This window comes from Actinokineospora spheciospongiae, from assembly GCF_000564855.1.
GTDB classification, from domain to species: Bacteria; Actinomycetota; Actinomycetes; order Mycobacteriales; family Pseudonocardiaceae; genus Actinokineospora; species Actinokineospora spheciospongiae.
The window spans coordinates 1-56,931 of sequence record NZ_AYXG01000060.1 but is presented as its reverse complement, the minus strand read 5'-3'; the positions used below and the strand labels follow the sequence as shown (position 1 = coordinate 56,931).

The 56,931-nt window shown below is 72.3% G+C and carries 43 protein-coding genes; 8 read left to right on the top strand and 35 right to left on the bottom strand.

Features of this window, described 5'->3' with window-relative positions; translation table 11 throughout:
• Nucleotides 1–196 precede the first annotated feature (196 nt).
• The 5 genes from UO65_RS08370 to UO65_RS08350 all read right to left on the bottom strand — a co-directional run bounded on the left by UO65_RS08370 (nucleotide 197) and on the right by UO65_RS08350 (nucleotide 3,978).
• Nucleotides 197–1,303, bottom strand: coding sequence for a winged helix DNA-binding domain-containing protein (locus UO65_RS08370; protein ID WP_035280286.1), 1,107 nt, complete (start codon nucleotides 1,301–1,303; stop codon nucleotides 197–199).
• A 220-nt stretch (nucleotides 1,304–1,523) separates the two neighbouring features.
• Nucleotides 1,524–2,132: a hypothetical protein gene (locus UO65_RS08365; RefSeq protein WP_152552019.1), complete on the bottom strand. Its 609-nt coding sequence runs from the start codon at nucleotides 2,130–2,132 to the stop codon at nucleotides 1,524–1,526.
• Between the two features lie 28 nt (nucleotides 2,133–2,160).
• Complete coding sequence (locus UO65_RS08360; RefSeq protein WP_052020903.1) at nucleotides 2,161–2,889, bottom strand: hypothetical protein; 729 nt, start codon at nucleotides 2,887–2,889, stop codon at nucleotides 2,161–2,163.
• A gap of 14 nt (nucleotides 2,890–2,903) precedes the next feature.
• Nucleotides 2,904–3,245, bottom strand: a complete 342-nt coding sequence (locus tag UO65_RS08355) for a hypothetical protein (RefSeq protein WP_035280282.1) — start codon at nucleotides 3,243–3,245, stop codon at nucleotides 2,904–2,906.
• On the bottom strand, nucleotides 3,238–3,978 hold the full coding sequence (locus tag UO65_RS08350; protein ID WP_035280280.1) for a hypothetical protein: 741 nt from the start codon (nucleotides 3,976–3,978) through the stop codon (nucleotides 3,238–3,240). The genes UO65_RS08355 and UO65_RS08350 overlap by 8 nt, the downstream gene beginning before the upstream one ends.
• Nucleotides 3,979–4,336: 358 nt before the next feature.
• Here UO65_RS08350 and UO65_RS08345 point away from each other — a divergent pair, with 358 nt between their 5' ends.
• Complete coding sequence (locus tag UO65_RS08345) at nucleotides 4,337–5,686, top strand: FAD-dependent oxidoreductase (protein ID WP_084175395.1); 1,350 nt, start codon at nucleotides 4,337–4,339, stop codon at nucleotides 5,684–5,686.
• A 741-nt stretch (nucleotides 5,687–6,427) separates the two neighbouring features.
• On the opposite strand, the gene UO65_RS08335 is transcribed toward UO65_RS08345, so the two are convergent.
• From UO65_RS08335 to UO65_RS08310, 6 genes are all read right to left on the bottom strand, one after another.
• Nucleotides 6,428–6,835: a hypothetical protein gene (locus UO65_RS08335; protein WP_035280275.1), complete on the bottom strand. Its 408-nt coding sequence runs from the start codon at nucleotides 6,833–6,835 to the stop codon at nucleotides 6,428–6,430.
• Nucleotides 6,836–7,439: 604 nt separating this feature from the next.
• The gene (locus UO65_RS08330) at nucleotides 7,440–7,829 is read right to left on the bottom strand and encodes a hypothetical protein (protein ID WP_035280274.1); all 390 of its coding nucleotides are present in this window, start codon (nucleotides 7,827–7,829) and stop codon (nucleotides 7,440–7,442) included.
• A 9-nt stretch (nucleotides 7,830–7,838) separates the two neighbouring features.
• Nucleotides 7,839–13,934 carry an RHS repeat-associated core domain-containing protein gene (locus tag UO65_RS08325; protein ID WP_052020902.1) on the bottom strand — a complete coding sequence of 2,032 codons (6,096 nt, stop codon included), beginning with the start codon at nucleotides 13,932–13,934 and terminating at the stop codon, nucleotides 7,839–7,841.
• A gap of 85 nt (nucleotides 13,935–14,019) precedes the next feature.
• Nucleotides 14,020–20,664 (bottom strand): LamG-like jellyroll fold domain-containing protein, encoded by a 6,645-nt coding sequence (locus UO65_RS08320; protein WP_161784441.1) that lies wholly within the window; start codon nucleotides 20,662–20,664, stop codon nucleotides 14,020–14,022.
• Between the two features lie 623 nt (nucleotides 20,665–21,287).
• On the bottom strand, nucleotides 21,288–21,941 hold the full coding sequence (locus tag UO65_RS08315) for a response regulator transcription factor (protein WP_035280271.1): 654 nt from the start codon (nucleotides 21,939–21,941) through the stop codon (nucleotides 21,288–21,290).
• Nucleotides 21,938–23,116, bottom strand: coding sequence for a sensor histidine kinase (locus UO65_RS08310; protein WP_035280268.1), 1,179 nt, complete (start codon nucleotides 23,114–23,116; stop codon nucleotides 21,938–21,940). Before UO65_RS08310 ends, UO65_RS08315 begins: the two co-directional genes overlap by 4 nt.
• A gap of 128 nt (nucleotides 23,117–23,244) precedes the next feature.
• On the opposite strand from UO65_RS08310, the gene UO65_RS08305 reads away from it, so the two are divergent.
• Nucleotides 23,245–23,901, top strand: coding sequence for a DUF2306 domain-containing protein (locus tag UO65_RS08305; RefSeq protein WP_052020900.1), 657 nt, complete (start codon nucleotides 23,245–23,247; stop codon nucleotides 23,899–23,901).
• Between the two features lie 2 nt (nucleotides 23,902–23,903).
• Here UO65_RS08305 and UO65_RS08300 read toward each other — a convergent pair whose 3' ends face one another.
• The 9 genes from UO65_RS08300 to UO65_RS08260 all read right to left on the bottom strand — a co-directional run bounded on the left by UO65_RS08300 (nucleotide 23,904) and on the right by UO65_RS08260 (nucleotide 31,385).
• A complete protein-coding gene (locus UO65_RS08300; RefSeq protein ID WP_152552018.1) occupies nucleotides 23,904–24,329 on the bottom strand; it encodes a hypothetical protein in 426 nt (141 codons plus the stop codon).
• A gap of 286 nt (nucleotides 24,330–24,615) precedes the next feature.
• Nucleotides 24,616–25,692, bottom strand: coding sequence for a hypothetical protein (locus tag UO65_RS08295; protein ID WP_152552017.1), 1,077 nt, complete (start codon nucleotides 25,690–25,692; stop codon nucleotides 24,616–24,618).
• Nucleotides 25,689–26,462 (bottom strand): class I SAM-dependent methyltransferase, encoded by a 774-nt coding sequence (locus tag UO65_RS08290; protein ID WP_052020898.1) that lies wholly within the window; start codon nucleotides 26,460–26,462, stop codon nucleotides 25,689–25,691. Before UO65_RS08290 ends, UO65_RS08295 begins: the two co-directional genes overlap by 4 nt.
• 16 nt (nucleotides 26,463–26,478) lie before the next feature.
• Nucleotides 26,479–27,072: an NADPH-dependent FMN reductase gene (locus tag UO65_RS08285; RefSeq protein ID WP_035280265.1), complete on the bottom strand. Its 594-nt coding sequence runs from the start codon at nucleotides 27,070–27,072 to the stop codon at nucleotides 26,479–26,481.
• Nucleotides 27,073–27,179: 107 nt separating this feature from the next.
• Complete coding sequence (locus UO65_RS36645) at nucleotides 27,180–27,416, bottom strand: acyl-CoA carboxylase epsilon subunit (protein WP_035280262.1); 237 nt, start codon at nucleotides 27,414–27,416, stop codon at nucleotides 27,180–27,182.
• Nucleotides 27,413–28,882 (bottom strand): FAD-dependent monooxygenase, encoded by a 1,470-nt coding sequence (locus UO65_RS08275; RefSeq protein ID WP_035280261.1) that lies wholly within the window; start codon nucleotides 28,880–28,882, stop codon nucleotides 27,413–27,415. The genes UO65_RS36645 and UO65_RS08275 overlap by 4 nt, the downstream gene beginning before the upstream one ends.
• 164 nt (nucleotides 28,883–29,046) lie before the next feature.
• Nucleotides 29,047–30,276, bottom strand: a complete 1,230-nt coding sequence (locus UO65_RS37260) for an MFS transporter (RefSeq protein ID WP_233427483.1) — start codon at nucleotides 30,274–30,276, stop codon at nucleotides 29,047–29,049.
• On the bottom strand, nucleotides 30,273–30,953 hold the full coding sequence (locus tag UO65_RS37960) for a YczE/YyaS/YitT family protein (protein WP_035280259.1): 681 nt from the start codon (nucleotides 30,951–30,953) through the stop codon (nucleotides 30,273–30,275). The genes UO65_RS37260 and UO65_RS37960 overlap by 4 nt, the downstream gene beginning before the upstream one ends.
• 105 nt (nucleotides 30,954–31,058) lie before the next feature.
• Nucleotides 31,059–31,385, bottom strand: a complete 327-nt coding sequence (locus tag UO65_RS08260; RefSeq protein ID WP_035280256.1) for a VOC family protein — start codon at nucleotides 31,383–31,385, stop codon at nucleotides 31,059–31,061.
• 159 nt (nucleotides 31,386–31,544) lie between these two features.
• Between UO65_RS08260 and UO65_RS08255 the strand changes: the two genes are divergently transcribed.
• Nucleotides 31,545–32,192: a TetR/AcrR family transcriptional regulator gene (locus UO65_RS08255; protein WP_035280254.1), complete on the top strand. Its 648-nt coding sequence runs from the start codon at nucleotides 31,545–31,547 to the stop codon at nucleotides 32,190–32,192.
• Here the strand turns inward: UO65_RS08255 and UO65_RS08250 are convergent.
• The 14 genes from UO65_RS08250 to UO65_RS08185 all read right to left on the bottom strand — a co-directional run bounded on the left by UO65_RS08250 (nucleotide 32,180) and on the right by UO65_RS08185 (nucleotide 46,576).
• Nucleotides 32,180–33,055, bottom strand: coding sequence for an alpha/beta hydrolase (locus UO65_RS08250; protein ID WP_052020897.1), 876 nt, complete (start codon nucleotides 33,053–33,055; stop codon nucleotides 32,180–32,182). The two genes, UO65_RS08255 and UO65_RS08250, sit on opposite strands and share 13 nt — an antisense overlap.
• Nucleotides 33,056–33,077: 22 nt before the next feature.
• Complete coding sequence (locus tag UO65_RS08245; protein WP_035280252.1) at nucleotides 33,078–33,707, bottom strand: DsbA family oxidoreductase; 630 nt, start codon at nucleotides 33,705–33,707, stop codon at nucleotides 33,078–33,080.
• A gap of 58 nt (nucleotides 33,708–33,765) precedes the next feature.
• On the bottom strand, nucleotides 33,766–34,419 hold the full coding sequence (locus UO65_RS08240; RefSeq protein WP_035280250.1) for an antibiotic biosynthesis monooxygenase family protein: 654 nt from the start codon (nucleotides 34,417–34,419) through the stop codon (nucleotides 33,766–33,768).
• A gap of 22 nt (nucleotides 34,420–34,441) precedes the next feature.
• Nucleotides 34,442–35,305 (bottom strand): NAD(P)H-binding protein, encoded by an 864-nt coding sequence (locus UO65_RS08235; RefSeq protein WP_035280244.1) that lies wholly within the window; start codon nucleotides 35,303–35,305, stop codon nucleotides 34,442–34,444.
• A 71-nt stretch (nucleotides 35,306–35,376) separates the two neighbouring features.
• On the bottom strand, nucleotides 35,377–36,921 hold the full coding sequence (locus UO65_RS08230) for an acyl-CoA carboxylase subunit beta (RefSeq protein WP_407643184.1): 1,545 nt from the start codon (nucleotides 36,919–36,921) through the stop codon (nucleotides 35,377–35,379).
• A gap of 11 nt (nucleotides 36,922–36,932) precedes the next feature.
• Nucleotides 36,933–38,285, bottom strand: a complete 1,353-nt coding sequence (locus UO65_RS08225) for an MFS transporter (RefSeq protein ID WP_052020895.1) — start codon at nucleotides 38,283–38,285, stop codon at nucleotides 36,933–36,935.
• A 30-nt stretch (nucleotides 38,286–38,315) separates the two neighbouring features.
• Complete coding sequence (locus UO65_RS37955) at nucleotides 38,316–40,682, bottom strand: SDR family oxidoreductase (protein WP_035280234.1); 2,367 nt, start codon at nucleotides 40,680–40,682, stop codon at nucleotides 38,316–38,318.
• A 5-nt stretch (nucleotides 40,683–40,687) separates the two neighbouring features.
• Nucleotides 40,688–41,644, bottom strand: coding sequence for an aromatase/cyclase (locus tag UO65_RS08215; RefSeq protein ID WP_035280233.1), 957 nt, complete (start codon nucleotides 41,642–41,644; stop codon nucleotides 40,688–40,690).
• A gap of 26 nt (nucleotides 41,645–41,670) precedes the next feature.
• The gene (locus tag UO65_RS08210) at nucleotides 41,671–42,453 is read right to left on the bottom strand and encodes an SDR family NAD(P)-dependent oxidoreductase (protein WP_035280232.1); all 783 of its coding nucleotides are present in this window, start codon (nucleotides 42,451–42,453) and stop codon (nucleotides 41,671–41,673) included.
• Nucleotides 42,454–42,488: 35 nt separating this feature from the next.
• A complete protein-coding gene (locus UO65_RS08205; RefSeq protein ID WP_035280230.1) occupies nucleotides 42,489–42,752 on the bottom strand; it encodes an acyl carrier protein in 264 nt (87 codons plus the stop codon).
• Nucleotides 42,753–42,846: 94 nt separating this feature from the next.
• Nucleotides 42,847–44,085, bottom strand: a complete 1,239-nt coding sequence (locus UO65_RS08200) for a ketosynthase chain-length factor (RefSeq protein WP_052020894.1) — start codon at nucleotides 44,083–44,085, stop codon at nucleotides 42,847–42,849.
• Nucleotides 44,082–45,353, bottom strand: coding sequence for a beta-ketoacyl-[acyl-carrier-protein] synthase family protein (locus UO65_RS08195; RefSeq protein ID WP_035280228.1), 1,272 nt, complete (start codon nucleotides 45,351–45,353; stop codon nucleotides 44,082–44,084). Before UO65_RS08195 ends, UO65_RS08200 begins: the two co-directional genes overlap by 4 nt.
• Nucleotides 45,350–45,679 (bottom strand): TcmI family type II polyketide cyclase, encoded by a 330-nt coding sequence (locus tag UO65_RS08190; RefSeq protein ID WP_035280227.1) that lies wholly within the window; start codon nucleotides 45,677–45,679, stop codon nucleotides 45,350–45,352. The genes UO65_RS08195 and UO65_RS08190 overlap by 4 nt, the downstream gene beginning before the upstream one ends.
• 192 nt (nucleotides 45,680–45,871) lie before the next feature.
• A complete protein-coding gene (locus UO65_RS08185; protein WP_233427482.1) occupies nucleotides 45,872–46,576 on the bottom strand; it encodes a response regulator transcription factor in 705 nt (234 codons plus the stop codon).
• A gap of 726 nt (nucleotides 46,577–47,302) precedes the next feature.
• Between UO65_RS08185 and UO65_RS08180 the strand changes: the two genes are divergently transcribed.
• The 4 genes from UO65_RS08180 (at nucleotide 47,303) to UO65_RS08165 (ending at nucleotide 52,051) form a co-directional block, all read left to right on the top strand.
• A complete protein-coding gene (locus UO65_RS08180) occupies nucleotides 47,303–47,998 on the top strand; it encodes an NAD(P)-dependent oxidoreductase (protein ID WP_035280224.1) in 696 nt (231 codons plus the stop codon).
• A gap of 313 nt (nucleotides 47,999–48,311) precedes the next feature.
• On the top strand, nucleotides 48,312–48,791 hold the full coding sequence (locus UO65_RS08175) for a hypothetical protein (RefSeq protein WP_035280222.1): 480 nt from the start codon (nucleotides 48,312–48,314) through the stop codon (nucleotides 48,789–48,791).
• A gap of 327 nt (nucleotides 48,792–49,118) precedes the next feature.
• Nucleotides 49,119–50,453, top strand: coding sequence for an NAD(P)/FAD-dependent oxidoreductase (locus UO65_RS08170; RefSeq protein ID WP_035280220.1), 1,335 nt, complete (start codon nucleotides 49,119–49,121; stop codon nucleotides 50,451–50,453).
• A complete protein-coding gene (locus UO65_RS08165) occupies nucleotides 50,450–52,051 on the top strand; it encodes an aminotransferase class I/II-fold pyridoxal phosphate-dependent enzyme (RefSeq protein WP_035280219.1) in 1,602 nt (533 codons plus the stop codon). The genes UO65_RS08170 and UO65_RS08165 overlap by 4 nt, the downstream gene beginning before the upstream one ends.
• Nucleotides 52,052–52,149: 98 nt before the next feature.
• Here UO65_RS08165 and UO65_RS08160 read toward each other — a convergent pair whose 3' ends face one another.
• Nucleotides 52,150–53,391, bottom strand: a complete 1,242-nt coding sequence (locus UO65_RS08160) for a hypothetical protein (RefSeq protein WP_152552016.1) — start codon at nucleotides 53,389–53,391, stop codon at nucleotides 52,150–52,152.
• A 115-nt stretch (nucleotides 53,392–53,506) separates the two neighbouring features.
• On the opposite strand from UO65_RS08160, the gene UO65_RS08155 reads away from it, so the two are divergent.
• On the top strand, nucleotides 53,507–56,524 hold the full coding sequence (locus tag UO65_RS08155) for an AfsR/SARP family transcriptional regulator (RefSeq protein ID WP_233427481.1): 3,018 nt from the start codon (nucleotides 53,507–53,509) through the stop codon (nucleotides 56,522–56,524).
• Nucleotides 56,525–56,931: the final 407 nt, after the last annotated feature.

Genomic DNA, 56,931 nt, shown 5'->3' with positions numbered 1-56,931 from the left:
GGGCGGTGGGGCATCTTTTCAGCCCCACCTGACGCACTGGAGCACATGATCGCCGTAGGGGCCCCGGCCAAACACATCCACCCAGCCGGGCACCACCAAAAAACAACCGGGCTTTGCAGGAGACGGCTGAGCACATCCACCCGGGCACACCAACAAAAGACCGGGCACGACCTGACAGCGGCGCGACCGGAACCGGTCACGCGCCCAGCACGCGCGTCTCACCCCCGGGCAGGGACTTCCACCAGGCGAGGTGTCTGGTGTGGATCGGACTCGGCCGGTCGCCCAGGAACCCCGTCAGCGACACGGCTTCGTCCTCCAACTGCTCCCACACCGGTCCCGGCAGCGCCTCGAACGCCGTCACCTCCACCCCGGGGTCCGCCGGGCGCCACACGCCCGCGACCCTGCCGTCCACCAGCAGTGCGGGGAGGAAGTCGCCGTTGACCCTGGTGAGGTGCCCGCGGTGCTCGGCGGGGATGAGGCGCGTGCGGTCGTGGTGGGCCAGCAGGACGTTGTCCCACATGGGCAGCAGCCGCGGCGGGGCGGGCACGTCCTCGTCCGGCAGCGGCGCGTCGGGCACGTCCAGCAGCGGTGGGCCCGTCTGCGCCGGGTGCTCGACCAGGTCGAGCGACCCCAGCACCGCCCGCACCCGCCCGCGCCGCACCCCGGCGAATTGGGCCACGTCGGCCACCGTGGCGGGCCCGTAGGCGGCCAGGTACCGGCGGACCAGCTCGGCCAGCCCCGCCGCGACCGCCTCTTCCGACAGGTCCGGGGCGGGTGCGGCGACGAAGCTCGGCCGGTCGCCGAACGACCACGCCGCCCCGGTCGGCGCGTGCCAGAGCGGCGCGTAGAAGCGCATGCCCCACCACGTGCCCGGCCACCCCTGCTCGGTGAGCCAGGATTCCAGCTCCGCCTTCGTCGCGGGCTCGGCGGCCCGGCCTGCCAGCGCTGCCGCCAGCGGCCCGGCCTCGTCCGGCTCCGCGGCGAAGCGGTCATCGCCCAGGTGGGCGCGCAGCGTTGGCTGCACGGCGGCGCGCAACGGCGGGTGGTCGGCGCGGTGGACCGTGTGCAGGGTGCCGCGCAGCAGGGTGCACTTGACCAGGTCGAAGTCGCGGTAGGCCGCGTCGACCTGCTCGGCGGTGACCCCTTCCAGCCGGTTCCACAGGGCCAGGTAGGGCGACCCCGGCTGCTGCGACTGGAGGCCGACGAGCCTGCGCACGGCCTCGGCCGGGTCGAGGGATTCCCGGGTCAGCAGCATCTGCCGGGCCAGCGTGCTGCGGTTGAGCCTGCGGGGGGTGAGCGCCATGCCGGGCAGTATCGCCACAGCGGCCCCGCAGCGGGCACGTCGCCCCCGCAGCGCCCGCGCGGACACCCGTCAGCGGGTCACGGCGCCGCTGCGGGAGTGGTGTTGGGCGAGGGCGGAACCTCCGCCGGGCAGCCCGGCCCGGAAGTCGGCGGAGCCGGCCGCGTTCCGCTTGAGCAGATCGACGACGTGCACGGGAGTGCTCAGGCCCACGCCTGGCGGGTCACTGCGGCTGCACGGCGGCGTAGAACCGCTTCGCCAGTTCGCGCACGGGTCCCCGGCACTGCTCGGTCTTCCCCTCGGCGGGGTCCTCCGGGTTGCTGCCCGCCACGCTCACCACCGCGTTCTCGTCGAGGACCTCCAGGGTGCAGCCCGTGGTGTCGTCCCGCTTCCAACGGGCAGCCGAGCCGAGGTCGGAGCCGCTGTCCTCCTCGCGCGCCTGCCCGCGGCCGAGGAAGTCCTCCTCGGCCCGTTCCGCTCCGGGGTGGACGCCGGTGACGTCCTCCGTGGTCTCCCAGTACTGGACGCTGAGGACGACGAGCGCGGCATCCGACTGGAAGGGGCAGATCCGCAGGGACCAGCCGGGGCCCTCCTGCTCGTCTTCCGGCCGCGGGGGCGGCAGGTCCCCACCGAGCTCCCGCTCGATCTCCGGGCACCCCTTCCAACCCGCTGGGGAGTACTTGACCGGCGTCGGAGGTGGCGTGGTCGAGGTCGTGGTCGGGCTGAACGCGGGCGGCTGGATCGGCTCGACACCGCAGCCGCTGACGAGCGCCACCGCCGCGGCCACCACACCGACGACCGGTCGCCACGCGTTCAAGGGGTTTCTGCTCATGGTCCCTGTCTCGTGATGGGGCGCGGCCTCAGCCGCTGACCGCCTGCGGCCACCCGCGTTCGGGGAGCTTGCCGTCGGTCATCATGCTCATGATGTCCCGCACCTTGCTGAGCGCCTCCGCGAACCTCTTCGCGATGCCCACCAGGTTGTCCAGGGACTGGGTCACCAGGGTGCCGATGGCGCCCGCGAGGTCCTTGACCGCGAACGGGATGCCGACGACGGTCGCTCCCTCGATCGCGGCGGTGACCAGCGCGCCGATGAAGCCCGTCGCCATCTTGGCCAGCTCGGTCATGTACTCGATGTTGTACTTGGCGATGTCCATCAGCCACTTGCTGACGCCGTCCGCCTTCGTCGAGACGGCGCTGATCGCGTCGTTCTGCGCCGTGACCCGCTCCGCGTACGCACTGGCCGCGGGACCCTCCCAGTAGTTGGCCAGGAACGTCGTGGTCTTCTGGTGGGTCAGCCCGTTCACCGGGGCCTGGACGTCCTCGATCCAGTTGAAGGACTGCACGATCAGCGACACGACGGGCATGTGGTGTTCCACAGCGGTCCTGATCAGCCGGAACAACTTCTCCAGGCCGTCGCGGATGGTGTCGAGGGCGGGGCGGATCGCGAGCATCGCCGGACCGAGCACGAAGCGCCAGTCGTTGATGTGGTGCACACCGGCGTTGAACTTGTCGCCGCACTCCCGGGCCTTGTCCTCGAGCCCCTGGAACCCCCGCTCGAACAGGTCGAGCATCTCACCGGAACCGGACATCGGGTCTTCAACTCCTACACGCTGTAGAACTTCGCGAGATCGATCTCGTTGACGCTTTCCGTGCGGTCGTACTCGTCCGCGATCCTGCGCAGCGCCACGTCGATCTGGTTGAACTCGGTGACCGCTCCCCGGAGGACGTTCTCGATGAAAGCGCGGAAGTCCTCGTACTGACCGGCCTCGAGTTCGGCGTTGACGACCCCCGCGGCGAGGGTCATGAGGTCGCCGACGAAGAAGGCGGGAGCCGTCAGGTAGGTCGCCGCCACCGCCTGCACGATCGGCTCCGCCTTGTCCGCCTTCTCCTGCCAGAGCTTGGCCTCTTTGCGCAACTCCGATGTGACGACCTTGTAGTCAGCCATTCTCGCCCCTCTTGCCCAGCACCTTGAAGCCGTCGAAGTAGTCGTCGTCCGCCACGTCGCCGCCGGTGCGCGGCCGCGCGGCCGGACGTGGTCGCGCGTCCGGTTCGACGCCGAAGCCCGCGCGGGCGAACAGGTGCGCGACGTCCTCGGCGAGCGCGGTGCCGGACGGGTTGTCGAGCGCCTGCGGGTTGCCGTGGATCGCGATCGGGCCGCCGTCGCGCACGTGCATCGTGAGGTACCCGAGTGGACTCCGGACCTCGGTCGTGGCGACCGGCGGTGCCTGCTCCCGGCGCCGGATCGCGTCGTACTCGGCGTCGATGGCGTCGAGCCGGGACCTGGTCCTCGCGATGAACTCCTCGATGGGCAGTTCGGCGAGGTGCACAGAGGACTCCTCCGGCGCGGGCGGTCCCGGCTGGCTCCCCGGGCTCTGGGGCCGGTGGGCGAACTCCACGGCGAACGCGCGCTGGACCGCGGTGATGTACGTGTTGTAGAGCGCGGCCGGGAACGCCTCCGGCCGCAGCCGCTCGTACCACCGCGGGCGGATGTGGACGTTCGTCACCATCTGCGCCCTGTCCACTGTGACGGTGATCAGCCCAGCCGGGTCGCTGGCTTCGTAGGTTTCCGCGGGCCGCAGTTCAACACCACCCGGACGGGTGAGCTCGGCGAAGCGGGCTCTCGTCTGCGGGTCGTCGGGAACGTTCAGACCGGCCAGCTCGATGTGGCCCAGAGGCACAGTGCCCCCTTCCGGATCGCGGGCAGCTCGAAGTGGACATTCGACGCGGTGCGCGGCGATCGTAGCGGCGCGTCGCGGGGGACGTGCGCGGTTCGGGGAGATCGACCGACAACCGGGCGGAGATTCACCTGGTCTGCTGAGGACAAAGGTGGGGCGAGGCCACCGCCGGTTGGCCCCGGGCATCGGAGGGTGCCCTCGTGATCCCGCCTTCGACCAGGAGACCAGCGCCCACCGCGGTGGGCCACGCGATCGCGGGCTCGACCGCGCCGAGTACCGAGAGTAGTCAGGATCACAATTTTCTAAGGCTAGCCTTACCTTAAAATAAGTGAATCATCCTCGACAACCCTGGGAGAGTCCGTTGAGCCGTCCCCTGCGAGTCGCCGTGGTCGGCGCGGGTCCCGCCGGCATCTACACCGTTGACGCGCTCATCAAGTCCGGGGCCGACGTCGGGGTGGACATCTTCGAGCGGATGCCCGCGCCGTTCGGCCTCATCCGCTACGGCGTCGCCCCCGACCACCCGCGGATCAAGGGCATCGTGGACGCCCTGCACCGGGTGCTGGAGAAGCCGGGCGTGCGCCTGTTCGGCAACGTCGACTACGGCACCGACCTCAAGCTCGAGGAGCTGCGCCAGTTCTACGACGCCGTCGTCTTCGCCACCGGCGCCGTGGACGACCGGCCCCTCGACGTCCCCGGCGTCGACCTGGTGGGCAGCCACGGGGCGGCCGACTTCGTCTCCTGGTACGACGGGCACCCCGACGTCGCGCGCACCTGGCCGCTGACCGCCCGCTCGGTCGCCGTCCTGGGGGCGGGCAACGTGGCCATCGACGTGGCCCGCGTCCTGGCCAAGTCCGCCGAGGAGATGCTGAGCACCGAGATCCCGGACAACGTCCACGCCGGGCTGGCCGCCAGCGCCGTGACCGACGTGCACGTGTTCGGCAGGCGCGGCCCCGCCCAGGCCAAGTTCACCCCGCTGGAACTGCGGGAACTGGACCACTCCCCGACGGTGGAGGTCGTCGTCGACCCGGAGGACATCGAGTTCGACGAGGGTTCCCTCACCGCCATCCGGGCCTCCAAGCAGGTCGACATGGTGGTCAAGACGTTGCAGGAGTGGGCCATCCGCGACGTCGGCACCCGCCCGCGCCGCCTGCACCTGCACTTCTTCCACGCCCCGACCGCCATCCTGGGCACCGACGGCCACGTCACCGGCCTGCGCACCGAACGCACCGAACTGACCGGCGACGGCACCGTGCGCGGCACCGGCACCTTCCACGACTGGGACGTGCAGGCGGTGTACCGGGCGGTGGGCTACCGCTCCACCCACCTGGCGGACCTCCCGTTCGACCACGTCTCCGACACCGTCCCGCACAGCAGGGGCCGCGTCCTGGACCTGGACGACGACCTGGTGCCCGGCGCCTACGTGTCCGGCTGGATCAAGCGCGGCCCGATCGGCCTCATCGGCCACACCAAGGGCTGCTCCTCGGAGACCGTGACCTCCCTCCTGGCCGACGCCCCGACGCTGCGCCCGGCGCCCCAACCCGAACCCGGCGCGGTGGTGGCGTTCCTGCGCGAACGCGGGATCGAGTTCACCACCTGGCAGGGCTGGAAGAACCTCGACGCCTACGAACGGGCCCTCGGCGCACCCCACGGCCGCGAGCGCATCAAGGTCGTGGACCGGCCGGAGATGCTCAAGGCGTCCCGCCAGGGCTGACCGGGAGTCGGGACCCTTTCCCTCCGGGGAGCCGGGGTAACGCTCCGGCTCCCGTCCTCGCGACTGGCCAAGGGGCGTGCTGTCCCGGGCGAGGACAGCGACCGCGGGTGGGTCAACTCCCATCCAGGAACCGCAAGACCCCGTCAGGTCCGCCTGAATCGACGATCCCACTGAGGCAATCCGACATCGCGGTCAGCCCACCCTCCGGGATGATCACGAGATCGGGGCACTGGAAGTACGCCCCGCCAGAGCACTCCCGGTCTCCCCCACCGATTCATCACTCGTTCGATCGCACGCGGTGTCATGAACGTGGCACTCCACTGCGTCCCATCCTGGAGGAGGAGCTCCGCGTCAACGTCGACGGTTTCCTCGTCGTCCTCCGCGCCCAACATGAAGATCGCGGTGACCCGCTCCTCCACCCGGAGGAGCGGGTCACTGATCATGCAGCTGCTCCAGCCCCGAAACCACCTTGGACTCACAAGCCTCCGACCGGCCAGGCGATGGACTCCGGTCGGAGGGTCAGCAGAGGCAGGCGCGATGGGCTTTCGCCAGCGCGCCTGCCTCGAAGTCGACCCTGCCCTGTTCCCAGGCGCGGAGCAGCACAGCCCGCAACGAGGCATAGTCGACCCCGGCGGAACGCCGACGGCCCACAGGCGTCCCGAGTTGTCGTCGCGGCCCCGTCAGGGCTCGAGGAGGTCTCTGAGTTCATCGTCCCGATCCTGAGGCACGTCTGGCCGTCGTTCAGAACACGTACAACGCCGTTTCCAGGTCGGCGCCGATGCGGCTCAGCAGCGCCAGGTGGGCTGCTTCCAGGACGAAGCTGGAATTGACCTCGTCCTCCCCGGTCACTCCCAGCACCACGCTGAACAGGATGCCGAACCCCGCGCCCGCGAGGACGAGCAGTTCCGGCTCGGCCCGTGCTACGCGATCGCAGGCCTCGATCAGCAGCGCGGACACGTCGGTCCCGGAGTCCCCCGAGACGCTGAACTCGTACGCCACCCGGACATCCTGGTCCAGCCAGGTCGACCGCGGGGTGAGGTCCGACCGGTGAAAGCCGAGTGCCTCCAGCCTGGGGGTGAGCCCCGGGACGTCCGCGGGGCCGGACGCGTTGAATTCGACCCGCCGCGGCGGGGGTTCCTGCCGTGTCATCCAGGACCCCAGTCCTTGTGGTGGTAGGTCGGGATGATCGGCCCGCCCTTCGCTCTTTCTGCATGAGGACGTATCCGCTGGAGGTGTCCACGAACACATCGTGGTGGACGACCGGAGCCTTCCCGGCGTCCTGCCAGGACTGTCCGGGAGTCGAGGGTCCGCTCCCACCCTCCCCTCCCGGGAGCCGAGGCAGCGCTCCCACTCCCGATTCTGGCCGTCACTCCTCGCCCGACTGTTCCCAATCGGCTCAAGCATCGGTTCCCCCCTTCCCGATGCTGCCGACGCACGCGGCGTCGAAGGCCGCGGTTCATGCGTACAGCGAAGCGTTGTGAGAGCAGTCAGGACCTCGCAGCCAGCCTCGACACCGCACCGCTGCCCCGGCTACACGAGGAACCACGACTTGCCCCGCGGTGCGACCACGCAAAAGAGGCCGTCGAAGTGACGGCCTCTTTTGCGTGGTCAACAGTGATGCCCGAGGAGAGTCAAACCCCCCAGAATCTGCGAACTCATCAACCAAGCGAGTTGTCCAGGGTTCTCAGCCCAAAGTCCCACCGCCGTTGACACAGGGCCTCAACCTTCCCGGACCACTCTTCCCGATCCTTCACTACCGCTTCGAGACCATTGCAATCCCGCCCGTCGCCAGAGCGAACAGACGAGCGAACACAATTCGGGCGGCCAGGCCGCAATCAATTTGTTCCAGCGACCCGAACCTGGCGGGATCGATATCGATCGTCGCGATCGCACCCGCATTTCCGCCGTCCACGGTCGAAAACAACACAAGGCACCGGTACGCCCGTACAACCCCCTCGCGCTTCTCGCGCATCCATGTCTGGATGACGACAGAACCCTCCTTGACCTGGCTGCGGAGCGCGTCCACCGAGCTCCATCGTGTCGCCCAATTTCGACCCTCTGCCTCCAATTGAATTTCAAGCAGCGCGTCGAAGCTGATTTGACACAAACGAAAGTCGAGATCGGTCGGGTTTACCATCGACATCAGATGCCACTACTCCCCATCATAGACATCGATGCGAATCTGCGTGTCCGACGGCAGACGCCCGTCCATGATCCTGGCCCGGATTTCATCCCACCGGTGATGCCCTCCCAAAATCACCCCTCCACGCGAAACGACAATCCCGTCTCCCTTTCCCGCATCATTGATGCTGGCCAGGAGCTCATCGTTGCTCAAATACTCATGATACCACTGGGAGGCCGGGTCCCTGGTCGACTGGCCTGGGGTGTACTTGTCAGCGAGATCGCCAGCTCGTTCGGTGCGCGAAGACCATCCACCGCAGTTGTGCACCAGGACAGGGGCCTCGCCCGCGAAGGCGTAATAGGTGTGGATGCCCTCGACCGAGAGGTTGTGGACGGTGGTCGAGGTCGTGCGCGGGGTCAGTCCGGTGATGCGGACCCGGTCGCCCGTCGGTGTCAGCAGCCAGTCACCCGTGCGCAGCGCGGCAGCGGGGAGCCAGTCCTGCCGCTCCGGGAGCCAGAACGGGTGGTCATCGGTGGCCGTCAGGGTGGAGTCGGCACCGCCGGTGGTGACCGTGATGTCGATGAGGTCCTTGACGCCCGTGCCGACGATGGTCGCGACGACCGTGCCCGCCGCTGTTCGACCGGACACCGGGTCGGTCGCGAGGACCTCGTCGCCGACCCTGATGTCGCCCAGTGGTTCACGTGACCCGTCCGCCAAGAGCACCGGCGTGTCCGGGGTGAAGCTGTTCTTGCAACCCGGGGGCTTGCTCGCGCGGATCTCGTCCTTCAGGTTGTTGACGCGGCGCATGTCCTCGCGGGCCGCGTCGATACTGGCCATGACGTTGTCCGCGCGCTTCCATACGGAGCGGATCTTGTCGAGGATCTCTGCGGCCTTGAGGATCTTGCCCCACGGGATGAGGCTGGCGCAGGCGAGGATGTCCACGTCACCGAAGCAGTCGCGGACGTCGTTGTAGCCGATGAGGTCGCCGAGGATTTCTGGGGCGCTCTCCAGGGCCACGTCCATCCACGATTTGTTGCTCGTGGCCAGTTGCTTCTTCTTCTCGTAGTCCTCCCTCGTCATGCCGCTGCGTTTGATCGCCTCGTCTTCGGTTTGGCGTTCCTCCGCGGCCTGCCTGCGCCGTTCGTCGCGGGCGTTGGACTGGTTGTTGATGTGGTCTTCGAGGATCTGGATGACCTGCTGGATGACCTGCTGGACGACCTGCCAGATCGAGCACCACCAGCCGCAGCCGTCGGCCCGCATGCCGGAGGGGTCGCTGTAGGTGGTGGGGTTGTTCTTGGCGTAGGTGTAGCCGTGCATCTCCTGGGGGTCGCCCGCGTCGAAGAAGGGGTCCACGGAGATGAAGCGGCCGAGGGTGGGGTCGTAGTGGCGGGCGCCGAGGGACACCAGGTTGATGGAGCTGTCCTGGGTGCCGCCGACGAAGCCCTTCTCGCCGGGGAAGGTGACCGGGGCGCCTCGGGTCTCACCGAAGGGCTTCTGCCTGCGCTGGGTGACCGACAGGGTGGTGGCGTTGATGGCGATCTGGTTGGTGCCCTGGTGGTCAGAGGCCAGCCAGGTGACGCCGCCGCCCTGGCGCATGGCCACGACCTGGCCGCCGTGGGAGTAGTAGCGGGTCGCCGTCTTGGTGCCGGTGGTGGTGTCGAGGCGGACCTCCTGGCTGCCCAGGTAGAGCGTCACCGCGCCGGGTTCGCGGCGGATCAGCCGGTTGCCGTCGGCGTCGTACAGGAACGAGGTGATCTTGGTGCCCTCGGTGACCTTGGCGAGGTTGCCCTCGGCGTCCCACTCCAGGACCTGCCCGGCGCTCGCCAGGTTGCGGGTGACGGCGTTGCCCGCCGCGTCGTAGGAGTACTGGTCGAGGGCGGTGGTGCCGCCCGGCTTGACCGTGGTGACCGAGGCCAGGCCGTGGCCGGTGGGCTCGTAGGCGTAGGTGCGGGTGGTGTCGCCCGCGGTGGCGTGCTCGACCTCGGCGGTGCGGTTGCCCACTTCGTCGTAGGCGTAGCTGTTCCAGTACGGGGCGGGGCCACTGAGACCGGCGGTGGACGGGGCGGCGGCGCAGGTGCCCGACGGGGTCCACGCCTCGGTCATCCGGCGCAACCGGTCGTAGGTGAAGCACTGGACGTCGGCGGGCTTGCCGACCGGGGTGTCGGCGATCGAGAGGATGTTGCCGACGTCGTCGTAGGTGTAGTTCAGGTCGGCCACCATCGGCTGGGGGACCTCGGCGTCGACGATGGTGCGGCTGAGCCTGCGGGTGTTGTCCTCGTAGACGTAGGTGAGCCAGGCCCGCTTGCCGCCCTGGCCGAGTTGGAGGTGCTGCACCTCGCCGTAGCGGGTGAACTCGGTGTCGGCCACGTACTCGGTGGTGCCGCCGGAGCCGCCCCACGACCGCTTGGCCCGGCCGTCGTCGGTGTAGGAGGTGCTGAACATCTCCTGCGCCAGGTTCGCCACCGCCGGGTACTGCACGGCGGCGACGCTGCCGTCGACGTTGTAGGTCGCCAGGTCGGTGTAGGTGCCCGCCAGGGCGCCCTCGGCGGCCGGGATCACCACGTCGGTGCGCAGCGGCTGGTAGCGGGCGTTGTAGGAGAACACCTTGGCCGTGTAGGCGTTGGCGCCGACGTACCGGGTGGCCGAGGCGGGCTGCCCCTTGCCCCTGGTGACCGTGTCGTAGGTCCACTCGGCGAGCTTGGCGCCGGTCGGCGAATCCTTGTGCAGCGCGGTGCGCCTGCCCAGCACGTCGTAGGTCGTCGCCAGGGTCTGGCCCCGGCTGTCGGTGGTGGTGACCGGGCGGCTGGCCTCGTCGTAGGTGGACGTGGTCGTGCCCTGGTCCGGGGTGGTGCTGGAGACCACGCGCCCGCGCAGGTCGTAGGTGTAGGACCAGGTGTTGTTCTGCGGGTCCTTGACCTGGGTGATCTGGTCGGACGCGTCGTAGGTGTAGGTGGTGGACTGGTAGGGGCCCGTCGGGGTGGCCGACGCGGTGTGCTGGCGCTGCTCGACCATCCGGCCGCGGGCGTCCTGCACCGCGGTGGTGGCCGTGCCACCCTCCGGCGGGGTGGTGCTGACGGTGTCACCGGTGTAGGCGGTGGTCGTGCGCCACTTCTCCACGTTGTGGCCGGAGAAGATCTCGGCGATCTGCCTGCCCGCGCCGTCGTACTCCCGGCGGACCTGGCCCGGGACCTGCCCGTCGGCGGCCAGCCAGATGTTGTTGTCGACCGCGCCGTCGTTGTAGTAGGGCATCGAGCCCTTGTAGGCCCGGCCGTGCGAGTCGTACTGGTAGTCCGACAGCAGCCTGCCGGTGCCGCCCGGTGCCGGGCTCTGGCTCTGCCGCTTGCGCAGCAGGCCGTCGTAGAGGTCGGTGGAGCTGGTGTGGACCCCGTTGGGACCCAGCCACGAACTGGTGACGGCGTTGGGGCCGTCGTTGCGCGTGAGGTAGGTGAAGCTGGCGTTCGGCGACTCCGACGGCGTGGCGGCCCGGTTGCGGTTGGCCAGCCACACGGCGGTGAGCCTGCCCAGGGAGTCGAACTCGGACTCGGTGACCCGGTTGTTGGGGTCGGTCACCTTGCGGGGCTGTCCGGTGCCCGGCTCCAGCAGGGACGTGGTGGTGAAGCCCTTGGCGTCGGTGGCCGTCGTCTGGGTGACCGGACCGCCCACCGCCGGGGTGAACGCGGTCTTGGTGGTGTTGCCGAGCGCGTCGGCGACTTCCAGGCGCCGCCCGGTGGTGTCGTAGACGACGGTGGTGGCCAGGGCGCGGACCGGGCCGCCGGCAGGCCGCTCGGAGAGCACCTCGACCCTGGTTGCCGCCCCCCTCGTGGGTGCGACCCCCTCGGCTTGGTTGTCGTAGTGGGTGAGCGTGTCGCTGACGGCGTCGGCGGGGAACACCGGGGTCGCCGCACAGGACTTGGCGACGACCTCCTCCCGCACGGCGAACGACAGCAGCCAGGCCGCGGTGTTGCGGGCGTAGGTCGTGCGGCTGCAGCGGTCGTCGGCCGCGGTGGTGGTGTCGCCCTGGTCGTCGATGGTGGTGACCAAGCCGCGGTCGTCGTAGGTGTACTGCTTGCGGGTGGTCCGCCAGCCGCCCGCGGTCAGCGCGGTCAACTGGCGGACCGCGCCCTCGCGGACGATGTAGGACTTGAGGTCGCCGCGGGTGGCCGTGGGGCCCTGCCAGGTCGGTTCGCTGATGCTCTTGGACACGGCCGGGCCGGTGTCGCCGTCGTGGGTGACCGTCTCGCGGAGCCTGCCGCTGAGCCAGTTCTCGTCCGGCGCGCTGCCGCCCTCGGAGTCGGTGACGTTGACGACCTTGGTGCCCGTGGGCAGCTTGTCGCCGTGCATGCCGCGGTAGTAGCGCTGCTCGATCCGGGTGCGTGGACCGTCCTGGCCGGAGCCCTGGCGCAGCACGACCCGGCCGTAGCCGCGGAAGACGTTCCAGGTCTTGTCCTCGGGCTTGGTCAGCTCCGACTCGTCGTAGTGCCAGGCGGCGCCCTCGTGGTACTCGTAGGAGCTCTCCGTGGCCAGCGAGCCCGCCACCCGGTCGTACTGCGACACCTGCGACACGACGTACTTGTGGAAGTGGTCGGTCCGCAGGGGCGACCCGGGCGGGGACCACTTGACCGGGAAGCAGCGCAGGGTGTTGGTCTCGGGGTTGGCGGGCAGTGACGTCGGCGTGCAATCCGGTGGGTGGTAGGCGATCGAGGTGGTGCCGCCGGACTCGGAGGTGATCGCGTTCATCCGGAACCGGGCCAGTGCGGCGAACCCGTCCCCGGACTGCACGCGGTTGGGCAGGCGGACGCCGTCGAACACCGTCTCCGGCAGCGTGGTGTCCGCCGCGGCGGCCAGGTGCCCGGTGTGCGTGATGCCGCGCAGCCACAGCGCGGGCTTCTCGTTGTCGCCCGCGTCCGGCAGCTCGTGCCGCAGGGTCCAGGAGTCGACCGGGTCGAAGGTGGAGGTGCCGGGGGTGCGCACCTCCGCGGTGATCTTGGTGAGCTTCTTGGCGGTCCAGAACGTCGGCGAGAGCCGGTCCGGGCACGTGGTGCCGTCGCACTTGAGGTTGAGCGGCACGTCCGGGTAGTTGTTCGGTGAGGTGAACGCGCAGGTCGAGCCGTCGACGCAGCGGTCGGCGACGGTGAAGCCGACCCGGGCGGTGGCCTGCACGGCCGGGTCCCCCTCGCGCAGCCCGTAGTCCACGCTCTTCAACCAACCGCCGCGCACGTACTCCGCGGCCGAGCTGTTGTTGTTGATGCCGTAGAAGTTCTTCTCGGTTTCGTACTCGTAGAGCATCGCGTTGCCGAACCGGTCGACGACCTTGTCCAGGTTCCACCGGTAGGGCTGGGTGCACGACGAGGTGGCGAAGGTGCTCCCGTGGCAGGGTTCGAGGGCGTCGTCGCCGAAGACCGGGACCGTCCACACCGACTTCGACGCGGGCCTGCTGCCGAAGAAGTACTGCGTGCCGTCGGTGGTGGTGACCTTCCAGCTCTCGTCGTCGGCGTAGCCGCCGTCGGGGTTGCCGAGGCGCTCGATGCGCGACCCGTCGTCGGCCCTGGTCCGCCACCGCTGATCGGCGTCCATGACCAGCGGCCCGCCGCCCCCGCTGAAGGACAGGGTGGCGTTGTCGGTGCGCCAGCACTGGTCGCGCGGCTCATCCGGGTCGGTGCCGTCGATGTCGTCCGGGCACGAGCCGTAGGAGCGCTCGACGTAGCCCGGCCACAGGCTCCACCCGTCGCCGATCCACGACGCCTGGTTGTTGGTGGTGCTGGTCAGGCCGTCGACCGCGCTGGAGTTGTAGGACAGCGCGAGTTCGGGCTGCTGCCCGCCGGGGGCGGGCGGCAGCCGCAGCGGGTAGTTCCAGGAGAAGTCACCGGTCTGCGCGGTGACGTTCCAGGACGCCGACCGCTGCGGGGCGGTGGTGGTGTAGTTGCCGGTGCCGGGCAGCGAGGTGCCGCCCGACTGGTTGCCGTGCAGGGCGTTGGGGCCGACCTCGTCGCCGGTCGTTCCGGGCCCCACCCCCTGCTGGGTGGCGGGGACGGAGGGCAGGTCGGCGGGCGAGTACGACGGCCCCCCGGTCGCCGCGGCCCGGGTGGGGACGGTGACGACGGGGATCAGCGCCGCTGTCACCAGCACGATGAGCGATCTGATCGCTCCGCGGCGCCACTTGGCGCCGGGTCCTGTGGAACTCAACGGGACTCCAGTGTGGGAGGGAGTTGGCTCAGAAGGCGGGGATGGCGACCGGGACCGAGACCAGCACGTAGCCGAGTGCGGCGACGAACGTGGTGCCCTCGCAGGTCGGCGAGGTGGAGGTGAACAGCTCCCCGCCCTCGGTCCGGCAGCGGTTGACCACCCGGTGCGGCTCGGTCGGCGCGGCGGTCCAGGTGTGGCCCGCGACGCCCAGTGCGGTCTTGCCGTCGCAGGTGGCGCTGGTCGACAGGAACTGGTCGAGGCCGTCGGCGCAGGAGTACACCGGCTGGGTGCCCGTGCCCGCCACCATCAACAGGACGCCGAGGGACCCCTCGATCCGGAACCCCTTGCCGAAGCCGCCCGAGGAGTCCTCGTGCTGCGAGGTCTCCCAGTTGAGGGCGCGCGCCAGGACCGCGTACGTCGGCACGTGCCCCAGCACCGACAGGACCGTTCCCCCCTCGCACGCCGCGTCGAGCGAGGCGAAGCGGTCACCGGTGCGCTGGCAGGCGCGCAGGGCGGTGGTGGGGATGTTGGTCGGCGCGACGGTGAACACCCGGCCCGGCTGGGCCACCACCGTGGCACCGCCGCAGTCCGCGGCCAGCGAGGTGAACGAGTCCGTCCCCTGCCTGCACGAGTACAGCGGCGCGGTGTTGTCGTCGGTGGAGTGCACCAGCGCGCCCAGCGACCGTTCGAACCGGTAACCCGTGGGCACCGGCTGGTCGGTCGAGGCGGTGAGCCGGTCACCCGCGGAGTTGACGTACCCGCCGAGCTGGCCCGCCCGGGGAGCCGGGTGGTCGGCACCGCGCTTGGCGATGTCGGCGTCGGACATGGCGCCCTGCTCGACCCGCACCTCGTCCAGCGCACCCGCGAAGAACGCGGTGCCGCTGCCCTGGGCCTTGGCCCGCCCGATGGTCAACCCGCCCGCGGCGCGCCAGAGCACGACGTTGTCGCGGGTGGCGGCCAGGGTGCCGTTGACGTAGATGCGCAGTTGCTGATCGGGGTAGTCGTAGACGCCGACCAGGTGGGTCCACTCGTCGAGGGCGGGCTGGGCGGGCGCGGTCGCCGCGACCAGTGGTGCCCCGTCCTCGTCCGCGGTGGCCCCGCCGAAGACCCACCGGTCCAGGTCGTGCCGGTACTGCAGCACGACCCCGCTGCCGCGGCTGCCGTCCTGGGCCAGCACGGTCTGGGTGGTGGCCCGGCTGGACAACCGCGCCCAGCCGCCGACGGTGAAGCTGTCGCGCATCGACACCCCGGGGAACGGGGTGACCGCCGCGGCCGCACCGGGGAAGACGGCGGCCTGGCCGCTGACTCCCGCGGTGTAGGTCAGCGCCCCACCGGACACGACCGCGTGGTTGGCCCGCCACGACGTGTCCTGGGTGGTCCCCCCGTCGAACCGGTAGCGCCCGATGACGTTGCTGTACACGTCGTCGTGCACCGCCCGGACCTCACCGTCGGTCAGCGCCCGGGAGTAGGTGCGCAGGTCGTCGAGGCCGCGGGCGAAGTACTCCGCGGCGACCCCGTTGCGCCGGGCCCGGCCGATGCTCAGCGGTCCGGACGAGGCCAGCACCGGCACGTTCTGCTGGCTCGCCGAGAGCACGCCGTTGACGTAGAGCCGCAGCTCGCCCGAACCGGCCTCGCGGGTCAAAACCAGGTGGGTCCACTCCGACAGCGCCGCGGCGTGCGCCGAGGTCAGCACGAACTGCTCGGGGTTGTCCTGGTCGGCCTTGGGGACCACGACCGCCCACTTGCCCGAGCTCGCCTGGTATTGCAGCGAGAAGGCGCTGACCCGGTTCCCGTCCTGCCCGACGACGGTGCGGTCGGTGCTGCCGGGGTTCTCGGCGTAGGCCCACGCCGAAACGGTGAAGCCCGCCGCGGTGTCGAGGACGGGAGCGCCGGTCTGCGCTGCCCCGGAGGTCCCGTTGAGCCACAGGCCGCCGCCGGTGCGCCCGCCGATCCACGCCTGGCCCGCGGTCACGGTCGCGGGCCTGGCAGCGGGGCCGACCGCGGCCGTGCCGGTGTCGGCCAGGTTGGTCCCGGACCCCTCGTTCATCGTCCACTGGTGCTCGGCTGACGGCAGGGTCGCCGGGGTCACCTGCTCGGGGTAGGACTCGTGCAGGGACGTGATCCGCTCGGCGTCGAGGGCGCCCGCGTACACCCGGACGTCGTCGACGCGGCCCGGCCAGAAATCGCCGCCCTGGCCCCGACCGACCCGCAGGCCGCCGGTGCCCGCCCACGCGGTGATGAGCTGGCCGTCGGTGCCGCGCACCTTGTTGCGGTAGATCCAGAGCCGCTTGGAGGGCGCGTCGTACACGCCGACCAGGTGCACCCAGCTGTCGATGTCGTCGTCGCCGCGGAAGGCCAACGACGCCTGCGTGACGGCGCCGGAGGACTCCGGCAGCTCGAAGACCCACTTGCCCTCGGGGTTGTTGTCGTCGTCGACCTCGAGGCCGACGCGGAACTTGCCCTTGGTGCCGCCGCCCATGCTCACGGCGGTGGCGTCGACCGGGGCCCCGTTGGCGTCGGGGTCGGGGATCTTGTTCAAGCGGACCCAGGCGGCGACGGTGAAGCTGCCGTCGGTGTCCACGTCGACCGCGTCGGTGGTGACCGCGTCGTCGACGCCGTCGAGCGCCACCGCGCCACCGGTGCGGCCGGGGCCGAAGGACGCCCCACCGGAGGGGGTGCCGCTGCGCCCGCCCACCGAGTCCGCCGCCACCGGGGAGCCGGGGGCGTCGTCGAAGGTCAGGTTGTGCTGCAGGGTCAGGTCGCGGCCGGACATCTTGCGGATCTCACCGTCGAACAGCGGGCGGCTGTAGAGCTTGACGTCGTCCACCGTCACCGCCGCGTACTGGCCCCAGCCGCTCGGGGTGCGTGCGCGGCCGATCTCGAAGTCGCCGGTGGCCTTCCAGGCCGCGCCGAAGGTGCCACTGGCTGAGAGCTGGCCGTTGACGTAGAGCTTGAGCTGGTCGCTTATGGCCTCGTAGACGACGACCAGGTGGGTCCACACCCCGTCCTGGGCGCTCTGCGCCGAGGTCACCGTGACGGTGCTCGTCGGGTTGGCCACGTCGGCGGGTCCGCTCATCGACACCGCCCACCGGTTGGTGGCCGACCCGGTGTACCCGAGGTTGACCGACGCGGCGGCGGCGCCGTTCTGGCTGAGCACCGAGCCCCAGCCGGGGGTCCGGGTGTTGAGCTTGACCCAGGTCGACATGGAGAAGGTGGCTGAGGTGTCGATGACCGCGTCGGCGCGGACGTGGTCGTCGGTGCCGTCGAGGAAGACCGCGAGGTCGGCCGGGTCCGGGTCGGACACCTGTCCGGCGGCCCAACCGGGGTTGCCGAACGCGGTGCCGTGGCGGTCCGGGGTGCCGGTGTTCTTGGCGTTGCCGTCCAGCGGCCAGGTGGCCGCGGCAACCGAGTCCTGGCCCACCAGGCCGATGATCTCCTCGGCGCCGAGGACGCGGTTGTACAACCGGACCTCGTCCACCCCGCCCTTCCACTGCTCCGCGTGCGCGCCGCCCCACTTCGCGCGGCCGAGCACGAACGCGCTGGTCGCGGCGAAAGAGGCGGTGGCGGGCTCGGTGTCGACGAGCAGGCCCGCCACGTAGAGCCGGACCTGCTGCGCGGGCTTGTCGTAGACCGCGGTCAGGTGCTTCCACCCGGGCTCCGGGTCGGCCGGGTCAGCCGGGTCGGCCGGGTCGGCGACCGCGGCGACCGCGTCGGCCGGGCGGGTGGCGCTGTCCGCGGAGGTGAGCCGGAAGTACCACTCGGGCTGGCCGGTGATGTTGCGTGCGCCCAGGGTGAACCCGCTGTTGGTGCTGCCGTCCTGGGACAGCACTGTGCGAGTGGTCCCCGTGGCGAGCAGCTCGGCGGGCTTGACCCAGGCGCTGGCGGTGAAGCTCTGGTCGGTCGCCAGGACCGGCCCGTCGGTGCCCGCCGTTCCGTTGCCGTTGACCCGTACCGAGCCGGAGAGCGCCCCCTCGGGGTCGAAGTGGGCGTCACCTTTGAGAACCAGCGCCGCACCGCCGTCGACGGAGTTGCGGCTGCTGCTCCCCACGGCCTCGGGCTCGGTGCCCTCGTCGAGTTTCCAGTACGCGGCTTGCACGTTGTCCTGCGTCACCAGGGAACGCACGGAGGTCGGGTTGAGCGCGCGGTCGTAGAGGCGGACCTCGTCCACCGCGCCGTCGAGGACGTCGGCGGGGTCCACCCCGTTCCACCGGGCCTGGCCGAAGCGCACCTCACCGGTGGAGTCCACCGGGGCCGTGGTGCGCGCCGCCGTGGCCGAGAGCAGGCCGTTGACGAAGATGTGGAGCACGCCGTTGCCCGTGCCGGGCTCGTACACCCCGACCACGTGGGTCCAGGTGCCCGCGGTGGCGTTCTCGACGGAGACGACCTCGTCCAGGGGCGCGTTGGCAGCGGTGGTGCGCGGGGCGGAGAACACCCACTTGCCGCCCTTGGCGCGCAGGGCGAAGCCCGTGCCGGTCGCGCTGTCCTGGCTGACCACCGCCTGCGTGGTGTCGGTGCGGTCGAGTTTGACCCACGCCGCGGCGGTGTAGCCGATGGTGGTGCGGACGGTGTTGGGGGCGCGCAGGTGCCCGCCCGCGCCGTCGAGCACGGCGGCCGCGCCGATCGCGCCGGTGCCATAGATGACGCCACCGTGGGTGGTGGCGTTGCGACCGCCCACGTGGGCGCTGTCGTCGGTGTTGCCGTCGAGCGACCACAGCGATGCCGGGCCGTTGCCGGGGCGGGAGTAGAAGTGGTGCACGGTCTTGGCCGAGCGGGTGCCCGCCCGGTCGACGGACTGCACGTACAGGTCGACGGGCCCGTCACGGGGCGGAGCGATGGTGGCGGTGAACTGCCCGCTGAGGGTGGAAGGGGAAACGTAGTTCGTCGGTGGGTCCGTGAAGCCCCACACGTACCGGTCGACGTCGGAGCGGTCGGTGCCCGCGGTTGCCGTCGCCGGGGTGGTGAAGGTGAACTCACCCGCCACCCCCGTGCCACCGTGCCAGGCGTTGTCGGCGGGGTAGAGCACGCTGGAGACCTGCGGCGCCGTCGGCGGTGTCCGGTCGACCTTGAAGGTGGGTCCGGTCAGGTGCGTGCTCTGGAGCGCGCCGTCGTCGCCCCTGACGTTCCACAGCACGGTGGTGCCGTCGGCGTAGGCGTTCAGGTTGTCCCGGTAGGCGAAGCGCCCGGGGGCGTGGGTGACCCGCTCAACCCGGCCGCCCGGCGTGTAGACCTCGTAGTGGGCGGTGACCTGGCCGCCGTCCGGGTCGGTCACCTCGGCCACCATGTCGACGCTGGCGCTGTTGAGGTAGGCCGTGCCCGCGCAGTGGCCGCAGACCGTCGGGCTGGGCTCCAGCCGGGCACCGGTGGGCACGTCGGGGCGCCGGTTGTAGGTGACCTCGATCTTCGGGATGATGTTGTCCTGCACGAAGAACCGGCGCCAGCTATTCGAACCGGACTCATCCGAACCGATCAACCCCAGGCCGATGGTGTTCGACTGGTTGTCGGCCACGAACTGCGCCGCGCCGTGGAACGACATGCCGATCCAACTCGGGTCGCAGTAGCCGAGCTTGGGCACCGAGCGGATTCCCGCCTGCTTCGCACCCCAGTTCGGCTGGTTGTTCCAACTGGTGTTCCACTGCACGTCGGTGGTGTGGTAGAGGCTGACCTCGCCCACCGCCGCGTCGTTGGGGTTGCAGCTGTGGGAGTACTTCCAGGTCTGGTAGACCTGGAAGGTCGCCGAGGCGATCTGGGCGCCCTTGAGCGGTGCCGCGTTGAAGTGGAAGTAGGAGCGGTCGAGGATGCCGTCCGGGGACTTGCCCGCCCGGGCCACGCCCTTGGTGCGCTCGTCGTTGTCTCGCGGGCCGATGTTGACGTTGGCCTGGGTGGGCCAGGACGCGCGGGCCAACGCCCACGCCGCCTGCGTAACCCCGTGCCCGGCATAGCTGTAGGCCGGGTCGATGACCAGCGGAAAACGGGCGGTCGGGTCGGACAGCAGAGCGGTGTCCGGGACCAGGGTGAGGGTGTGCTCACCGAGCTCCAGGCCCACTGCGCGCTCGACGGGCTCGTCGTCGTCGCTGACCGGCGTGTCCCACATGGACGGCGCGGGGGCGTGGAAGAGGACGCGACCGCCCGGGTCGGTGGCCGTGAGGTTGCCGTCCTGCTGAGCCAGGGAGACGCCCTCGGCGGTGATGCCGTAGGTGATGCGGCGCAGGGCCGGGTTGGCAGCGGCCTCGGGGGTCTTGACCACGAGATCGTGGCTGAAGCCGGAACGCTGAGCGCGGACCCGCAGGTCGACGCCGGGCAGGACCTCGGGGTAGGTGGCGGTGTCGCCCGCGACCGAGGGTTCGGGCAGGGCGGTGGGCCAGGTCAGGGTGAGGCTGGCCCCACCTGCCGACATGCGGGCCACCGGGTCGGCACCGCCCGTCGAGAACCGCAGTTCCGCCTCGGTGGCGGTGCTGCGCAGAGCCGCGCCCGCCTTGGTCAGGGTGGTGTCGATCGGAACCCAGCGGCCCGCCTGCCGGACCCGGGTGGGCAGGGCGGTCTGGGTCATCTCGAAGGACCCGTTGGGCTGGGCGAAGACCTCGGTGTCGCCCGTGCGCAGACCGGTGACCTCGACGGGGGTGCCTTGGGTTTGGGCGAGCATCAGGGCGCTCGACTCGTCGGGTGCGGCTGTCACCCGTTGTGGCGCCGCAGGCGCCGGAGCGCCCGTCGGCAGGGTCAGGGCCACCGCGAGCGAAGCCGTCAAGACCCCGGAAACACCCAGGGCCACCAACTTTCGGGCATGGCGAATAGAGCGCTTGTGCGCCATCGACAGAGCTCCCCAGAAACCGCGCACGTCCGTTGAGGCCCGCGCAGTCGAGTACAAACGTCCAAATCGTGCAGGTTGCGACGGAGGTCTGCCAAGCGCCAAATGGCGGAATCGCGACATGACCGATACCGCCCCGGTCACATTCCCACGACCGGGTCGGTGGGTTACCAACCCATTGTCGACCTGTCGAGTTTTCGAGAAACCTGCCCCGAGATCGTCACATCACCCGATGCTGTTTCCACTTCCGGCGCGTCGATCACGGTTGAGAACGAGCAGTTCTGTCTCGTCGCGGGGAGGAGACGAAGGCCGAAGGCGTGGTCCTGAACACCGCCGCCCTGGAGTACCGGCACTCCGCTGACGGACTGTCCTACTGCCACTCCCTTCGAATACCCGGATGGCGAGCCCTTTTCATCCTGGTCTGGATGTGCTGATCGGTGGGGGTTTTAGGTGATGGAGGTGCTGATCGTCGGACGCAGTTCCGCTTGGTGGGGTCACGAGCCGCCTGCCCGGTAGGCGAAGCCCGTTCGGTAAGCCCACACGACGGCTTGGGTGCGGTCGCGGGCGTCCAGCTTGGCGAGGATGTGCTTGACGTGGGACTTGACCGTTTCCACTGACAGGTGCAGGGATCGGGCGATTTCGGTGTTGGACTGGCCGGTGGCCATCGCGCGGAGCACGTCGGCCTCGCGGTCGGTGAGGGGGGTGGTTCGCCGGGGGTCGGGGCCGGTGCGGGCGGTGTGGGCGTCGAACAGCCTGCGGGTGACCGCGGGGGCCACCACCGCGTCGCCCGCGGCGACCGCGCGGATGCCCGCGACGAGTTCCTCGGGGGTGGCGCGCTTGAGCAGGAAGCCGTCGGCGCCCGCGGCGATCGCGTCGTCGACCACCTCGTCGAGGTCGAACGTGGTGAGGACCAGGACGCGGGGGCGCGGGTGGGTGGTGCGCAGTTCCCTGGTGGCGGAGACGCCGTCGCGGACCGGCATCCGCACGTCCATCACCACGACGTCGGGGTGGTGGGTGGCGGCCGCGCGGATCACCTCCTGGCCGTTGGCGGCCTCGCCGACGACGGTGATGCCCTCCTCGGCGTCGAGCAGGGCGCGCAAACCCTTGCGCACCAGGGCGTCGTCGTCGGCGAGCAGGACCCGGATCACCGGTGGGCCCCGGTCGGGAGGGTGGCCCGCACCCGGAAGCCGCCCTCGAACGGGCCCGCCTCCAGTTCACCGCCCGCCAGTCGGGCGCGCTCGCGCATGTTGGCCAGGCCGTGACCGGGCCTGCCCCCGGGCACGGCCCCACCCCGGTCGAGCCCGCCCCAGAGCACGGCCTCGCCGCGGTCCGGCCAGACCCTGGGCACGGCCTCACCCCGGTCTGGCCCGCCCCCGGGCTCGGCCCGGTCACGGCCGGGTCTACCCCCGGGGAGGTGGCCGCCCTCGTTGACCACCTCCAGCACGGCGGTGTCGCCGACCTGCCGCAGGCGGACGTCGATCCGGCCGGAATCGGTGTGCCGCAACGCGTTGGTGATCGCCTCCTGCGCGATCCGGTGCAGCGCGTGGGCGGTCCCCGCACCCAGTTCCACCTGCTCCGCCCGCAGCCGCAGCTCCCGGCCCGCGGCCCGGACGTGCTCGGCCAGCGCTGCCAGTTCCGGCGGTGGCTGCTCGGTCCGCACGACCCGGACCAGGCGGTCCAGCTCGCCGAGCGCGTCCCGGCCGACGGTCTCGATGTGCCCCAACGCTTCCCGGGCGAACCGGGGGTTCTCGTCGAAGACCCGGCGCGCGACCCCGGCCTGCATGACCACCACGTTCACCGCGTGGCCGAGGGAGTCGTGCAGCTCGCGGGCCAGCTCGGTGCGCTCCTCCGCGCGCTGCCGGGCCTGCTCGGCAGCGGCGGCGGCACCGCGGCTGCGCACGGCGTCGCCCGCGACCACGGCGATCAGGAAGGTCATGGTCACCCCGAACACCGCCTCCACCTGGACCGCCCCCCGGTCGAACGCGAAGTGGCCCGCCACGGCGGCCAGGGTGACGGCCACCGCCACCGCCCGGTACCGCCGGGTGCACACCGAGAAGCAGGTGAACAGCGCCACCCACGTCGCCCACGGCACCACCGTCGGCGGGTACCCGGCCGCCGCGTTGGCCACCACCACCAGCGCCGTCGCCACCAGGACGGGGATCGGCGCGGCCTGCCGCCGCAGGAGGCACCCGGCGGCCAGGACCGCGAGACCCACCCCGAACGCGTCGGTGGCCCGGTAGGGCGGCCCGGCGGAGGTGAGCACGCTCGCCACGGCGGCGGCGACCACGAACCCGAGGGTCTGCCAGAGCTGGGATTTCCGCACGGTCCATTGTGCACTCGGCACACCGGCCGCGGCCTCCCTCGCAGGAGGGAGGCAACTGCCCCAGCGCGAGGGGCGAGCCGGGGCCGCCGAACTCCTACCGTTGCGGCACCGAGGAGAGGAAGCCGCGAATGGCAACGACGACAGGCCCGACCCCGTGGCGGTTGGCGGGGGTGTGGTGGCTCGCGTTGACAGCCGTGGCGATCTCGGTGTTCGCCCTGCTGCCCTACACCGCGCAGTCGCTGGGCGACCTCGCCGCGGCCGACAACGAACTCGCCGCCAACTACGCCGACCGGCCCGCGTGGCTGCGGTTGTGCCTCTACGCCCACATGACCGGTGGTGGGCTCGCGCTGCTGCTCTCACCGATCCAGCTCTCCACCCGCGTCCGGGCCCGCACCCCGCGCCTGCACCGGTCGGCCGGGCGGGTGGTGCTGGTGGCCATCGCGGTCGGCGCCCTCACCGGGCTCCTACTCGCGCCCCACAACCTCGCGGGCCCGGTCGGCACGGCCGGGTTCGGGCTGCTGGCCCTGCTGTGGCTGACCTTCGCCGCCCTGGGGTTGCGGGCGATCCGCCGTGGCGCGGTCACCACGCACCGGCGGTGGATGCTGCGGGCGTTCGCACTCACCTACGCCGCGGTGACCCTGCGGCTCTGGCTGGTCGCGCTGGTGCCGCTGACCGGCGACTTCCCCACCGCGTACCGGATCGTGCCGTTCCTCGCCTGGGTCCCCAACCTCGTCGTGGTCGAGCTGCTGCTCCGCGAACGGCCCACCGCCCAGCCGTCGCGCTGAGCTCACCCCCGCCCGGGTCGCGGCTCCCCGGGCGGGGACGCGGTGCCGCGCCCGCTCCCCAGCTCGTACTGGACGATCCCGAGGATGACCAGGGCGGCCAACGCGAGTCGACTCAAGCCCGACAGGACGTCACCCCCGACGAGGGTCACCACCGCGAACACCACGCCGACGGCCTCGATGACGAGCGCGAGCACCCGCGCCCACGCGCGGCGGAACAGCAGCACCGCCGAAACCACCAGCCCCGCGGCGACGACCACGCTGCCCCCGACGGAGAACCACGAAACCGAGGTCTCCGCCGAGCCGTCGCGCGCGTGCCCGACCGCTTCGACCACTTCGACGACGGCGGTCGCGGTCGCCAGCAGGCCCTGGATGAACATCAGGCCACGGGCGGACCACAACGCCTGCCGCAACCTGTCCCCGTCGTCCACGGTCAACCCCCACGGTCGCTTCGGCGAAGATCATCCCCTCCAGGATTCCCCACCGAGCGCCCCGGCGCCGGATCAACCGCGCCGGTGTCCGACCTCCGGCTGCGCGGTCTTGTGCTCGCGATCGCGGTGACCATCCTGGCACTGGTGATGCTGGTCGTGAGCCAGTTCCTCGTCGGGACGGGAGCCCCCCCCCGACAAGCGCGCTCCACGGTGGCCGGGGCGAGCCACGACGGCCGAGGCCCCGCTCCCGGGACGGGGGCGGGGCCTCGGTGTGGGGCAGTGGTGGTCAGTGGACCTCGAAGACCTCGTACATGCCCTTCTTCAGCAGCATGATCGCGTCGTCGGCGTCCTTCATCCAGCAGATGGCGATGTAGCGGCCCGGGTGCAGTGGGGGTGTGGCGGTGACCGATTGGCCCGGGGAGATGGGGAGCAGGCCCGCGGGTTCCGGCTCGGCGAACGGGGGCGGATCGGTGGGCCAGACGCCGTGGTCGGTGAACTTGGCGACCCAGGCGGCGAGGTCGGCGTCGGTGACGTCCGGGAGCAGGGGGAACAGGATGGCCTCGTTGGCCTGGCCGGGCATGGCGTTGACGAACCGCAGCGGCTGCCCCACCGTCGGGGTGCCGGTGACGACGAAGCGGGGGCCTTCGCCGGGGACGTCCTTGGCGGTCAGGGTGCCCGAGGCGGTGGGGGTGGTGCCGGACGGGGTTCCCGAGACCGTCAGGACCTCGTGCCGGGGCTGGGCCACGCCGTAGCGGAAGTCCATGTGGTCGAACAGGGTGTACTGGCCCGGGGCGAGCACCTGGACGAACGTGCCGGGTTGGCCCACCTTGGTCTGCACCCCGCCGAGCAGGGTCGCGTCGGCCTGGACCCGGGTGCTGCCGTCGAGGATGGCGGCGGGGTCGGTGGAGGCCAGTTTGCGGTAGGTGTCGCGGAACGACTCCCAGGTGACCCCCTGGTGCAGCTTGACCAGGCCGACCCAGCCGGACTTGCTGTCGGTGGTGGACACCTGGAACGTGACCGCCCCGGCGCCCACCGACGGCTGCACGAGCAGGTCGCCCGGGACCGCGGTGACGGGCACGGTGCGGCCCCGGGTGCCGTCCACCGCGGTGCCCGCCCCAGCGGACGCGGCGGACGCCGCCCCACCAGGCCCAGCGGACGCCGTCCCACTAGGCCCAGCGGACGCGGCGGACGCCGTCCCACCAGACCCAGCGGACGCGGCGGATGCCGCCCCGGCGGGCGCGGTGTGCGCCGCGGCGGGTGCAGACGCCGCGGGTGCGGCGGTGGCGGGCGCGGCGCCCAGGGCCGCCGCGGCCGTGGCGGTCAGGCCGACCAGCAGCCGGACCGTCGTGTTCGTGGTCCTCATCCTCTCCTCTTCCCCCATGTCGAGAACAGCAGTGTGGTGACGTCGCGGTCCTCCGGTCGGTCGAGACCGGCGGTGAACTCGGCGATGTCGTCTTCGGTGGCCAGGCCGCTGTCGACCAGCGGCCTGCCCTGCAACCGCAGGCGGGTGGCGATGAGTTCGCTCTCCTGCGGGGACTGGCCAGGGCCGAGCGGCGTGACCCGGGCACCGATGTCAGCCAACCCGACCCTGGCCAGGGTGGCGGGCAGCCGACGCGCCCACCGCACGTCGACCCCGCCGGTCCGGAACCCCTCCAGGTACGCCCGCACGACCGACCTGGCGGCCTCCGACGGGGCGTCCTCGGCGGGCAGGAAGTAGAAGTCCTCGACCAGCAGCGTGCCGCCCGGGGCCAGCCAGCGGGCCGCGGCGGCGACCGCGGCGTCCGGGTCGGGCACCGACGCCAGCACCGCCCTGGCCAGCACCAGGTCGAACGAGCCCGGTGCGAAGTCGGCCTCGGTGAGGTCGCCGCGCACGACGGTCAGGTTGGGCGAGCGGGTGGGGTCGATCTGCGACACGTCGGTGTCGAGGGCGGTGACCGACCCGCGCGGGACGCGCTCGGCCAGCCAGTGGGACATGCCGCCGCCGCCCGCGCCCAGGTCGAGGCAGCGCGCGTCGTCGGCCAGGGAGAAACCGGAGATGATCTCCCCGGTGAGCGGGAGGTAGTTGCGCTCCCACATGCTCGTCAGCAGTTCGGTTCCGGTCTGCTCCGCCGGGGGGGTGTGCGCTGTGGACATCGCTCGTGCCTCCCGGTCAGAACGGGTACGGGTTCTTCGTCCGCGCCTCGCGCAGCGCCTCGCCCCACCAGACGATCTGGTCGATGAGGTCCTTGGCGGCCTGGTCGCTGCCCGCGGGGCTGACCGCGGTGCCGTCGCCGTCGAAGTCGCCCCAGGCGTTGTGGAAGCTGATCATGTTGCGCACGGTGGTGGCGTGCACCTCGGCGAACACCTGGCGCAGGTGCCCGGCCGCGCGCAGGCCGCCGCCCATGCCGCCGTAGGAGATCAGGCCGACCGGCTTGCCCTTCCACTCGTTGAGGAACCAGTCGATGGCGTTCTTCAGCGACGCCGGGAAGGTGTGGTTGTACTCGGGGGTGACCACCGCGTAGGCCTCGGCCTCGTCGATCCGCTTGCCCAGGGCGGTGCGGATCGCTTCGACCTCGGGCTCGGCGGGCTGGCCGAAGGCGGGCAACTGCACCGGCAGCGGGTAGTCGGCCAGGTCGATGACGTCGACCTCGACGCCGCCGTGGGCGGCGGCCTGCGCGGCGAACCAGGACGCCACGGTGGGGCCGAAGCGGCCGGTCCGGACGCTGCCGATGATCACGGCCAGCTTCAGGGGGGTGTTCGGCATGATGTGCCCTTTTCCTCTGCTTCGGGTTGGCGGGTTCTTCTTCTGGTGGTGGTGCGCGCCGGGGGCGGCCGGTGGGACCGGCCCCGGCGATGGCCTCCCCGCCGGGTTCAGCCCGGCGGGTGGTCGCCCGCCGGACCGGTCCGCCACGACCGGGGACCGCGGAAGCCGGTGGCCCGGTCCGGTCGGGCCCAGCGCGGGGCGGGTGCGGGCGGCGGGGGTTCGGGGGTGGTCGCCGCCGCGGCGGCGACCAGGACGGCGGTGAGCGCCGCCAGCTCCTCGGGGTCGGGGTGACCGCGCACGACCCGCAGCAGCGGGGCGCCGGTCGGGGTCGTCGGCGCGTTCACCGGCTCGGCCCGAACCAGCGGGTGAGCGCCATGGGCAGGTCGGCGTGGCTGCCGGGGGCGGCCCAGGCCACGTGCCCGTCGGGGCGGACCAGCAGGGCCGAGGTGCCCGCGAGCGGGCTGTCGGCGGCGAGCGCGTGCGGTTCGGCGGTGACCACGTCGACCCGGTCGGTCCACCCGGCCGCCCGCGAGCGCAGGACCGCGTTGTCGGTCAGGTCGAGCAGCAGCCCCCTGGCCGGGTGCAGCAGTTCGGCGACCGTGGTCTTGCGGTGCTCGCCGACCAGTTCCAGGGGCGGCACCCGCAGGCCGAGCAGCGGGTGCGACCCGGGGTCGAGGCGGTAGCGGATCTCCAGGCCGCTGACCATGCCCGCCAGGTGCCTGGCGACGTCGTCGTAGGCGATCAGCTCGGTGAGCACGTCGCGCAGCGGCTGCACCTCCGCGCCGCTGAGGAACAGCAGGCCCTGGGCCCTGGTGTTCATCAGCAGCCGCTGCCCGACCGGGTGGCGCTCGTCGTGGTAGGTGTCCAGCAGCGCGGCGGGGGCGCGGCCGGTGACCACCGCGCCCAGCTTCCAGCCGAGGTTCACCGCGTCCTGGATGCTGGTGTTCATGCCCTGCCCGCCCGCGGGCAGGTGGATGTGGGCGGCGTCGCCCGCCAGCAGCACCCGGCCCCTGCGGTACTCGGTGACCTGGCGGGTGGCGTCGCCGAACGAGCTGAGCCACACCGGTTCGGCGTGCCCGATGTCCTCACCGGTGACCCGCTCCCACCCCGCGGCGATCTCGGCGAACTCCGGCGGGGCGGTGCGCTTCCTCGGCGGGACACCGCGCTCGCACAGGATGAGCCGGGTGATCCCGTCGCCGAGCGGGCCGACCATGACCATGCCGCCGGGGAAGGTCTCGCCGATCATGCGCGGGGCCAGGTCGAGGCCGCGCACGTCGGCCAGGAACATCTCCAGGGTGGCCGCGGTGCCGGGGAAGTCGAACCCGGCGGCCTTGCGGACCAGGCTGCGCCCGCCGTCGCAGCCGACGAGCCACGAGCAGGTGAGCACCTCCTCCCCCGCACCGCCGTCGACGCGGACCTCCACGTGGTCGCCGTGGTCGGTGACGGTGGTGAGCGCGTGGCCGCGGCGCAGGTCCACGCCCAGTTCCACCGCCCACTGCTCCAGCACCGCCTCGGTGACCGACTGCGGGACGGTCTTGGCGGCCTGGTGGGCGCCGTCGAGCACGCCGAAGTCCACCGGCAGGCCGCCGAAGTGGCCCTGGTCGCTGAGGGTGATGTCGCCGAAGCGGGGCAGCAGCCCGCGCTGGTCGAACACCTCCATGGTGCGGGCGGTGAAGCCGAGCCCGCGGGATTCGCCCGTCCTGGCCCGCAACTTCTCCAGGACGATGACGTCGGCGCCTGCGAGCCGGAGCTCGGCGGCCAGCACCAGGCCCGCCGGGCCTGCGCCCGCGACGATCACTGCGGCGTCCATGTGCCTCTCCTTGCCGTGGTCGGGGGAACGGGTGGGTCGCTCCGGAGTGGACGGATCTGCGACGTGCTCGTGGAACCGTTGTGCCACCGGGTTTCCCACCTCCAACCTGTTCGATCCCGACCGGGTATTCAAGACTCCGACGTGCAGACCTGTGTCAAATCGCGTCAGGTCTTCCCCGCGCCGGGGGCGCCGACCCGGTCCACCGACAGCGGGAACGACAGCAGCGCCAGCAGGGCCACGGCGGCCAGGCCCGCGGAGATCGCGAAGCCGATCGGGATCGAGGTGGCCCCGATCAGCGGGCCCAGCAGCAGCGGGGACAGGAACTGGCCCAGGAACGTGGTGGTGCCCGACAGCGACGTGGCCTGCCCGCGCAGGTCGGCGGGCGCGCCTTCCCCCACCAGGACCGTCAGCGCGGGCAGCGCGATGCCCTGCCCGAGGCCCAGCAGCACGGGGGCCAGCAGCAGCACGATCGGCTGGGAGACCGCGGCGAGCAGGACGAAGCAGGCCGCCCAGCAGCTCAGCGCGACGACCAGGAGCCGCTGGTAGGTGCTGCCGCGGCGGATGCGGGCGTAGAACACCCCGACCAGGCTCATCGTGGCGGCCATGACGACGGTGTAGAGCGAGACCAGGATCGGGCGCTCCACCCCGAGCTGGCCCAGCCGCTGCGGCAGGAACACGACCAGGGCGTACATGAGGATCGCGCCGAGGGCCTGCAACCCGTAGTAGCCCAGCAGGGCCGGGTAGTCCCTGACCAGGCGGAACATGCCCTTGCGCGGGCGGCCGGGGGTGGCGTCCACGCCACCGGTGCGCGGCAGGAGCAGCAGGGTGGCGATGCCGAGGGGGACGCCGAGCAGGTAGATGCCGAACGGGCCGTGCCAGGACAGCCCGCCCAGCACGCCGCCGACCAGCGGCCAGACGACCCCGCCGAGGCTGGTCGCGGTGCCCCGCAAGCCCATGACCCGGTCGCGCTCGTCGCCCTGGCGGTAGAGCACGAACATGGCCACGGTCGTGCCGCTGAACACCGCGGCGGCGCCGATGCCGAAGACGAACCGGCTGGCGATCAGCGCGGGGTAGCTGTCGAGGACCAGCCCCAGCCCGCCTGCCAGGCCGTAGAGGACCAGGCCCGCGCCGAGCGGGACGCGCACGCCCCAGCGGTCGATCATCCAGCCGATGACCGGGCTCGACAGCGCGATGGCCAGCCCGTGGGCGGTGATGATGAGCCCGGCCGCGGTGCCGGTGACGCCCAGGTCGCCCCGGATCACCTCCAGCACCGGGGTGATGATCGAGCCCGCCATGACGGTCAGCGTGGAGGCCAGCAGCAGCACCCACAGGGCGCCCGCGCCGGTGCCTGGCCGGGTGTCCCCGCCCGCGGTGTCGGTCGTGGTGGCGCTCACGCGGCCACCCCCGTGGTCGCCGGGACGCGGGCCGCGGGCGCCTCGATGCCGCGGTTGGGGATGTGCAGGACCTTGCCGTTGGCGGCCATGAACGGCTGGATCAGCCCGTCGACGAACAGCAGGAAGGCCAGGGTGCCGATGCCGACCGGGCCGCCGAGCAGCCAGCCCGCGGTGAGCAGCACGGCCTCGACCGAGACCTTGGCCGCCCAGAACGGCCACCGCCAGCGCTGGGTCATGCTGATCACGATGAGGTCCATCGCCCGGATGCCGGTGCCGCTCATGATGATCAGCGACGAGCCGTAGGCGCACAGCAGCACGCCCAGGGCCAGCGACACCACGCCGGGCAGCGCGGACAGGTCGAGCAGGCGCAGCAGGTCGATCAGGCTGCCGCACAGGAAGAAGGTGACGAACGGCGCGAGCACCGGCCTGCGCCGGTTCCACAGCGCCCAGATCGCGATGCACACCACCGCGACCGAGGCCTGCGCGATGCCGACGGTGATGGGCAGGTGCTCCAGCAGGCCGAGGGAGAGCACGTCGAGCGGGTCGACGCCGAGTTCGGAGTGGATGAACAGGGTCGCCCCCGCCGAGAAGACGAGGCATCCCAGCAGGTAGGTGACGTAGCGCGACAGGTTCGCCCGCGGGGTTCCCGCGTGGCGCGCCGCGAAGGTGTCGGACACGGTGGTTTCCTTTGCGCTGGTTGCTGTGCGCCGGTGGCTTCGCCCAGCGGGGCCGCGCGGGGCGGGAGGGGGTGGCCCGCCCCGCGCGGGGCGGCGGGACGCGGCTCAGGCGTTGACGAAGATGATCCGGTTGCCCTCGGGGTCGAGGACCTCGAAGCGCTCGCCGCCCTTGTGCGCGGCCAGTTCCGTGGGCGCCAGGTCGGCCAGGGCGGTGTGCGCGGCCGGGATGTCGACGTCGGTGAAGGCCACGCTCAGCGGCGCCTTGTAGCCGTTCGACTCCACGACCAGTTCGCCGCCGTTCCCGGTGTCGAACACGGTGTGGTTCTCGCCCTGGTCCATCACCTTCAGGCCCAGGCGGTCCCGGTAGAACTCCGTCATCGCCGCGACGTCTTCGCAGTCGATGACCGTCACGGTCAGGTTCCCGAACATCATGCGTCCTCTCGACAGGGGAAGATGGGTGCTTGCGCACCAGGCGATCGGGTGGGATGGCCCGCGGCTCCGCCGCCGGGCCCGCTCTCCCCCGCCCAGTAGGTACACTACACGGGGTAGTGCAAAAGGTAAACCGGTGAGTGCAAGTCGAAGGGAACAACCATGTCAACGGAGCCGTCCGGCACGTCGAGACAGCGCGGGGGCCTGCCCGAGAAGCGCAAGGCCATCGCCGCGGCGGCGCGCGCGGTGTTCGCCAGGGAGGGCTACACCCGGGCCAGCGTCGACGCCATCGCCGCCGAGGCGGGCGTCTCCAAGCGCACGATCTACAACCACTACCGGGACAAGGAGGAGCTGTTCCTGCTCACGATCCAGGAGAGCGCCGTGGCCGTGGCCACCGCGCACCTGGACCTGATCGAGCACGGGCTGCGCGACATCACCGACCTGGAGGAGGACCTGACCGCCTTCGGCCGCGCCTGGGCGGTGCCGCTGCCCGACTTCGAGGACCACTTCGCCCTCGTCCGGGTGATCATCGCCGAGGCGGCCAGGCTGCCGGAGGCGGTCCTGCGGGGCTGGCTGGAGGCGGGTCCGCGCCCGGTCACCGCGGGCCTGACCAAGTCCATCGGCGACCTGGTCGACCGGGGCCTGCTGGTCACCGACGACCTCGACGAGACCGTGCGCCACTTCGTGCTGCTGGTCAACACCGAGGCGCTGGAGCAGTCGTTCCACCACGCCATCCCGCTGCCCGCCGCCGACCTCGACCACCTGGTCCGCTCGGGCGTGCGCACCTTCCTGCGCCTCTACCGGGCCTGAGTGCCCACCAGGCACTCCTCCAGGAACGCCAGCGCCCGCAGGTGGTAGGCGCGCGCCGCCCACCCCAGGCCCGCGTTGTGCCCCGCCCCGGCCAACCGGTCCACCACCACCCTGGTCGAACCCAACCGGGCGGCCAGGTCGGCCAGGGAGCTGTCGTCGTGGCGCCACCAGTGCTCGTGCTCGGCGAAGGTCAGCCGGACCGGCACCCGCACCCGGGCCGCCACCTCACCGAAGCGCTCCGGCCAGCGGTGCGCCTCGGCCCACTCCTCGGCCGGGAACGGCGCGACCAGGGCGGCGCTGCGGCGCAGGGTGTCCGGCGGGTACAGGCCCAGCAGGCCCCAGTTGAGCCGCCAGCCGCCGCCGCGCTCGGTGGCCCCGACCTCCGGCTCCACGGCGTAGCGGTGCCCGCAGCCGGAGATGTCCAGGCCGATCAGGTCCAGGTCGGTCAGGTCGAGGCCGTCGGCGGCCAGCACCAGGGCGAGCTTGCCGCCGTAGGAGTGGGCCACGACGCCGACCCCGCCGCCGGTGTCGTGGCGGGCGGCGAAGTCGGCGAGGGCGCGGCGGAGGACGGCGGCCTGCCCGTCGAGGCCCAGGCCCGCCGGGAACACCTCCGCGGAGCGCCCGTAGCCGGGGCGGTCCACGGCCAGCACCGTCCAGCCCAGGGCGGGGCCCAGGGTCGTCAGGGCGTCGGCCCCGTCGCCGACGCCCGCGAAGTACCCGGCCCGCATCCCGCCGCCGTGCAGGGCGAGCACCACCCCGCGCGGCGGGCGGTCCGCGGGCTCGGCCAGCAGCGCCGAGACGGGGACACCGCCCGCGTCCAGCTCGACCTCCCCAGTGGTGGGTCGGATACCGGTGTGCGCCACGGTGTCTCCCGTCCGGCTCGGGTCACCGCCGGGCGGTGACCTGCTGCTCCAGTGCTTCGGCGTAGTCCTGCTCGGTCTGCGCGCCGACCATCGGCGGCCCGCCCGCGACGCGGACCTGCGGCACGGCGTGCACGCCCCCGGCGCGGACCCGCGCCAACTCCGCGCGCAGGTCGTCGTCGCCGCCCACCGGCGGGGTGACGCCGACCTCGGCGGCGATCGCGGCGAGCACGTCCGGGTCGCCGATGTTGGCGCCGTCGGTGAGGTAGGCGCGGAACAGCCGCTCCACGGCGGCCTCGCCCGCGCCCTGCTCCGCCGCCGCGGCAGCGAGGCGGTGGGCGCGGAAGGTGTTGACGTGCACGGCCCGGTCGAAGTTGAACTCCAGCCCGTCCTTGGCGCCCACCTCGGCCATGGAACCGGTGGCCTCGGCGACCTTCCAGCGGCTGCCGAAGAACCGCTCGTGCACGTCGCGCAGCGGCTCGCCCTCCACCGGGGCGTCCGGGCTGACCTGGAACGGGTGGAACCGCACCTGCACGGCCACCCCGCGCTCGCGCAGGGTGGCCGCCGCCCGCTCGAACCTGGTGAAGCCGAGGTAGGAGTGGACGCAGGTGAGGTCGAGGGTGAAGTCGACCGGCACCGTCGTCGTCTCTGGCATGTCGTCGGACCTTTCGGGATCGGTGCCGCCCGGGGGCGCGACCGCGTCCGACGCGCCGCTAGCCGATCGGGCTCGCGGTGATCTCCGCGATCACGGTGCAGCGCAGGTATTCCGGTGGCGCGGTTTCCAGGAGGGCTAGTTCCTCCTGCCCCTCGGCGATCCGCGGATCGCGCATCCAGGCGGCGTAGGCGGTGTCGCTGTCCCACTTCGGGTGGTTCACGAACAGTGTGCCATCCCGGCTGAGGAACGGCGTGGCCGAGATGAAGCCGGGGAATGACTTCTTCCACCCGGCGCTCTCCCGCAGCAGGTCGAGCACCCGGTCCGCCGCCCCCTCGGCGAGGTGGCGGATCGCCACGACCACCACCTCGGGGTCGGCCCCCGCGGCGGGGCCCTCGATGCCGGGTTCGGCGCGCCCGGCGAACACGGTGCCGACGTCGACCCCGGGCCAGTCCCCGATGCCGCGCAGCCGCTCGCAGTCGGGGTTGTCCAGGAAGGACCGGGTGTACTCCTCCTCGCCCGCCCACTCCCCCTGGTCGACCAGGGTGGTGCCGTCGTCGGCGAGGTGCAGGGTGGCGGAGCGGAAGCCGGGCGCGTGCCGCAGGTGCGCGCTGACCTCCTCGGTCCAGGTGCGGGCCAGTCGGTCGGCGGTGGCCCTGCCGTCGGTGCGCAGGATGCCGAAGGTGGTGTGCTCGCCTGAGCTGTGCGGTGCCATCGGTGCGGAGTCCTCCTCGGCGTCAGCGGAAGGCGTCCACGCGCTCGTGGACCCACTCCCGGAAGGTGGCGGCGGGGCGGCCGGTGACCTCGGCCACGACGTCGGAGCCGACCTCCGGTTCCTTGGTCAGCGCGGCGAAGTAGTCCAGCGCGCCATCGGCGTAGGAGGGCGGCCACCCCGTGTCGACCATGGCACGGCGGGCGTCGTCGTGCTCGACGTCGACCCAGCCGATGGGCCTGCCGAGGACCTCGCCGATGATCTCCACCTGGCGGGCCTGCGACAGCTCCTCGGGGCCCGACACCAGCAGCGCGCGCCCGCCGAGACCGCCGGTGACCAGCGCCTCGGCCCCCACCGCGGCCAGGTCGCGCTCGTGCACGGAGGTGCGGGTGGCCGCGCCGTAGGGGAACCGGACCACGTCCCCGCCGCGCACCTGCCCGGCGAAGCCCACCGCGTTGGCGAAGAACCCGGTGGTGCGCAGGAAGGTCCACTCCGCGCCGGTGGGCTCCAGCAGCGACTCCAGGTAGGCGTGGCAGTTGTTGTCCACCGGTTCGAGTCCGATGTGGACACCGACGGAGGACACCAGCGCCACCCGCCGGGGCACCGAGGTGATCTTGGCCACCACGGCCGGGGCGGTGGTGGTGTCCAGGGTGAAGAACGGCCACATCAGGAACACCCCGTCGGCGCCGTCGAGCGCGGCGTCGACGCTGTCGGGGTCCCCGAGGTCGCCGTGGAACACCTCCACCCCGGCGGGCAGCCGCCCGGCGTTCGGGTCGTCGGGCAGCACGAGCGCGCGCACCCGCGCGCCCCTGGCCAACAGCTCGGCCGCGGCGTGCGGGCCGACGTTGCCGGTGGCGGCGGTGATCAGGACGGTGGGCTGGTCGGACACGGTTCTGCCTCTCCTGGTGCGGGGTGGTGGTGCCGGATCGCTGCGGGCCGGGGGTCACTGCCCGCTGAGCGTCACTGGGGCGGGTTGCCGTGCTTGCGCTCGGGCAGGGCGGCGTGCTTGGCGCGCAGCATGGCCAGCGCGCGGACCAGCACCGAGCGGGTTTCCCCGGGGGCGATGACGTCGTCGACCAGGCCGCGCTCGGCGGCGTGGTAGGGGTGCATCAGCTCGGCCCGGTACTCCTTGATCCGCTGGGCGCGCACCGCGGCCGGGTCGTCGGCCTCGGCGATCTCGCGGCGGAACACCACGTTGGCCGCGCCCTCCGCGCCCATCACCGCGATCTCGTTGCCCGGCCAGGCCAGCGCCAGGTCGGCGCCGATGGACCGGGAGTCCATCACGATGTAGGCGCCGCCGTAGGCCTTGCGCAGCACCAGCGAGACGCGCGGGACGGTGGCGTTGCAGTAGGCGTAGAGCAGCTTCGCGCCCCGGCGGATGATGCCGCTGTGCTCCTGGGACACCCCGGGCAGGAAACCGGGCACGTCGACCAGGGTGACCAGCGGGACGTTGAACGCGTCGCACCACTGCACGAACCGCGCGCCCTTCTCCGAGGCCTCGATGTCCAGCGCGCCCGCGAGCACGGCCGGGTTGTTGGCGACCACGCCGACCAGGCCGCCGTCGAGGCGGGCCAGCGCGCACACCAGGTTGCCCGCCCAGCCGGGGTGCACCTCCAGGAAGTCGCCGTCGTCGACGACCTCCTCGATGACCCGGCGCACGTCGTAGGCGCGGCCCTGGTCGGCGGGCACGATCTCGGCGAGCACGTCGGTGGGGCGGTCGGGCGGGTCGTCGCCGCGCAGCACCGGGGGCAGCTCGCGGTTGTTGGCGGGCAGCATGGACAGCAGGTGGCGCACGTCGGCGAGGCACTCGCGCTCGTCGTCGTAGGTGAAGTGCGCCACCCCGGAGCCGGTGGCGTGCACGTCGGCCCCGCCGAGGCCGTCCTGGGTGATCTCCTCGCCGGTGACCGCGCGGACCACGTCCGGGCCGGTGATGAACATCTGCGAGGTGCCGCGCACCATGAAGACGAAGTCGGTCAGCGCGGGCGAGTACGCCGCCCCGCCCGCGCACGGGCCGAGCATGACGCTGATCTGCGGGATGACCCCGGAGGCGCGGGTGTTGCGCTGGAAGATGCCGCCGTAGCCCGCGAGCGCCTGCACGCCCTCCTGGATGCGCGCGCCCGCCCCGTCGTTGAGCGAGACCAGCGGGGCGCCCGCGGCCTCGGCCAGGTCCATCACCTTGTGGATCTTCTGCGCGTGCGCCTCGCCGAGCGCGCCGCCGAAGACGCGGAAGTCGTGGGCGTAGACGAACACGGTGCGCCCCTCGACCTCGCCCCACCCGGTGATCACCCCGTCGGTGTGCGGTCGCCGGTCCTCCATGCCGAACCCGACCGCGCGGTGCCTGCGCAGCGGTTCGACCTCGGTGAACGAGCCCTCGTCGAGCAGCAGGTCGATCCGTTCCCTGGCGGTGAGCTTGCCCTTGGCGTGCTGGGCGGCGGTGGCGCGTTCGCTCGGACCGCGGCGGACCTCGGCCTTGAGCGCGGTCAACTCCTCGATCTGGTGCAGCACGGTGTGCTCCTTCACTGGGAAGTCGGGTGCGGGGACTCATCGCCCCGGGAGAGCAGGCCCGCCAGACCGGCGGCGGCGCCCACCGCGGCGACGGCGGTGAGCACGGCGACCGCGGCGCCCCCGGTGGAGACGACCAGGGCGGGGACGACGACCGCCCCGACCTGCACGGCGGTCTGGTAGGCGCCGCCGGTCGCGGCCCGCTCGACGGCCCCGGCCCCGGACAGGGCGGTGGCGTTGAGGGCGGCGAAGGCGAGCACGAAGCCCGCCGCCACCAGCAGCAGCGCGGGCAGCACACCGAGCGGGTAGTCCGACAGCGCGCCGGGGCGCAGCAGCAGGGCGCAGCCCGCCGCGGGTGCGAGCGCGCCCGCCGCGATCAGCCGCCGGGCGCCGACGCGGCGGACCAGGTCGCCGGAGAACGGCGCGGCGACCGCGAGCGGCAGGCTGGCGGGCAGCAGGGCCAGTGCGGTGGTCAGCGGCGACCAGCCCGCGCCCTGCCAGCGCAGCGACAGCAGCAGCAGGAGCCCGACGTTGACGCCGTTCATCGCCGCCGCGGTCACCGCCGCCCCGGCCAGGGCGCGGTCGCGCAGCACGGCGGGCGGGACGAGCGGGGAGGACGCGCGGCGCTCGACGGCGGCGAACCCGGCGGCGAGCACCGCCGCGGCGAGGAGCCAGGGCGCGGGAGCCGCTGATCCGGCGCCCACCGCGAGCGCGGTCAGCGCACCGGCGAGCAGCAGCGCCCCCGGCGGGTCGAACCGGCCGTGGGCGGGTTCGTCCGCCGGGATCAGCCGGGCGCCCGCGGCGGCCAGCACCAGCACCACCGGGGCCGGGGCGGCGAGCGCCCACCGCCAGTCCACGGTGGACAGCGCGCCGGAGAGCAGCAGCCCGGTGGCGAAGCCCGCGCCGCCGCAGAGCGCGTACACCGAGACCGCCCGGTCGCGGGCGGGTCCGGCGGGGAAGGCCGCGCCGATGATGGCCAGGCCGGTGGGGGCGGTGAGCGCGGCGCAGGCCCCCTTGACCACCCTGGCCGCGACCAGGGTCACCGGGTCGCCCGCCAGCCCGGCCACCACCGAGGCGGCGGCGAACACGACCAGGGCGCCCAGGTAGACCCGGCGCCTGCCCAGCAGCGCCACCGCCCGCCCACCGGCCAGCAGCAGGCCGCCGAAGCCGAGGGCGAAGCCGGTGACCGGCCAGTGCGCCGCGGCGGGGGCCAGGCCCACCCCCGCCGCGGCCGTGGGCGCGGCCACCACCAGCGCCGAGACCTCGACCGCGTCGATGAGCATGTTGGCCGCCAGCACGAGCAGCAGCCCCCAGCCCGCCGCGGGCGGCGCACCCGGTCGCCTGCCGGTCCGGTCCGGTGCGGTCACGGTGTCCCCTCCCCTGGTCGGTGTGGCCGGTCAGCCGAGCAGGCTGCCGCCGGAGGCGTCGACGAAGGCCCCGGTGATCCAGCGGGCCTCCTCGGACACCAGGAACGCCACCACGTCGGCGACGTCCTCCGGTTCGCCGACCCGACCCAGCGCCGACAGTCGCGCCATCTGCTCGACCACCTGCGGCATGTCGAACACCGGGTTGCCGTTGCGGGTGATGCCCGGGGCCACCGAGTTCACCGTGATGCCGCGCGGGCCCAGGTGCTTGGCGAAGTGCCTGGCCAGTTGCTCGACCGCGCCCTTGCTCATCGCGTAGGCGATCTCCTGCGGGTTGGCGACCCTGGTCAGGCCGGAGGAGATGTTCACGATCCGGCCGCCGTCGGGCATGATCCGCAGCGCGCGCTGGATGGTGAAGAACGGCGCCTTGGCGTTGACGGCGAAGATCCGGTCGAACTGGTCGGGGGTGGTGGCCTCCGGCTCCACCCCGCCCATGGTGCCCGCGTTGTTGACCAGGATGTCGAGCACGGCGGCCCCGGTGCGCTCCTTGAGCCCGCGTTCGACGCCGAGGAACAGCTCGTGCACGTCGCCGGGCACGCCCAGCTCCGCCCGCACCGCGAAGGCCCGGCCGCCCTCGCGCTCCACGGTCTCCACGGTGTCCTTGGCGGCCACGTCGTCGCTGGTGTAGTGGACGGCGACCAGCGCGCCCTCCCTGGCCAGCCGCAGGGCGGTCGCCCGCCCCATGCCCCGGCTGGAGCCGGTGACCAGTGCCGTCTTGCCGGTGAACCTGCCCATCGTCTGCCGCTCCCTGTCGTCGGTGTGGCGCGCGCCGTCTGGGGTCGCGCGACCGTTGCGGGTGGTGCTGGGGTGGGTGGTGCTCGGGTGGGTGCTCGGACCCGTGGTGCCGGGCCATTCGGTCCCGGGTCCGCCGCGCCGCGCGGTGGGCACGCCGAACCAGCGGTCGAGCGCGGGCACCGGGTCGCCCTCGCCCGCCCACACCACGTGCCCGTCCGGGCGCACCAGCAGTGCCGGGGCCGGGGCGTCCCGAGTGGACCCGACCGCGGTGGTGACCCGGTCGGCCCAGGGGTCCGCGGCGGCGCGCAGCCGCTCGGCGGCCCCGGTGTCGGTGACCAGCAGCAGGCCCCGGCCGCCGCGCAGCAGCTCGGCGACCGTGCGCTCGCTCGACTGACCGGCGACCGCGAGCCGCAGCGGCGGCACCGGGGCGCCGAGCAGCGGGTGCTCGCCGGGGCCGACGTCGTAGCGGGTGCCGAGGCCGCTGATCGCACCGGCCAGGTGCTCGCGCGTTCCCGGGTACGCCATCAGCTCGGCGACGACGTCGCGCACCGGTTCGACCTCGGGGCCGCCGAACAGCAGCAGCGCCTGCGCGGCGATGTCGGCCAGGGTGCGCGCGCCCACCGCGTGCCGCTCGGCGTGGTAGCTGTCGAGCAGCCCGGGCCCGGCGAGGCCGCGGACCTGGGCGGCCAGCTTCCAGCCCAGGTTCACCGCGTCCTGCAACCCCAGGTTGAGCGCCTGCCCGCCCACCGGGAGCTGCCGGTGGGCGGCGTCGCCCGCGAGCAGCACCCGGCCGTCGCGGTAGCGCGCGGCCTGGCGGTTGGTGTCGTCGAACCGGTTGAGCCACAGCGGTTCGCCGTGCCCGATGTCCTCGCCGGTGACCCGCCGCCAGGTGTCGACCACCTCGGCGAAGGTCGGCTCGCCCCGGTCGGGGCCGGGCGCGCGGCCGAACTCGTGCGCCATGACCCGGGTGACGCCGTCGCCGCGCCGGGCGGCGACGGCGAACCCCTTCTCCAGCCGCTGGAACCGCCGGTCGGGGATGTCGATGCCCGCGACGTCCGCGCGCACCAGCTCCCGCACCGCCCCGGTGCCGGGGAAGGGGATGCCCGCCAGCTCGCGCACGGTGCTGTCCTGCCCGTCGCAGCCGACCACGCACAGCGCCCGCAGCCGGACCGGTCCGCGCGGGCCGTCGGCGGTGACCTCCACGTGGTCGGCGCCGACCGACAGCCCGCGCACCGCGTGCCCCCGGCGCAGGTCGGCGCCGAGGCCGACCGCCCAGTCCCGCAGCACCCGCTCGGTGGTGGTCTGCGGCACCTTCCACTGGCCGGGGTGCGCGCCGGGCAGGGTGAGGTCGAGCGGAATCCCGCCGAAGTGGCCCCTCGGCTCGTTCGGCGGGTTCCCCAGCGCCGCCACCAGCCCCCGGCTGTCGAGCACGTCCATGGTCCTGGCGTGCAGCGTGGAGGCGCGGGACTCGGTGGTCGGCTCGGGCAGCCGCTCCAGCACGACCACCTCGGCCCCGCCCAGGCGCAGCTCACCGGCCAGCAGCAGCCCGACCGGACCCGCGCCGACGACGACCACCTGCGTGTCGGTCCTCCCGGTCGTCGTCACGGCGCTCACCCCCGCGACTGCTCGGCGTGGGCCTTGGCGTGGCCGAGGGTGGCCAGGCTGTTGGTGCTCAGCGCCGTGGTCACGTACTCCTTCGCCTGTTCCACGGTGGCGTCCGGGCCGAGCACCGCCGCGATGTTCTCCGTGCGCAGCACCACGGTGTGCTGGGAGGTGGCGGTGGTGACGCCGTCCCGCTCGGTGAACGTCCACACCCCCGTGTGCAGGTCCATCAGCGCGGGCAGGGTCACCTGCTTGTAGGCGATCCGGTGGTGCGGCAGGCACACCCGGTAGGACTCGGTGGTGTGCGTCGACCCGTCCTTGGCGCGGGTGTCCATCCGCAGGTTCTGCAAGCCGGGCGCGGGCTCCCGCAACCGCACCTCGGCCACGTGCGGCAGCCGCTGCGCCCACAGGTCGGCCCGGTCGATGAAGTCGTAGACGTCGCGGGCCGAACCGCGCACCTCGACGCTGTCCTCGAACGAGAACGTCCACTCCCTGGCCGCGTACAGCGACTCCACGGTGGACTTGAGCGCCGCCAGTTCGGTGCGCGAGTTGCGGTCGACCGCCTCGTCGATCCAGGCCAGGCCCGCCGGGTCGTCGTCGACCGCGCGGTAGTCGTGCCGCAGCCGGACCCTGGCGCCCTCGGGGTGCTCCTCGACGATCCAGGTGCCGCCCATCTGCGCCACCGGCGGGGTGGAGACCTGCTGGCGGAACTCGATGCGCAGGCCCGCCCGGTCCAGGGCCCGCCGCGAGGTCCAGTGCTTGGGCTCGCCGTTGGCGGTGGCCCAGATCCGGATGAGCTCGGCCTGCGAGCCCAGGTCCTCGCGCTCGACGAAGATCGTCGGCGGGAACAGCCTCGGCCAGTTCTCCACGTCGGCCAGCAGCCGGTAGACCTCCTCGGCGGGGGCGGCGACGGTGATCTCGTGCTCGACCTCGGTGAGGCCGGGCGGCTCGGTCTGGGTGGACATGCGGTGCCCTCCTGTCGTCGGGTCGGTCAGAAGTTGCCCAGGCCGCCGCAGACGTTCATCGCCTGCGCGGTGATGGAGGCGGCGGTGCCCGACACCAGGTAGCCGACCAGGCCCGCCACCTCCTCGGGGGTGGAGTAGCGGCCCAGCGGGATCTTGGCCTGGAACTTCTTGAGGATGGCGTCCTCGCTGGTGCCGTAGGCCTCGGCGTAGCCGGAGCGCACCCTGGCCGCCATCGGGGTCTCCACGTACCCGGGGCACACGGCGTTGACGGTGATCCCGGTGGGCGCCAGCTCGTTGCCCAGCGCCTTGGTGAAGCCGACGACGCCGTGCTTGGACGCCGAGTACGGCGCGCCCAGCACCACGCCCTGCTTGCCCGCGGTGGAGGCGATGTTGATGATGCGGCCGCGCTCCCTCTGCCGCATCCCGCCCGCGGTCAGCACCTCCCTGGTCATCCGGAAGACGCTGCCGAGGTTGGTCTCGATCACGTCCTCCCACAGCTCGTCGGCGATCTCGGCGGTGACCCCGCCCCCGCTGCGGCCCGCGTTGTTGACCAGCACGTCGACCGGTCCGTAGCGGTCGACAGCGGCCTGGACGAAGGCCTTGACCTCCGCGCCGGAGCGGACGTCCACCGTGGTCCCGTCCACCTCGAACCCCTCGGCGCGCAGCTCGGCGGCGGTGGCCGCCACCGAGTCGGCGCTGCGGGCGCCGATGAAGACCGCGTGCCCGGTGCTGCCCAGCAGCCGCGCGACGGCCAGCCCGATGCCACTGGTGGCGCCGGTGACCAGCGCGACCGGCTTGTCCTGCGTCATGTCCCCGTCCTCCTGCTCGTGTCTCGCGGTCGTCGTCAGACGGTGGCCGACAGCCGGGCGTTGACCGCCTCGACCATGGCGCGCGGCGTGCGGTGCTCGGTGACGGTGTCGTCGTCGAGGGTGATGCCGTACTCCCGCTCGATCAGGCCGCAGGTCTCCAGCAGCGCCAGCGACTCGTAGCCCAGCTCCTCGAAGTCGGTGTCGAGGATGTCGCCGCTGAGGTCGACGGTCTCGTCCGCTCCCGCCCCTTCGGTGAGGATGCGGGTCAGGTCGTCCACGGTGAACCTCTGCTCGGGCATGGCTGTGCTCCTCGGGTGTCGAAAGGTGTGTGTTCGTCCGATGTGGACTTGCTGGCGCGTGGCGGTGCCACCGCGCGGTTCGGTGCGGGTCGCGTCAGTCGGTGCCGCGCACGACCACGGCCGAGTTGAACCCGCCGTGGCCCCTGGCCAGCACCAGGGCGGTGCGCACCGACGCGGGCCGGGGCTGGTGCAGCACCAGGTCGAGCCCCAGCCCCGGGTCGGGCGAGGTGTTGGTGGTGGGCGGGATCAGGCCCTCCTCGATGGCCAGCAGCGCGGTGGCCACGTCGAGCGGGGCCGCCCCGGAGCAGAGCCTGCCGATCATGGTCTTGGGCGCGGTGACCGGCACCCCGCGCGGTCCGAACAGGCCGGTGATGACCTCCGCCTCCACCCGGTCCAGCTCGGGGACCCCGGCCGCGTCGGCGAACACCACGTCCACCTCGTCGGCGGCCACCCCCGCGTCGGCCATGGCCAGCTCCGCCGCGCGGCGCAGCCCCGGTTCCCGGCCGGAGCCGGGCGCGGGGTCGAAAGTGGCCCCGTAGCCCGCCAGCTCGCCGTAGGCGCGGGCGCCGCGCTCGACGGCCCGCTCGGCGTCCTCCATCACCAGGATCGCCCCGCCCTCACCGGGCACGTGCCCGGCGGCGTCGGGGTCGAACGGCACGAACGCGCGCTCGGGGTCCTCGACGGTGCTGAGCCTGCCGCCCGCGAGCTGCGCCACCCACCCCCACGGGCAGATCGGGGCATCGATGCTGCCGGAGAGGATGAGCGGGGTGCCCTTGCGGATCTGCCTGCGCGCCTGGGCCAAGGCGTCCAGCCCGCCCGCCTGGTCGCTGACCACCACCCCGCTGGGGCCCTTCATCCCGTTGCGGATGGAGATCTGGCCGCTGTTGACCGCGTAGAACCAGGCGAAGGACTGGTAGGCGCTGACGTGCTGGCTGCCCATGCTCCACAGCTTGCGCAGCTCGTTCTGGCCGAACTCGAACCCGCCGGAGGAACTGGCGGTGATCACGCCCATCTCGTAGGCGTCGAAGGACGCCGGGTCGGCCTTGGCGTCGGTGAGCGCCCAGTCCGCGGCGGCCAGGGCGATCCTGGTCATCCGGTCGGTCTGCGGCAGCAGCCTGCTCGGCAGGTGGTCGGCCGCGGTGAACCCGGTGATCTCCCCGGCCAACCGCGCCGGGTAGGGCGTCGGGTCGAACCGGGTGACCCGGCCGATCGCGTTGCGGCCGACCCTGGTGGCCGACCAGTAGTCGTGGGTGCCGACGCCGTTGGGCGCGGCGGCACCGATTCCGGTGACGACGACCTTCGGCTTCGCCGAGGTGGTCACGCCGGTGGTCATGGGGTCCTCCGGTCGGGTCGGGCGAGCACGATGGCGCTCTGGAAGCCGCCGAAGCCGCTGCCGACGCTCAGCACGGTGTCGGTGCGGTGCTCCCGGGCGGTGATCGGGACGTAGTCCAGGTCGCACTCCGGGTCCGGGGTGCGCAGGTTGGCCGTGGGCGGGACCACGCCGTACTCCATCGCCAACGCGGAGGCGGCGATCTCGATGGAGCCGATGGCCCCGAGGGAGTGGCCCACCATCGACTTGATGGAGCTGACCGGCGTGCGCCGGGCGTGCTCGCCGAGGGCGCGCTTGAACGCGGCGGTCTCGTGCCGGTCGTTCTGCTTGGTGCCGGACCCGTGCGCGTTGACGTAGTCGACGTCGGTCGGGTCCACCCTGGCCTCGTCCAGGGCCACCCGGATCGCCTCGGCCATCTCCGCGCCGTCGGGGCGCAGGCCGGTCATGTGGAAGGCGTTGCAGCGCGAGGCGTACCCGGCGACCTCGGCGTAGACGTGCGCGCCCCGGCGCAGCGCCGCGCCCAGCTCCTCCAGCACGAACACCGCCGCGCCCTCGCCGAGCACGAACCCGTTGCGGGAGCGGTCGAACGGCCGCGACGCGGTGGCCGGGTCGTCGTCGCGCGGGGTGGTGGCCTTGATCGCGTCGAAGCAGGCCAGGGTGATCGGCGAGATCGGCGCGTCGGTCGCCCCGGCCACCACCACGTCGGCGGTGCCCTCGCGGATCAGCTCGACCGCGTGCCCCACCGAGTCGATGCCCGAGGTGCAGCCGGTGGACACGACCGAGACCGGGCCCTCCGCGCCGACCGCCCAGGCCACCTCGGCGGAGAACGAGCTGGGCACGAAGTGGTCGTAGAGGTGCTTGGTCGCGTACCGGTGGTCGACCAGCTCCAGCCTGCCCCCGTCGGACACGACGCGGTACTCCTGGTCCAGGCCCATGGTGGCGCCGACCGCGCTGCCGATGGTGACCCCGGTCCGGTGCGGGTCGAGGTCGACGAACTCCAGCCCGGAGTCCGACACCGCCTCCCGCGCCGAGACCACGGCGAGCTGCGCGGCCCGGTCCATCCGCCGGACCTGCTGCGGCGACAGGCCGCTCTGCTCCGGGTCGAAGTCGATCTCCGCCGCGACCCGGGAGCGGAACCCGGACGCGTCGAAGGTGCTGATCGCCCTGGTCGCGGTGCGGCCGTGGGAGAGCAGGTCCCAGAACGCCTTCGTGCCGACCCCGCCCGGCGCGGTCACGCCGATGCCGGTGATCGCCACCCGCCTGCCGCTCACCTGTCCCCCTCCCAGGAGTAGAAGCGCTCGGCCATGGCGTCCTTGGGCGAACGCCAGGTGGCCGGGTCGTAGGCGTCGATGAACGGCTTGAGGTCCTCGCTGATGCCGATGAACCTCGGGTCGAACTTGGCCTCCTCGATCAGCTCGCCGCCGTTGTCCGCGTCGAAGTCCTGCAGGTGGAAGTACAGGCCCCGGTAGGAGAAGAGCTGGCGCCTGCGGGTGCCCATGCGGTGCGGCATGTCGGTGGCGTCGAAGTCGCCGAACAGGTCGGCGACCTTCGCACTGGACCCCGGGTCCATCCTGGCCACGATCAAGGTGCTGTGCATCCCTGCATCCCCTTACGTCGCAAGCGTTCCGATGCCGACGACGATGTCGGCGACTTCCACCGGAGAAGCGGGAGAGGCTGTTTTTCCCCCGCTGTCAGAACATCCGGTGGAACTGTCACCATCGTCGGCCGCCGGGCTCCGACCGGTCAAGGCGCTGCGCTACAGGGCTGTGTCAAGTCCCGTCAAGTCCCGTCACGACTCGTCAAACCCGGCGGTCGCACGGTCGACGGTCGCGTGGTCGGCGCAGCCCATCCGGAACCCGACGCCGCGCACGGTGATGATCCAGTCCCGCGACCCGAGCTTGTTGCGCAGGCTGCTGACGTGGGTGTCGATGGTGCGCGCGGACTCCATCCAGGTCTCCGCCCAGACCCGCGACATCAACTGCTTGCGGGAGACCACCCTGTCCGGTTGGGACGCCAGCAGGTACAGCAGGTCGAACTCCTTGCGGGTCACCGCGACCCGCTCGTCGCCCAGGCGCACCTCCCTGGCGTGCCCGTCGATGCGCAACCGCCCCCGCGAGACCTGTTTCGGCACCGCCGGGGTGGGCCGCACCCTGCGCAGGACGGCGTCCATCCTGGCCAGCAGCTCGCGGAAGCCGTACGGCTTGACCAGGTAGTCGTCGGCGCCCGCCTGCAGGCCGAGCACCCGGTCCAGTTCGGTGTCGCGCCGGGTCACCGCGATGACCGGCAGGTCACCGGCCGCGCGGATGCTGCGACACACCTCGAGCCCGTCGATGTCGGGCAGTTCTAAGTCGAGCAGGACGAACTCGGCCTGGTGGAACGCCTTGAGCCCCGCGGCACCGGTGCCCACGACCGACACCTCGTACCCGTGCCGCGACATCCCGTTCACCAGGGACTCCGCGTCGACCCGATCGCTCTCGATCACAAGAACGCGCACTGCTGGCTCCTTGTCGGTGATGGAGCCGGAAGACCCGCCGGACCACCGGCACCCCCTTGGTCGTTCACCTCAGTACGCGCGCGGACCCCGGCCGCCGAATTGCACTGCACTGTGCAGGGCAAACCGGCGCCCGCGCGGGAGCACCCGACAGGTGTCGGGCGCAGCGGGGACATGGTCGTCGCGTCGGTCAGCCGGGAGGGGTCGCCGCCCACGTCCCGGTGCGGTCACACACCGCCGATCACCACCACGGTGAAACCGATTGCCCCCACTTTCACCGTTGCGATTGTTGCCCAACCTTTTACCCTCCGAACACTTATTGTGACCCGGGTCACAGCACGTTACGCAGGACACAGGCAGATCACGAAGAGTGTTCAACCAAAGTCGAACCCCGACGGAAGAAGGCGGTCAATAACAGCGATTCGAGACGTCCTCGCAGCTCAGCGCCCCGTTGCCGAACACCGGCAAGTGATGGAGCAGTTCAAACCCCCACTCCAGTGAAGCCGATCACAAATCGACAACCGGTCGTGCGAGCCGGACTCAGGACTTCTCAGCAGGGCTTTCGGACGAAGACCCAAGAAACGATTGCCGCGTCCGAGACCATCCCGGCAACGGTTTCACGCAGGTCATCGCACCGGGTGCCGCCGACCGCGGAAACCCGCGCGCCGGACCATGATCATCGGGCTAGGATCGCGGACCGTACGGACCCCGACCCGGGAGGAACGCACCGTGGAACTCGCCGTGTTCGGCGCCAGCGGTCCGACGGGACTGCTGCTCACCCGGCGCGCGCTCGACGCAGGCCACCGGGTCACCGCGGTGACCAGGCGACCGGCCGACTTCCCGCTCACCGCCCCCGGGCTGACCACCGCCGGGGGCGACGTGCGCGACCCGGACGCGGTGCGCGCGGCCATCGCGGGCAGCGACGCGGTGGTCTCGACCATCGGCGTCCCCTACAGCCGCAAGCCGATCACCGTCTACTCCGCGGGCATCACCACCATCACCCGGGCCATGGCCGACCTCGGCGTCCGCCGCCTCGTCTGCGTCAGCTCCCGCGCCGTCGACCCGACCCCCGCCCCCGGCGACGGCCCGTTCGAGCGCCGGGTCGTCGACCCGCTGCTGCGCCTGGCGGGCCGGACCCTCTACACCGACATGCTCCGCATGGAGGACGCCGTCCGCGCCACCGACCTGGAGTGGACGGTCCTGCGCCCCAACGGCCTGTTCGACACGACCACCACCAGCGACTACCTCGTCTCCCCCACCCTCCCGGCGGGCCGCTTCACCGCCCGCCCCGACCTGGCCGACGCCCTCCTGCGCGAGGCGGAGCACAGCCACCACCCCTGCCGGACGGCCTGGGTCGTCACCACCACCGGCGTCCCCACCACCCGCCAGATCATCGCCAGGGAAGCCTTCGGCATCGGCAAGTGACCCCGATCAGCCGTTCTCAGGCAGAGCCAAGGGGAATCGGCAACCCGGATGTCCCGTTCCGTTCGCCTGCCAGGGTGCGACATGGACAGCCGGACACCCCACCCCCGCTACACCCGCAACCCCGGCACCGGCGCCCCAGCCGCCACCGCGGAAACCACCGGCGTGGCACACCAGGAGATCGACCGCGACACCTCATGGGTGGCACTGCCCGCCCGGCGACAACCCGGGTGGTCGTGAGCGCAACGCCTCCGGGCGACCACCGGAAGTCGTCCACCGATCCCGAGACCACCGGCGAGCACCGATTCGGAAGACCATGAGCGAAACTCCTGCCCGGTACGACGTGGTCGAGGCCACCGTGACCCGGCACCTCCACTACGGCCTCGTCGTGGTCGGTCCGTTGGACCTGCCGGGGTACGTCGACAGCGACCACATCCGGGACTGGGCTCAGCGGGAACAACCGTGGCCGGAGGTGGGATCACGCATCAGGGGGGTTGTCCTCGGGTACACGTCGGTCCGGCCGGCCCCCACACGCCTGCGCGTGACGGCTCGTCCAGGAGACATCGCCCTGGTGGAATCCGTCGATGACCCGGACGAGGCGCTGCGCACCTGGAGGGACACCTCACCGAAGGGGGCGCGGGCGGCCGAGGTGCTGTTGCGCTCGGCCCACGCCATCCCCCTCCTGCGCTGGGCGCTCACCCGGGCTCCGGACGGCGACGACCACCGCACGGCCTCTGCCATCCTCGCTGACGCCCCACCTGCGATCCGGGAACAGTGCCTGGGTTCTCAAGCTTGATCCCCGGGAACCGGAGGTGAACTCCGGAGCGGCCACCAGGTGGGCCAGCCGTCTCGTGCCATGGGGGGTTTTCATCGGAGCGGAACCCCGAACTCCACCCGGGCGCGCGGTGTGCGAACCGCTGACAATCGAATGAAAGATGTCCCCGGGAAGGAGAAGCGCGCACAACAGCTTCTTCCCACTCGGCGGACCCGACCACGGCCCGGTCCTTCCTGGGCAGTGACGTCCAGGGTGGACCCATCCCGTGGACCGCCGGTTGTGGACACAGGGGGTGCGCTCGGCCGTTCGGCCCTGTACACGGTTGGGGGTTGCTGTTGGGATGGCCGCATGTATGACGCTGTTGTGATTGGTGGTCGGTGCGCGGGCGCCGCTGTCGGGACGCACCTGGCCCGGCAGGGGCGCCGGGTGTTGGTGGTGGACCGGTCGCGGTTTCCCAGTGACGTGTTGTCCACGCACTTCATCTGGCCGCACGGTGCTTCCCACCTGAACCGGCTCGGTGTGCTGGACCAGGTCCGAGCCGTGACACCCGCGCACACCGAGGTGACCATCGTCAACGACGGGATCGCCCTGCGCGGCAGCGTTCCCGAGGAGCTCCTGCGCAACCAGTTCCGGTTGCTGCACGGTGATGACCACGGGATCACCACGGAGTACTTCTCGGTCCGCAGGCACGTGCTGGACAAGATCCTGATCGACAACGCGGTCGAGGCGGGGGTGGAGTTCCGCGAGGGGTACACCGTCAAGGAGCTGCTGCGCGACGACGACGGCACCGTTGTCGGCATCGAGGGGCGGGACGGCACGGTCGAGCACGCGCGGGTGGTGGTCGGGGCCGACGGGCGGAACTCGTTCGTCGCGCGCGCCCTGGGCATCGGCAAGTCCGACGAGCGGCCCCGGTGCACCTTCGCCTACTGGAGCTACTTCAGCGGCATCCCCGACGCCCCCGCGCAGATCCACCGCCGGGGCAGGTTGGGGATGGCGATGGCCTCGACGAACCACGGGCGGACCATGGTGCTGGCGTGGGGGCCGAGCGAGTGGGCCGCGGGGTTCCGGGCCGACGTCGAGGGCAACTTCCACCGCGCTCTCGGGCTGATCAGCGAGGAGGCGGCGGGCACCGTCGCGGCGGCCACGCGGGAGGAGCGCTTCTACGGGACGCTCGACCAGGCCGCGTACCTGCGGCAGTTGCACGGGCCCGGTTGGGTGCTCGTCGGTGACGCCGAGTCGTTCAAGGACCAGTGCACCGCGCTGGGGATCACCCACGCCCTGCGCGACGCGGAATTGGCCGCGGCGGCGATCGGCCGGTGGCTCGGCGGGGAGTCCGACCGGGACACCGCCATGGCCGGGTACGCAGCCAAGCGGCGCAGCCAGACCGCCGCCGCCTACTACGACTACGTGTGCACGCTCGCGGAGATGAAACCGCTGCGGCACGACGAGTTGCAGCTCTTCTCGACCCTGCGCGGCAACCAGGCCGAGACCGACCGCTTCATCGCCACCCACGTCGACGTGGCGCCGGTCTCGGAGTTCTTCGACCCGTCCAACGTGTTCCTGCTCAACGACACGGCCAGGGAGTCCTCGCGCGACCACGGCGTGTTCGCCGACTTCGAGGCCACCTACCGCGACCACCACCGCAACCCGTTCCAGCGCGCGGAAGCCGAGGGGACCCGATGACCCGCACCGCCGCACACGAACGCGAGGACGGCGAGGTCGTCGCCGCCGTCATCGCCGCGGCCGACACCGCCGCCACCGACCCGCTCGCCGCGGCCAAGGCCGTCGCCGCGGCGGCACGCGAGGTGTCGGACATGATGCGCAACTGGGCCTCGCACATCCCGTGGGAGGATCTGGACGGGTTGGACACCCTCCCGGCGGAAGAGGCGGCCCGGTTCTTCGACGAGGACTACCCGGCGATCCGCGCCGACCTGGAACCGATGTGGGAACCGGCGACGGCGGCCGCGCCCGCGATCGACCCCGACGAGGACCACGCGCTCGACAAGAACGCCTACGACTTCTTCCGGCCCGTCGGCGCCAACCTGCTCGGCCGGACCGAGGAGTTCCACGGCTGGGTGGAAGCGCGCAGGCGCACCGAGACCTGGCAGTACTCCCGGGTCCTGGAGGCGGCGCCCAGCGGGGTCGCCACCATCACCAACGACCTGAGCAAACCCGCCCGGGGCATCAACTTCAACTCGCAGGACTACCTGTCGTTCAACGCCCACCCGGAGATCCGGGAGGCGGCGGTCCGGGCGATGCGCGACTTCGGCCCGCACAGCGCCGGATCGCCAATGGTGCTGGGCAACACCCGCATCTCCGACGAGCTGGAGGCGGCCCTCGGCGCGCTGGTCGGCCTGGAGCACGTGACGCTGTTCTCCAACGGGTGGTCGGCGGGCTTCGGCACCGTCACCGGCCTGGTCCGCCAGGAGGACCACATCCTCATCGACCGCCTCGCCCACTCGTGCCTGCAATCGGGGGCGCGGGCGGCCACCAGGAACATCACCCGCTACACCCACCTCGACGTCGAAGCCGTGCGCACCCACCTGGCCCGCATCCGCGCCACCGACTCCCGCAACGGCATCATGGTGATCACCGACGGCCTGTTCTCGGTGGACGCCGACTGGCCCGACGTCGCCGCCCTCCAGGAGGTCTGCCGCGCCCACGACGCGACCCTGCTCGTCGACGTGGCGCACGACCTGGGTTCGATGGGCCCCGGCGGCACCGGCGTCCTGGGCATCCAGGACATGGTGGGCGAGGTCGACCTGGTCATGGGCGCGTTCTCCAAGACCTTCGCCTCCAACGGCGGCTTCGTCGCGGCCAGGTCCCCCGCGGTGAAGCAGTACGTCAAGATGTTCGCGGGCCCCCACTTCTTCTCCAACGCCCTGTCCCCCGTGCAGACCGCGGTGGTGCTCAAGGCGGCCGAGATCATCCGCACCGACGAGGGCGACGCCCTGCGCGGGCGGCTGTTCTCCGCCATCCACGCCCTGCGCGACGAACTGACCACCCGCGGGCTGACCTGCATGGGTTCCCCGAGCCCGATCGTGCCGGTCCTGATCGGCAACGAGAAGCTGGCCAGGACGGTCAACCGCCTGCTGTTCGACCGCGGGGTGCTGGCGTTCATGGTCGAGTTCCCGGTCACCCCGACCGGCGCCTCGCGCTTCCGGTTGCAGGTGCAGGCCGCGCACGAACCCGAGCAGGCGCGGGAGGCGGCGCGCATCATCGACGGGGCCCTGCGCGACGCGAAGGAGTACCTGTCCAGCGCGTTCGGCAACTCGTTCTAGTACGCGCGGAAAGGCAGGCACACGCGGAAAGGCTGGTACACGTGGAAAGGCCGTGGGCGGGGAGTTCCCCGCTCACGGCCTTGGTCCGGCAGGTCGGATCAGACGTGCACCTTCCAGTGGACGTTCATCCGGTAGGAGGTGCTCGACGCGGTGAACCAGATGGACTTGGTCGAGGTGCGGAGGTTGTCCCAGCCCGCCAGCTTGTTGTTGTCGTACATGTGGGCGTAGCGGTGCGGGATCGTCATGCACGCCTTGGCCGGGGTGAACACGTCGTCCATGAAGAGCTTGATGAGCCAGCCGAGGAGCTTGCCGACGAGCCAGGCGATGACCTTGCCGAGGAGGCCCGCGAGCACCTTGGACAGGTACACGCTCAGCGCGGTGCCGATGAACCCCTCGATCGCGCCGAGGACCTGGGCCTGGACCTTCTCCCAAGCGGCGTTGACGGCGTCGGCGAAGCCGCCGTAGTCGGCGTCGGCCATGAGCAGGACGTCGCAGACGGTGGCGGGGGCGGACGCCTCGTGGCCGATCAGGTTGGCGTAGGAGAACGTCAGCGAGGGCTGGTAGACCTTGATCTCACCCGAGTCGAAGTCGTTCATCACGGTGAACGGGGCGATCTTCTTGGTCACACCCTTGTGGTCCACGGTGCTGCCGCCGAGCCGGATCTCGTCGCCGAAGTACTCGTTGGAGTTCACCGCCTTGATGGAGCTGATCTGCAGGCTCAGGCCCTTGAGCGTCGAATTCGCCGCCGTCGGGTCGACGCCCTCGGCCGCGGCGACGTCCAACGCGTGCCGGGTGGTGGTGGCCGACTCGGCCTGCACCCGGTCCGCCTCGGCCTGGAGGCTGCGGCGCAGGGCCGCCCAGTCGACCGGCAGGTCGCGGAAGGCGCCCTCGAAGCCCAGCCGGGCGTACGCGGCGGGGTCGAGGCGGCCGTAGCGGCCGAACTCGGCGACCCGGGTGTCGACGTCGGCGGCCAGCAGGGACTGGGCGCCGCGGCGGGTCCGCTCCTGGCGCTCGGCGGGCAGCGAGCGCACCCCCGCCTGGAGGATGGACTCGATCGAGCCCGCCGGGAACACCTGGTCCGGGTTGGCCGCGGCGGTGGTCAGCGACAGGCGGAACGCCTGGTCGGCCTCCTGGGCGATGATCAGGGCCTGGGGGTCCCGCAGGTCACCCGGTCCCTCTGCGATCGGGTGGTCGGCGTCCTCTGCGGTCACGGCGGTGTCGGCGACCGCCTGGACGGCGCCCGGCGACACCAGGGTCGCGGTCATCGCCGCGGCCACCGCCACCGCGGGCAGGGCGTAGCGCCACGCGGGGTACGAACGAGAACGGAGGTGTGTTTTCATCGGGAAACCTTTCCTGGTCGTCCGGCGAGCGCCGCCCGCCGTGCACTCATAGGTCTACGGAGGCGACGTTGTCGGCCTGTTGTGCTGCTGTTGTGGCCCGTTCGCGGGGAACGCGGTGACCGGCACCGAGCAGGTCGGGCTGTGCGAGGTCCGGGTGCTGGGGCCGGTGTCCGCGCACGGTCCCGACGGGGAGGCCGAGCTGTCGGGCACCCGCCAGCGGGCCGTGCTGGGGGTGCTGGCGCTGCACGCGGGCGAGGTGCTGCCCTTCCACCGCCTGGTGGAGGTGCTCTGGGGCGAGGACCCGCCGCGCACCGCCCTGCGCACGCTGCACAGCCACGTCGCGCGGATCAGGCAGGCGCTGGCCGCCTGCGGCGCCCCGCCGGTGCTCGGCACCCGCGAGTCCGGCTACCTGCTGGACCTGCCCGCCGGGTGCGTCGACGCCCACCGCTTCGCCGAGCTGGTCGCCACCGCGCGCCGCGACCTGGCGGGGGGCGCCCCCGAGCGCGCCGCCCAGGGGCTGCGCGCGACGCTGGAGCTGTGGCGGGGCGAGCCGTTCGCGGGTGCGGCCCTGGTCGGGTGGGGTGAGCACGAGGTCGAGCGGCTGCGGGAGCTGCGCCGCTCGGCGGTCGAGGACCTGTGGGAGGCGGAGATCCGCTGCGGCGGGCACGAGGCCGCCGCCCTGGAACTGCCCCGGTTGGTGGCCCAGGACCCCACCCGCGAGCGCCTGGTCGGCTTGCAGATGCTGGCCCTGTACCGCTGCAACCGCCACACCGACGCGCTCGAGGTGTACGGGCGGCTGCGGCACACGCTGGCCGAGGAGTTCGGGGTCGACCCCGGCCCGGAGGTGGCCGCCCTGCACACCGCGATCCTGCGGCGCGAGCCCGTGCTCGACCCGCCGCCCCCGGCCGCCGCCGCCGCGCCCGTCCCGCCCCGGCAGCTCCCGGCGCGGGTCGGCCACTTCACCGGCCGGGGCGCGGAACTGGCCGCCCTGGACGAGGTGCTGGCCACCGCCGACGAACCGCCGATCGTGGTGATCACCGGTCCGGCGGGCATGGGCAAGACGTCGCTGGCGGTGCAGTGGGGCCACCGGGTGGTCGACCGCTTCCCCGACGGGCAGTTGTTCGTGGACCTGCGCGGCCAGGACCCGCGGCGGGCCGTGCCCGCCCACAGCGCGCTGGCCCACCTGCTGCGGGTGCTCGACGTGCCCGACGACCGCATCCCCGCCGAACCCGACGAGCGGGCCGCGCTGTACCGCTCGCTGCTGCACGGCAGGCGGTGCCTGGTCGTGCTGGACAACGCGGGCAGCGTCGAGGACGTGCTGCGGCTGGTGCCGGGCGGCGACGGGAACCTGCTGGTGGTCACCAGCCGCCTGGGCATGGCCGCGCTGGCCGCCCGGCACGCCACCCGCGTCGTCGTGGTCGACGCCCTGCGCGACGACGAGGCGGTGTCCCTGCTGGGCAACGTGGTCGGCGGGCACCGGGTGGAGCGGGAGTCCGGCTCAGCGGCCCGGCTGGCCCGCCTCTGCGGCGGCATGCCGCTGGCCCTGCGCATCGCCGCGGCCCGGCTTCTCGGCGACCCGGCGCGGCCCATCGCCGAGTTCGCCGCCGAGCTGACCGGCCCGCACCGGCTCGACGGCCTGGTGGTCGACGGGGACTCCCGCACCGTGCGCACCGTGCTGGCCAGCGCCTACGAGCCCCTGCCCGCGGGCACGGCGCGGGTGTTCGGCAGGCTCGGCCTGCACCCGGGCCCCACGTTCAGCACCCACCTGGGCGCCGCGCTGGGCGGCCTGAGCCCCGCCGACGGCAGGCGGGCCGTGGCGGAGCTGGCCGCGTCGCACCTGGTCACCAGGGCGGGCACCGGCCGCTTCCGCTTCCACGACCTCATCCGCGACTTCGCCCGCCAGTCCATCGACGTCCGCGAACCCGGCTGCGACGTCACCGACCGCCTGGTGGACTGGTACCTGGCGGTGGCCGACGCGGCGAACCGCCTGGTCGACCCCGAACGCGACCAGGTGACCCCGGTCGTCCGCCACGTCCCGACCGAGCTGCCCTTCACCGACAAGCACAGCGCCCTTGCCTTCCTGGAGGCTGAGCGGGGCAACCTGGTGCCGGTGGTGCAGCAGGCCAGGGCGGGCGGCCACCTGACCGCGGCCTGGCAACTGACCTACCTGCTCACCAGCTTCTACGACGCCACCGGCCACTGGCACGAGCGCGTCGAGCTGTGCAAGCAGGGCGCCGCCGCGGCGGCGGAGCTGGGCGAGCCCGCGGCGGAGGCGGAGATGCTGCGCGCCCTGGGCGTGGCCCACTCCATGACCCGCAGACTCCACGACGCCCTCACCACCAGCGAACAGGCCCTGCGCGTCGCCCACACCATCGACGACGTGGTGGGCCAGGGCCACATCCACAACAACATGGGCAACACCTACGCCGAACTGCGCCGCTTCGACGAGGCCGTCACCGCCCACCTGCTGGCCGTCGAGCGCTGCGCCACCGCCGGTCACGCACTGGGAAAGGCGTTGTCCCAACGCAACCTGGGCCACACCTACACCCAGATGGGCCGCGCCGAATCCGCCTTCACCCCACTGCACGAGGCCTTGGCGGGCTTCCGCGAACTGGGCCACGGCAGGCTGGAAGCGGGCACCCTCGACGCCCTGGGCGAGGCCCACCTGCAAACCGGCGAACAGGAAAAGGCCCTGGAACACTTCCACCGCGCCCTGACCATCTGCCGCGATATCGGCGACCGCTGGCTGGAGTGGGAAACCCTCCTCGACATCGGCATCGCCCACCTGGACCTCGACAACCACGACCAGGCCCGGCACCACTTCGAGGAAGCCCTGACCATCAGCCGCGAGGTCGGCGACCGCCACGGCGAGTCCTGCGCCCTCGGCCACCTGGGCCGCGCCCACCTGCTCGCGGGCGACCTGACCGCCGCCCAGACCCACCTCGAAGCAGCCCAGGCAATCCGCGAACGCGTCCCCGACCACTTCGAGGAGGCCCACCTGCACCGCGACCTCGCGGAGGTGGCCCAGCGCCGCGAAGACCCCACCACCGCCCGCCACCACCGCGAAACCGCCGCCCGCCTGTACACCCAGGCGAACGCCACCGCAGAGGCCGAGTCCCTGCTGGGCCCCTGACGTGGGCCCGTCCCCACGGACGGGCCCACATCCCCATTACCGCCTGCCCCGGAGCCGACCACCCAGGCCACCGCCTGCCCCGCCGAACCCCACCCGGGCGCAGCACCCGACCACCCAGCCAAACACTGGTCCGGTGACCAGCCACCCGAACCCACCGGGCGCAACTGCCGACCACCCCCGCAACCGCCGGCCCGGCAACCCACCACGCCAAACCCTCAGCGGCGCAGCCGATGACCACCCCGCCAGCCGCCAGCCGGCGGCCAGCCACCCCGAGCCGTCAGCGGCGCAGCCACCGACCACCCCGCCAGCCACCGGCCAGCGGCCAGCCACCCCGAGCCGTCAGCGGCGCAGCCACCGACCACCCAACAAACCGCCGGCCCGGCGCCAGAATGCCCGGGTGGGTGGAT

Coding starts and splice junctions, on each gene's coding strand:
- UO65_RS08215 (WP_035280233.1), bottom strand. CDS start 41,644: ATGTCCACCCAGACCGAGCCGCCCGGCCTCACCGAGGTCGAGCACGAG.
- UO65_RS08305 (WP_052020900.1), top strand. CDS start 23,245: ATGGCAACGACGACAGGCCCGACCCCGTGGCGGTTGGCGGGGGTGTGG.
- UO65_RS08165 (WP_035280219.1), top strand. CDS start 50,450: ATGACCCGCACCGCCGCACACGAACGCGAGGACGGCGAGGTCGTCGCC.
- UO65_RS08275 (WP_035280261.1), bottom strand. CDS start 28,882: ATGGACGCCGCAGTGATCGTCGCGGGCGCAGGCCCGGCGGGCCTGGTG.
- UO65_RS08175 (WP_035280222.1), top strand. CDS start 48,312: ATGAGCGAAACTCCTGCCCGGTACGACGTGGTCGAGGCCACCGTGACC.
- UO65_RS08205 (WP_035280230.1), bottom strand. CDS start 42,752: ATGCCCGAGCAGAGGTTCACCGTGGACGACCTGACCCGCATCCTCACC.
- UO65_RS08290 (WP_052020898.1), bottom strand. CDS start 26,462: ATGTCCACAGCGCACACCCCCCCGGCGGAGCAGACCGGAACCGAACTG.
- UO65_RS08160 (WP_152552016.1), bottom strand. CDS start 53,391: ATGAAAACACACCTCCGTTCTCGTTCGTACCCCGCGTGGCGCTACGCC.
- UO65_RS08255 (WP_035280254.1), top strand. CDS start 31,545: ATGTCAACGGAGCCGTCCGGCACGTCGAGACAGCGCGGGGGCCTGCCC.
- UO65_RS08360 (WP_052020903.1), bottom strand. CDS start 2,889: ATGTCCGGTTCCGGTGAGATGCTCGACCTGTTCGAGCGGGGGTTCCAG.
- UO65_RS08200 (WP_052020894.1), bottom strand. CDS start 44,085: ATGACCACCGGCGTGACCACCTCGGCGAAGCCGAAGGTCGTCGTCACC.
- UO65_RS08365 (WP_152552019.1), bottom strand. CDS start 2,132: ATGAGCAGAAACCCCTTGAACGCGTGGCGACCGGTCGTCGGTGTGGTG.
- UO65_RS08210 (WP_035280232.1), bottom strand. CDS start 42,453: ATGACGCAGGACAAGCCGGTCGCGCTGGTCACCGGCGCCACCAGTGGC.
- UO65_RS08285 (WP_035280265.1), bottom strand. CDS start 27,072: ATGCCGAACACCCCCCTGAAGCTGGCCGTGATCATCGGCAGCGTCCGG.
- UO65_RS08370 (WP_035280286.1), bottom strand. CDS start 1,303: ATGGCGCTCACCCCCCGCAGGCTCAACCGCAGCACGCTGGCCCGGCAG.
- UO65_RS08335 (WP_035280275.1), bottom strand. CDS start 6,835: ATGACACGGCAGGAACCCCCGCCGCGGCGGGTCGAATTCAACGCGTCC.
- UO65_RS08330 (WP_035280274.1), bottom strand. CDS start 7,829: ATGTCGATGGTAAACCCGACCGATCTCGACTTTCGTTTGTGTCAAATC.
- UO65_RS08245 (WP_035280252.1), bottom strand. CDS start 33,707: ATGCCAGAGACGACGACGGTGCCGGTCGACTTCACCCTCGACCTCACC.
- UO65_RS08190 (WP_035280227.1), bottom strand. CDS start 45,679: ATGCACAGCACCTTGATCGTGGCCAGGATGGACCCGGGGTCCAGTGCG.
- UO65_RS08240 (WP_035280250.1), bottom strand. CDS start 34,419: ATGGCACCGCACAGCTCAGGCGAGCACACCACCTTCGGCATCCTGCGC.
- UO65_RS08355 (WP_035280282.1), bottom strand. CDS start 3,245: ATGGCTGACTACAAGGTCGTCACATCGGAGTTGCGCAAAGAGGCCAAG.
- UO65_RS08260 (WP_035280256.1), bottom strand. CDS start 31,385: ATGATGTTCGGGAACCTGACCGTGACGGTCATCGACTGCGAAGACGTC.
- UO65_RS08295 (WP_152552017.1), bottom strand. CDS start 25,692: ATGAGGACCACGAACACGACGGTCCGGCTGCTGGTCGGCCTGACCGCC.
- UO65_RS08170 (WP_035280220.1), top strand. CDS start 49,119: ATGTATGACGCTGTTGTGATTGGTGGTCGGTGCGCGGGCGCCGCTGTC.